Here is a 56022-nt window from a genome sequence, read left to right as displayed (position 1 = left end):
CAAGGGGGTGGCGTTGCGGTGGCGCCTCGCCCGCATTTTGTCCCGGCGCAAACCGAGGTGTTCGGGTGGGCAAAGCAAATCTCTCGAGGAACTCGCTTCTGCCCCTGAGACACCATCGGCCGGCTGGCCCCTCATCTGAAAATTCGGGCCGTTCGTCGTCACGATCATGACCTGAATCAAAGCGCGGGGAGTCTGCCGATGCCATGTGCACGCACTACCCTTGCATAAAAGGACGGTGAGAGAATGGCCGAGGCCGATACCGCGATCCTGTCGAGGACGCCTTATGAGATGATCGGTGGCGCCCGTGTCGTGCGTGCCATCGTCGATCGCTTCTACGATCTGATGGAACAGGACGATCGTTACGCCGATCTGCGCGCGCTCCATGCACCCGATCTCGCGCCGATGCGCGATTCGCTGGCCGGCTTTCTCAGCGCCTGGCTCGGCGGACCGCGCGACTGGTTCGCGCAGCGGCCGGGGGCCTGCATCATGTCGGCGCACGGCAGGATGGCGATCGAAGCGACGACGGCGGACCAGTGGATTGATGCGATGACGCGGGCGATCGCCGAATCCGAAGTGGACTTCAACCTCGGGCGGCGGATGGGCGACGCGCTTGGCGGCATGGCGCGGGCGATGGCGCGGTAACATCCGTTCGTCGATGATGCCGCAATTGCCTTGTCTTTGGGGTTGGGGATATGCCAGAATATTCCAAACGCCATGGAGCTATCGCAATGACCCAGGTGATCGTCGGCAAATGGGGCAAAAATCTCGCCATTCGTGTGCCTTTCGACGTCGCACGGGCATCTGGCCTGAGTGATGGCGAGCAGGTCGAGATCGAAACCCAGGATGGCGATATCCTCATTCGTCGGTCGGCCGCACACGCCCAAAGCCGCAGGGATGCCGAGAATGCGGCGGCTGAAATCATCGCCGAAAGCAAGGCGCGTTCGCTCGGCGGCCTGTCGATCAGGGATTTGCTCGACGAGGGACGGCGGGGGTGACAGTCGTCCTCGATGCATCGATGGCGATTAGCTGGCTGTTCGAGGATGAGCGCACCGAAGCCGCGCATAATGTCCTGTTACGTATCGTCGCCGAAGGCGCGGTCGTCCCGTCTTTGTGGAGGCTGGAAGTCGCGAATGTGCTCCGCAACGCAGTCCGCCGCGGCCGCTGCGACGAAGCTTTTGTCGATCAGTCGCTCACTCGTCTCGAGCGTCTGGGGCTCGCCATCGATGACGAAACGGATATCCACGCCTGGGGTGCAACCCATACGCTTTCGCGCGAACAAGGCCTCACGCCTTATGACGCCGCATATCTCGAGCTCGCCGTGCGAAAACGGTGGCCTTTGGCATCATGCGATAACGACCTTGTCGCAGCCGCCCGGCGGCGCTCGGTTGAGGTCTTGTCCGTCTGATCGGGGCTCTCTCACAATCGGCATGATCGCGCATCCCCGGATTGCGTGCCGCCCCGGCGCTTGCTAATCGGCTGCTCATGAGCACCGCGCCCGCCAACATGCCCGAAACCGTCCGCGTCACCACGGCCCGCATATCCTGCGACGGCGCCAGCGATATTCCGGGCGGGGCCGCTCTCGGCCACCCGCGGGTGTTCATCCAGATCGACGAATCGGGTGCGGCCGATTGCGGTTATTGCGACCGGCATTTCATTTTGATCGGCGGACCTGCGGATCATACTGGATCGCACGCTTAAGGCGCCTATATCTGTGGCATGACCATCATGCTCTCCGATCCCCGCCGCTTCCTCTATCGCGACACGCTCGATCCCGACGCGGCGTTGCGTGTGACCACCGAAACGCTGAAAAATTGCGACGATGGCGAGCTTTACCTTCAATATATGGCGTCGGAGAGCTTCGGCTTCGATGACGGGCGGCTGAAGACCGCCGATTTCAACACCCAGGCCGGCTTCGGCCTGCGCGGCGTATCCGGCGAAACCACCGCCTTCGCCCATGCCAATGAACTCTCCGAATCGGCGATCCGCCGCGCGGGCGAGACGATGACTTTGCTCGATCCCGCGAAGGCCGGCCGTTCGCCGGCCCCGCGCCGCACCAACAGTGCGCTCTATACGGGCGAGGATCCGCTCAGTCTGATCCCCTTCGCCCGGAAGGTGGCCCTGTGCCAGGAGGTCGACGCTGCGGCGCGCGCGCGCGATCCGCGCGTCGTGCAGGTGTCGGTCGGCATCTCCGGCTCGTGGAGCGTCGTCGAGATCGTTCGGCCCGATGGTTTCGTGGCGTTCGACGTGCGGCCGCTGGTGCGGCTCAACGTGTCGATCGTCGTCGAGCAGAATGGCCGGCGGGAGACCGGATATTTCGGCACCGGCGGCCGCTTCCTGTACGATCGGCTGTTTGAACCCGTCACCTGGAACCGTGCGATCGATGAGGCGCTGCACCAGGCGCTCGTCAATCTCGATGCTGTCGCCGCTCCCGCCGGCGAGATGACGGTGGTGTGCGGCCCCGGCTGGCCCGGCGTGCTGCTCCACGAGGCGATCGGCCACGGCCTCGAAGGCGATTTCAACCGCAAGGGCACATCGGCCTTTTCCGGCCGGATCGGCGAGCGGGTGGCGGCCCCCGGCGTGACCGTCGTCGACGATGGCTCGATCGCGGATCGCCGCGGATCGCTGACCATCGATGACGAGGGCACCCCCACCCAGTGCAACGTGCTGATCGAGGACGGCATATTGAAGGGCTATATCCACGATCGGCTCAATGCCCGCTTGATGGGGGTCGCCCCCACCGGCAATGGCCGCCGCGAAAGCTATGCGCATGCGCCGATGCCGCGGATGACCAACACTTTCATGTATGGCGGCAATGACGATCCGGCCGAAATCATCGCCCGCGCCGGCAATGGCATCTATGCGAAGAGCTTCGGCGGCGGGCAGGTCGATATTACCAGCGGCAAGTTCGTCTTCTCGTGCACCGAGGCGTACAAGATCGAGAATGGCAAGATCACCGTGCCGATCAAGGGCGCGACGTTGATCGGCGATGGGCCTTCGGTGCTCACCAAGGTGACGGCGATCGGCAACGACATGGCGCTTGACGAGGGCGTTGGCATCTGCGGCAAAGGTGGTCAGTCGGTGCCGGCTGGGGTCGGCCAGCCTACTGTGATGATCTCCGCGCTCACCGTGGGCGGAACGGCAGCGTAACATGGCGATTGCGGTCGCGCTGGGGGGCGGGGCCGCGTTGGGCTGGGCGCATATCGGCGTGCTGCGCGCGCTGGAGGATTCGAAGATCCCGATCAAGGCGGTCGCCGGCACTTCGATCGGCGCGCTGGCGGCGGTCTGCTTCGCGGCGCGACGGCTCGACGCACTCGAACATATCGCGCGATCGACAAGCTGGCTGCGCATCCTCACCTATCTCGATCTGCACATGAAGCGCGGGGCGGTGCTTGGCGGGCGCACGATCGCCCGTGAATTGCAGCTCCATCTGGGCGAAATCCGTTTTCAGGATCTGTGGATGCCAGCGGCGACAGTCGCGGCCGATCTGGTGTCGGGGGCGGCGGTAATCACCGATCGCGGGCCGGTGGTGCCGGCGATCATGGCGTCGATCGCGATCCCCGGCCTGTTTCGGCCCGTGCAGCGCGACGGGCATTTTCTGGTCGATGGCGGCGTCGTGATGCCGGTGCCCGTAGCCGCTGCGCGAGCGATCGCACCCACGCTGCCGGTCCTTTCGGTCAATTTGCAGGGCGATTATCACGGTCGCGGTGTATCCTCGGCGATCCGCGCGCGGCCGGCGGGCGTGCATTCGACGATGGCGGTGGTGCGCGCGTCGACGATGCTGCTGATGGCCGAGCTCGCGCGCCATTCGCTGGCTATCGATCCGCCTGACCTGGCGTTGACCCTGCCCGTGGGGCATGTCGAGATCCACGACTTCACCAAGGCTGCCGAGCTGATCGACATCGGTTGGTGCGCGGTGAAGGCCGCCTTGCCCGAGATTGAAGCTCTGGTTGTTGCGGGCGCTGCCCAAAAATCGGGCAACTGCTAACTTCTGATTAAACGCTGGGCTCGTCGTTTGCGCTGCTCCAGTCCTGCAATGATTTTCCTGTAGCGATTCCGCCTGCTTCCGATCTGGCACGATTATTGCGATGCACAATCGGGCTTAAAAAAGGGAGGCGGAATGAAACTCGTCATTGCCATTATCAAGCCGTTCAAGCTGGATGAGGTGCGTGAAGCGCTGTCCGGAATTGGCGTGCAGGGCATGACCGTTACCGAGGTCAAGGGCTTCGGGCGGCAAAAAGGTCAAACGGAAATCTACCGTGGGGCCGAATACAGCACGAACATGGTTCCGAAGATCAAGGTTGAGGTTGCCACCTCGGATGATCTGGCGTCGCGCGTTGTCGAGGCGATCCAGCAGTCAGCCAACACCGGCGCCATCGGCGACGGCAAGATCTTTGTTATCGACGTCGCGCAGGCTGTGCGGATCCGCACCGGCGAAACCGACGATGTCGCGCTGTGAGCAAAGGGGGAAACATGAAGCTTTCTAGCAAGATTGCGTTGGGAGCGGGCGCGCTGGCCGCCGTCGCTCTCGCCGCTATGCCCGCATGGGCGCAGACCGCGGCGGCTGCCGCCTCGCCGATCCCGGCCCCGACCGTCAACAAGGGCGATACCGCCTGGATGCTTGTCTCCTCGGCGATCGTCCTGATGATGTCGGTTCCCGGACTTGCTCTGTTCTACGGCGGCCTCGTCCGCACCAAGAACATGCTGTCGGTGCTGACTCAGGTTTTCATGATTGTCAGCATCGTTGCTGTTCTGTGGGTTGTGTACGGCTATTCGATGGCGTTCACCGAAGGCAATGCCTTCGTCGGCGGCTTCGGCAAGATGTTCCTCAAGGGTGTCGACGCTAACACGACGGTGGCGACGTTCTCGAACGGCATCTACATTCCCGAATATGCCTATATCTGCTTCCAGATGACCTTCGCCTGCATCACGCCTGCGCTGATCATCGGTGCTTTCGCGGAACGGGTGAAGTTTTCTTCGCTGATGATCTTCATGATCCTGTGGGTGACTTTGGTCTATTTCCCGGTCGCGCACATGGTGTGGTATTGGGATGGTCCGGACGCGCTCGGCACCGCCAAGCTCGCGGGTGATGCGGCTTATGCAACCGCCAATGGCCATGCCGGCTATCTGTTCCAGATGGGCGCCATCGATTTTGCCGGCGGTACGGTCGTTCACATCAACGCCGGTATCGCCGGTCTCGTGGGCTGCCTCATCATCGGCAAGCGTACGGGCTACGGCAAGGACGTGATGGCCCCGCACTCGCTGACCATGACGATGATCGGCGCCAGCCTGCTGTGGGTGGGCTGGTTCGGCTTCAACGCCGGTTCCAACCTCGAAGCCAATGGCGTCGCCGGTGTCGCCTTCATCAACACCTTTGTTGCCACTGCGGCGGCGGCGGTGTCGTGGGTTGTCGTTGAATGGATCGCCAAGGGCAAGCCGTCTCTGCTCGGTGCCGTCACCGGTGCGGTTGCGGGCCTTGTTGCCATCACGCCGCCATCTGGCTTTGCCGGCCCGATGGGCTCGGTCGTGCTCGGTCTGCTCGTTTCGCCGCTCTGCTTCTTCTTCTGCACGTTCGTGAAGAACAAGGTTGGCTATGACGACTCGCTCGACGTGTTTGGCGTCCACTGCATCGGCGGCATCTTCGGCGCACTCGCGACCGGCATCCTCGTCGATCCGGCGCTGGGTGGTCAGGGTATCGCCGACTATGGCGCCACACCAGGCACGGCGGTGTTCGGCTTCCCGGGCTATGCAGCTCAGGTGCTGATCCAGGCGAAGGCCGTCGGTGTCACGCTGATCTGGTCGGGCGGAATCTCCGCGATCCTGTTCTTCATCCTCGACAAGACGATCGGGATGCGGGTCTCGGTGGACGAGGAACGCGAAGGCCTCGACATCGCCTCGCACGGCGAACGCGCCTACCATTATTGACAAGTTCGGGGCCTGCCTGCGGGCAGGCCCCTCCAGGCGTTCCTCCTGCGAACGCACTCGGGGCCGGTGGGTTTACCTACCGGCCCTTTTTTTATCGCGGCTAAGCGGCCATGAGTCGCCGCGGGGCGTTGCAGCGTTCAAGGTTGAAACGAACAGATGATCACCGTCGCCAGTTACAATATTCGCAAGGGAATCGGCACTGATCGCCGCCGCCGGCCCGATCGTACGCTTGATGTGCTCCACGAATTGCGCGCCGATGTGGTGGCGCTACAGGAGGCCGATCGGCGCTTTGGCGCTCGCCAGAGCGCGATCCCGTCGGAAATGCTGATCGCACGGGGCGACTATCGCGCGGTGCCGTTCGATATCCGGCCCGGCGGGATTGGCTGGCACGGCAATGCAATTCTGCTGCGCCCCTCCGTCGAACTGCTCGATTTCGAGCCGATCGTGATTCCGTCGATCGAGCCGCGCGGCGCCGTTCTCGCCGAATTGCGGGTGAACGGGGCGATGCTGCGGGTAGTCGGCATGCATCTCGATCTGTCGGGGCTGTGGCGCCGCAAGCAGGTGCGGGCGATCCTCGCCCATGTCCGCGCGCGCCGCCATGCGATGCCGACGGTGATGATGGGCGATCTCAACGAATGGTCGCTCCATGGCGGCTGCATCCGCGATTTCTTGGCAGATCACCGCATCGCGGCGACCGGGCGCAGCTATCATAGCCGCCGTCCGTTGGGCTGCCTCGACCGGATCATCACGACGCACGATCTGCACATCGTCGCGTGCGGCGTTCACCATTCGGAACGCGCGCGAATGGCTTCCGATCACCTGCCGATCTGGGCGCGGCTTACGGCGACAGGATGATCAGAGAAAAGTAGTCTAGCGAGCGGCCAGGAACGCCCGCACCGGGGAAATGTCGTAACCGGCCTGCGCGGCCTTCGTCGCCAGAACCTCGGCATCCTCGCCATCCGCACCACGGGCAAGTGCCCAGGCGAAAGTCGATCGCGTGCCCGATCGGCAGAAGGCAAGCACCGGCCCGTCGGCCTTGGCCAGTGCATCGCGCATCGCATCGACCTGTGCAGTCGAATAACCGGAATGCGTGATCGGGATGGCGACATAAGCGAGGCCATGGTCCCGCGCCGCTTCACGGATGTCCGCGCCGGCCGGCTGACCGGGCTGCTCGTCGTCGGGGCGATTGTTGATGATCATTTTGAAGCCCAGCGCCGCCGCCGCCTCGACATCGGCCGGCGTGATCTGCTCCGATACCGAAATGCTGTCGTCGAGTTTGCGGAACATGCCAATCTCCTTGTCAGCCGGCTCAGCCGGCATGGTCGCGAAGCACGGCGAGGAATGCGTCGCCGTAATTTTCGAGTTTTTTCGCGCTTACGCCGGAAATCTGTGCAAGGCCACCCGCTGTTTCGGGTCGGAGCGCGGCCATTTCGCGCAAGCTGGCGTCGAGGAAGATCACATAAGGCGGAACCCCGGCCGCGCGGGCCAGATCGCGACGCAGCGCGCGCAGCGCATCGAACAGTGGATCGGGCGGATAATCGGCGGAGGCGCCGCCGCGCTCCTTGCGCTTGCGTTCGCGTTTCGGCGGCAGCACCAGCGACAAACGCTCCTCACCCTTCATGATCGCGCGAGCGGCGGGGCCAAAGGATAGGCCGCCAAATTCGTCTGCGCGCAGCGCGTCGCGGGCGAGCAGGGCACGGGCGACCGGCTTGATCAGCCGCAGTTCATCGTCATTGACGATGCCGAACACCGATAGCCGGTTATGCCCGAAGCCGATGATCTTTTCGGTTTCGCGCCCCGCCAGCACGTCGGTCAGATGGGTAACGCCGAACCGCATCTCGGTGCGGAAGGCAGCGGACAGCAGCTTTTGCGCCACGACGCTGGCGTCGACGGCGCTCGGCGGGGCAAGGCAATTGTCGCAATTGCCGCATCGTTCAGGCGGTTGTTCGCCGAAATGCGATAGCAGGATCGCCCGTCGGCAAGTCGGCGCCTCGACAAGCGCCGCCATCGCATTGAGCCGCTGGCGCTCGCCGGTGCGTCGCGCCGGTTCGACATCGGTCTCGATCCGGCGGCGCGCCTTGGCGAAATCCTCGGCCCCCCAGAACAGATGGGTTGCGGCTGGGTCGCCATCGCGGCCTGCGCGGCCGGTTTCCTGATAGAACGCCTCGATCGATTTGGGCAGGCCGGCATGCGCTACGAAGCGCACGTCGGGCTTGTCGATCCCCATGCCGAAAGCGACGGTGGCGACCATCACCATATCCTCGCTCGATACGAAGGCGCGCTGGTTGGCGGCCCGCACCGAGGCATCAAGCCCGGCATGATAGGCCCGTGTCGGCCGGCCGGCCTTGCCGAGCTGCGCGGCGAGTTTCTCGGTCGCGTCGCGGGTCATCGCGTAAACGATGCCGGGGCCCGGATTTTCCGCGAGCATGTCGGTGAGCTGCTGGCCAATTCCGTCGCGCGGCGAAATCGCATAACGCAGGTTTGGGCGGTCGAAACCGGCGAGGATCAGTCCTTCGTCGGGGATGCCTAGCTGGGCGAGGATATCGGCGCGCGTGTGCCGGTCGGCGGTGGCGGTCAGGGCGAGGCGCGGCACATCGGCATGTGCCTCGACCAGTCCGCGCAACAGCCGATAATCGGGCCGGAAATCATGTCCCCATTCGGATACGCAATGCGCTTCGTCGATCGCGATCAGGCTCAGCTGCACCCGGTCGATCATTCGCCGGAAGCCTTCGGTAGAGGCGCGTTCGGGCGCGACATAGAGCAGGTCGAGATCGCCATTGCGGAAGCGATCGATCGTCTGGTCGCGATTGTCGTCGGCTGAGGTCAACGCGGCGGCGCGGATGCCGGCGGCATCGGCCGATCGCACCTGATCGTGCATCAGCGCGATCAAGGGGGAGATCACCAGCCCGGTGCCCTCGCGGCACAAGGCCGGGATCTGATAGGTCAGCGACTTGCCGGCCCCCGTCGGCATCACCGCCAGGCTATGCTCGCCCCGCATCACCCGATCGATGACATCGGCCTGCCGCCCACGGAATTGAGGATATCCGAAGGTCGATCGCAGGGCTTCGAGCGGGGATGGCATGAACGGCTCTTAGCGGATTGGCGGTATGATTCCAGCGTTGCGCATCGAATATTGCGATCATATATTATATGCATAAGTATGCAAAGGAGCCGTTGATGGCCGCGGAGCGAATGACGATCACGGTCCCCTCTGAAATGGCGGCGATCCTGAGGCACAGTGTCGAAGGTGGCGAATATGCCTCCACCAGTGAGATCGTGCGGGAGGCGCTGCGGGAATGGACCCGCAAGCGCGATAGCGAATTGCGGGATCTGGAGGCGCTGCGCGAGGCGATCAAAACGGGATTGGATAGTGGCCCCGGCATCCCTGCCGAAGAGGTTTTTGCCGAACTGCGGGCCCGCTATACGGCAAAAAGCTGATCCACGTTGCGGCTCATCATATTGCCGGCCGCCCGGCAGGATCTGATCGAAATCGGCGATTACATCGCCCTCGACAATCCGGGGCGGGCTCGATCATTCGTCACCGATATCCAGGCGTCCATTTTCAAAGTGGCGGAACGGCCGGCCAGCTTCCCGCCTCGCGATGATCTTCATCCCGGATTGCGTGCTGCCAAACATGGCCGCTATCTGATCTTCTTCCAGCTTCAGGCCACCGAAGTCCATGTCGTGCGTGTGCTGCACGGCGCGCGCGACCTGACTCGTATATTCGCGTCCTGACAAAGGGATTGATCGAGCGGTCGGCGCTCAAGCCGCCTCCATCTCCTCGGCTTCCTGCGCCTGCCGCGCCCACATGTCGGCATAAAGCCCGTCGCGCGCCAGCAACCCGGCATGCGTTCCGCGTTCGACGACGGCGCCCTGATCGAGCACGATGATCTCGTCGGCATGGCTGACGGTCGACAGCCGATGCGCGATCACGATCGTGGTGCGGCCCTGCTCGACGCCGCGCAGGGTGGACTGGATATCGGCCTCAGTGCGGCTGTCGAGCGCGCTGGTCGCTTCGTCGAGGATCAAGACGGGCGGGTCTTTGAGCAAGGTTCGCGCGATCGCAACCCTTTGCTTCTCGCCGCCCGATAGCTTGAGGCCGCGTTCGCCGACCCGGGTATTGTAGCCCAGCGGCAGCGACAGAATGAAATCGTGGATCGCCGCGCCTTTCGCTGCCTTCTCAATCTCGGCCTGACTAGCGCCTTCGCGGCCATAGCCGATATTGTAGCCGATCGTGTCGTTGAACAGCACGGTATCCTGCGGAACGATGCCGATCGAAGCGCGCAGCGACGCCTGCGACACCTGCCGTAAATCCTGTCCGTCGATCGTTACGTGGCCACCTGTCACGTCGTAGAAGCGGTACAGAATGCGCGCGAGCGTTGATTTGCCGGCCCCGGAATGGCCCACAACCGCCAAGGTACCGCCGGGGCGGATCGCGAAGCTTACGCCTTTCAATATCTCGCGGTCGGGATCGTATCCGAAACGGACATCATCAAACCGTACCGCGCCGCCGCTGACCTTGAGCGCTGGCGCCCCCGGCTGATCGACCACTTCTGCTGGCGTGTCGACGAGCTTGAACATCGCCTCCATGTCGATCAGCCCCTGGCGGATCTCGCGATAGACCATGCCGAGCATGTCGAGTGGCCGGAAGAGTTGGGACAGCAGGGTGTTGACCAGCACGACATCGCCGGTGGTGAAGCGACCCTGGCTCCAGCCCCACACGCTATAGCCCATCGCCCCTGCCATCATCGCATTGGTGATCAGCGACTGGCCGATGTTGAGCGCGGCAAGCGATGCCTCATTCTTGGTGGCAGCCTTGGCATAGGCCTGGACCGCATTGCCGTAGTTACGCGTCTCGCGTTCCTCGGCGCTAAAATATTTGACTGTTTCATAGTTCAGCAGCGAATCGACCGCGCGCGCCACCGCTTTAGTGTCATGCTCCACCATGTCGCGCCGCACCTTCGTACGCCACTCGGTAACGAAGCGGGTGAACACGATATAGGTTGCGACCACCGCCACCGTCGCCGCGACGAGCCCGGGGCCGAACTTCACGAAGAAAATGATGCAGACCGCGGTCAGCTCGAAGATCGTCGGGCCGATGTTGAACAGCAGGAAATAGAGCATCGTGTCGATGCTCTTTGTACCGCGCTCGACGATCTTGGTGAGCGCGCCGGTTTGCCGGTTGAGATGAAAGCGCAACGACAGGTCGTGGATGTGGCGAAACAGCTGCACCGACAGCCGTCGGGCGGCATCCTGGCCCACCATCTCGAAGATCGCGTTGCGCAGATTGTCGAACAACACGCCGCCGAACCGCGCCGCCGCATAAGCGAATACCAGTGCGACCGCGAGGCCGACCGCTGGCTGCATGCCCGGCACCATCCGGTCGATCGCGCCTTTATAGGCGAATGGCATCAGCAGCACTGTCGCCTTCGATACCAGCACAAGCGTCATTGCGATGATAACCCGCAGCCGCATCATCGGCTCGTCGGCGGGCCAGAGATAGGGCAGGAAGCGTCGGAGCGAAGCGAAACCCTGTTCGGGCTTTGCGGTGGCGGTGGGTCTGTCTGGCGGCATGGCCATCAAATAGGCGCGATCGGCCATTTTATCAAAGCGACATGATCGGCGGTGCTGAAAATCATACTATTTTCCGTTGAGCATACGCAATAAACATGGACGAGACTCCCGGAAAACGTGGAGTCGGAACCCGACGGAGGACGCCGTATCCATGGCAATGCAACCCGCAAACGCGTCCGATCTGCCTGCGAGCCCGACCTGGCTGTCCGGTGTCGCCGGACAGACGCGTGTCATCGTGACGGGGGATGGTGAGGGTTTTTTTGAATTTTCGGTCATCGTCGCGGGAAATCACCGCCCGGCGGGGGATCGTAATCTGGTCCTGCGTCTGGGGACGTCGACGCTTATCGGGATGAAATTTCCGGCGGATATGGATCGCAACGAGCGCCGCTTCGGGCCGAGCCGCATCGCGATGCGGTCTCTGCGCTGGAATTCGGATTATTCGGTGTGGCTGGTCGATGAATCCACGGGAGAGTCGGCGCAGGTGCCGGATGCAAATCTCGAAGGCGAGATGTTCGAAGCCGCGACCATCGCCGATAAGAAAGCGTTTCTGGTCAAGATCCAGAACAATCACACCAAGTTCGCGTCGGTCGATGTCCTTACGATCGGTGCCAAGAGCTTCTTTCATCGAACGAACTCGGTGGAATTGCGGGCGGCCTGCCTGACGATCTTGTTTCATCGGCTGATCTGGCGCGAACCGGCCGAACTGACCGAGGCCGATTTCGAATTCCTGCGCTGGCTGGTGAGCCAGTCGATGCGGGTGCTCGAACAGCTTCAGGCGCAGCTTGCCAAGCAAGCGGTAACAAAGGACCTCGTCCGCTGGACGATCTCGCTCGCCACGGTGGCCGGCCATGGTGCGCTGATCGGCAACGACCCGCAGCGCGCCAAGGATCTATATGCCGTGGCTGGCGGGCAGGCGACAAATCTGCCGTCGTCGCCGGTCTCCGGCATGAACGTCGTCAATGGCGCGATCTTCAGCGGCCTGCTCGAAGCGGCGATGGGCAATATGGAGGCGGCGAATACCCAATTGCGGGCCGCGATGCTCAGCGTGAAGCCGATGGTCGAGGCGCACAATCCGCTGGCGAATGTCTGGGTGGTGGGGGATATCGCGGAAGCCGCGCTCGGGCTGCGGCAGGCGATGATCGCGATGGTGCGGCTCGGCCTGATTTCGAACAAGAACGAACCGATGATCCAGGCGGACGATTATTTCGACGTGCACCAGATCAAGTCGCCGGTCGGGGCGTTCCTCGAAGCCGGCTATTGCCGGGATGTGTGGCAGAATCTGGCGCCGATCATGCGGCCGGCCTGAGGTCGGCAATATCCTTCGCGACGGGAATCGTCGCGACACCCGTTCAAGCTCCGGCATCGCACCGCACTGTCGCGGATGGATGGCTCTGGAGTAAAGCGATGGCGTTCGGAAAATATGCCCTGATCGGGATCGTAGCGGTCCTGTCGGTTGCCGCGACGGCCGGCGGAATGTCGCTGCAGGATTTTCAGGCGATGGCGCGTACCCGGATGATGCGCGGCGATGCGGACGGCGACGGCAAACTGAGCAAGGCCGAATGGAGCGCAATGCGGGCAGGGCGGCAGGGCAAGACCGATCCGGGCGTCATTTTCGACCGGCTCGATACGAACAGGGACTCCTATCTCGACGCCGCCGAAATCGATGCCTTGACGGCGAAGCGGTTCGAGCGGCTGGATACCAACCATGATAGCATCGTCACGATCGACGAACGCAAGGCGGCGCGGCGAGGGGCGGACGATTGATGCGGCCGGGAACAGGCGCGTTTGAGCGTGGATGCGGATCCGGACGCAGCGCTGCTGGCGCGGATCGGTGCGGGCGAACCCGGTGCGGTGCGGGCGATGATTGCGCGGAAACTGCCGCGGCTGCTCGCTTTGGCGACGCGCCTGCTTGGCGATGCGGGCGAAGCCGAGGATGTCGCGCAGGAAAGCTTCCTGCGCATCTGGCGGCAGGCGGCGCGCTGGCAGAGCGGCACCGCGCGATTCGATACCTGGTTGCACCGCGTAGCGCTGAACCTGTGCTACGATCGGCTGCGCCGGCGGCGCGAACGGCCCACCGAGATTTTCGCCGATCGGCCCGATCCAGATCCGCTGCCCGATGCGCAGATGGACGAACGGGATCGCGCCGCCCGGGTGGCGCAGGCGCTGCAGCTTTTGCCCGATCGGCAGCGCGAGGCGATCGTCCTGCAATATTATCAGGAACTGTCGAACGCCGACGTCGCCGACCTGATGGGTATAAAAGTGACGGCGGTCGAAAGCCTGCTGGCGCGCGCACGCCGGTCGCTCCGGCAACATATGGGTGACGAAGATGACGGATGATCCATCAATGTCGGCCGAGCGTTTTGCGGCGCTTGCCGACGCCTATGGCGGCGATCTGCGGCGATGGCCCGTGGGCGACCGGTCGGGGGCCGAGGCATTGCTTGGATCCGGCGATCCTGCCTTCGCGCTCCTTCTCGATCGTGCGGACCGGCTCGACGCATGGCTTGAAGATTATCGTGTCGCGGCGCCATCATCCGATCTGGCCGCGCGCATCATGTCGGCGGCGTCGCGTCCGCGCATCATGTGGCGCAGGACGCGGCTGTGGTGGTCGGGGCTCGGTCTCGCCGGGGTCGGTCTCGCGGGTGCGCTGGCAGGATCGTTGGCGATCTCGGTGGCGCTGCCGGTGAGCAGCGATCGCCATCCGACGATACTGGCCGACGAGCAGATGACAGCTTTCGATGATGCGGGTCCGGCGGAGAGCGATCTGTGAACCAACGGACCCTCACCATTGTGCTCGTCGTTTCGCTCGTCGCTAACGTCTTCATCCTCGGCGGGCTGGGCGGTGCGTTGTTTATGTGGAAGCGCGCCACCGCCGAGCGGCCGATGAACGGCATCGGTCGGCCCGCGCGCCTGCGGCAGGCGGCAGAGGCGCTCAATCCCGAAGATCGCCGCATGCTGCGCCAGGCGCTCAGGGCCGCCGTTCAGGAACTGCGGCCGGAAATCCGCAAGGCGCGCGATGCCCGCCGCGAGTCCGGCGAAATCCTGGTGCAGCCGGTGCTGAACCGGCTTGCGCTCGAGGCCGCTTTGGCCCGTGCCCGCGCATCGGATATTCTCGTGCGGGCGAGGCTGGAACAGACCGTGGTGGATGTCGCCGCGCGGTTATCGCCGGCCGAGCGGCAGGCGCTTGCCCAGGCCCTCATTCGTGCGGCGAATCGTCCGTCGGGCGAACGCTCGGCGCGGCTGGATACTGATCAACAATAGAAGCGACAGGTTTTCGGCGCCGTCGCGTTCAAACGATCGAAATCGAAGAGGATCATGACGTGCCCGAATCCGCCATCGCTTTGAATCGCTTCGGCCTCGGCGCGCGCCCTGACGAGGCCGCGCCGTCCAATCCCAGACATTGGCTGCTCGACCAGTTCGATCATTATCAGGCGATGCCCGCCGCCTGGGCATCGGTGCCGAAGACGCCGAAGCTCGCCGCCGATTTCGCGGCGCAGCGGATGGAGGCGCGCGCGCAACCGGACGAGAGCAAACAGGCGATCCGGCAGATGCTGCGGCAAGATGGGCGCGAAACCTATCTCGCATCGGTCAACGCCCGAGCGGCCAGCGCGATCGTCGCCTCTGCGCCGTTCGTCGAGCGACTCGTCCATTTCTGGTCGAACCATTTCGCGGTTTCGGCCGACAAATTGGTCGTGATCCCGTTCGCCGGGACCTATGAGGTCGAGGCGATCCGGCCGCACGTGCTGGGCAGGTTCGAGGATCTGCTGCTCGCGGCCGAACGGCATGTCGCGATGATGGTCTATCTCGATCAGGCGCAGTCGGCCGGGCCGCACAGCCGCTTCGCGGAGATGGTCGCGATCCGCAAACCCGACAAGACGGCGGGCCTCAACGAAAATCTGGCCCGCGAGATATTGGAGCTGCACACGCTAGGCGTCCGCACCGGCTATACCCAAGCCGACGTCACCGAATTTGCGCGCGCGCTGACCGGCTGGAGCATCGGCGGGCTTGGCCGCGCGGGCGGCGCCGATCCGGGGACGCCGGGCACCTTCCTCTACCGCGCGGTGTTGCACGAGCCCGGCACGCGCACGATCCTGGGGAAGGTCTATGCGCAGGACGGTGAGGATCAGGCGCGCGCGATCCTCCACGACCTGGCGACGGCGCCCGCGACCGCGCACCATATCGCCACCAAGCTTGCCCGCCATTTCGTCGCAGACGAACCGCCGCCAGCGCTGGTCGATCGCCTGGCCACGGTATTTCTGCAGAGTGGCGGCGATCTGCCGGCAGTCTATCGCGCGCTGATCGAGGCACCCGAGAGCTGGCAGCCGCAAGCCGCCAAGTTCAAGACGCCGTGGGAATGGGCGATTTCGTCGATGCGGGGGATCGGCATGCGCGAGCTCGGCGATGCGCAGGTCGGCGCGATGATGGTGCAGCTGGGGCAGCCGATCTGGCGCCCGGGCTCGCCGGCGGGTTTCGACGATGTCGCGGCGAGCTGGGCCGCGCCCGATGCGCTGGTCCGCCGGGTCGAACTCGCGCAGCGGATTGCCGCGCGGGTGGGAGATCGGCTCGATGCGCGCAATTTGGGGCCGAAGCTGCTGCCGGAGTCGCTGTCGCCTGCCACCGAACAGGCGATCGGCCGCGCCGATAGCCTGCCGACCGGGCTCGCCTTGCTGCTCGTATCGCCCGAATTCCAGAGGAGATGACGCCGATGGTTCCCCGCCGCACCTTTTTGCGCTTCGCCGCGCTTGGCGCGGGCGCGATGCTCGTGGCACCGCGACTCGCGCTTGCCACCGCCGCCACCGATCGCCGATTCCTGTTCGTGATTCAGCGCGGCGCAGCCGATGGGCTCAGCACCATCATTCCCTATGCCGATCCGGCTTATGCGAAATTGCGTGGGGGCCTTGCGATCGACCCCGCAGCGGCCACCAGGCTCGACGGCACTTTCGCGCTCCATCCGGCGCTCGCGGAAACCGCGAAGATGTTTGCCGCGAAACAGGCACTTTTTGTCCATGCGGTAGCGTCGCCCTATCGCGAGCGATCGCATTTCGATGCCCAGAACGTGCTCGAAACCGGCGGCGTGGCGCCGTACAGCGTCCGGGACGGCTGGCTGAATCGCACCGTCGGCCTGCTGCCAAAGCTGCATGAGGATCCGATTGCCTTTGCCGCCACGGTGCCGCTCGCGCTGCGCGGATCGGTGGAGGCGACGTCCTACGCGCCATCCGCGCTGCCGCAGGCGACCGACGATCTGCTGGGGCGGGTCGCCGATCTCTACAAAGCGGACAGCCTGCTCCATCCGTTGTGGGAAACCGCGATGGCGACGCGTGGCATGGCGGGCGATAGCGGCCCGCGGCAGGATCCGGCCAGCCTCGGCAAGCTCGCCGCAACCTTCCTCGCCCGCCCGGATGGTCCGCGTATCGCGATGCTGGAGACCGGCGGGTGGGATACGCATAGCGGCCAGCAGGCGCGGCTGGCCTTCCAGCTCAAGGCGCTCGATACGATGCTGGGCGCGCTCCGCGACGGGCTCGGGCCGGTATGGAACGATACGGTGGTGTTGATCGCCACCGAATTCGGCCGCACCGCGGCGGCCAACGGCACCGGCGGCACCGATCATGGCACCGCGTCCGCGGCGATGCTGCTCGGCGGCGCGGTGAAGGGCGGCAGGGTGATCGCCGACTGGCCGGGGCTTGGGCCGAATGCGCTGTTCGAAGGCCGCGATCTGGCCCCGACGATGACGCTCGACGGCGTGATCGCCGGGACGATTGCCGGTACGTTCGGGCTGGATCCGGCGCTCGTAAGCCGTCGCGTCTTCGATACGAGCCCCGGGCTCAGGCCGATCGAGGGAATGGTGCGGACCTGAGGCCATATGTCCCGAGAGGTGCGGGGTAATCAGCAACGTAAGGAGAGTGAGGGGGGCGTGAAAAATTCGTCATTCCCGCGCAATGACGATAAGAGTGGAGCGTTCGCCTCGTTCCCTTGCCCCTCGACAGTGGTTCTCAGGAGCCGTCGCTTCCTTTAGTCTCGGCGCATGGCCGTCTCCTCTCCGCTTTCGATCATCCGCGACTTCCTCCGGCAGGAGGCGGCCGGCGGGGTGGTGCTGATGGTCGCTGCGGCGGGGGCCATGGTGGTCGCCAACAGCGGCTTCGGCGATGCCTATTTCGCGGCGCTGCATCTTCAGGCCGGGCCGCTGTCGATCCACGCCTGGATCAACGACGCGCTGATGGCCGTTTTCTTCCTGCTGGTCGGGCTCGAGATCAAGCGCGAGTTTGCGGAGGGGCAGCTCGCGCGTTGGTCCGATCGCGTCCTGCCGTTCATTGCCGCCGCCGCCGGCATGGCGGTGCCGGCGGCGATCTACCTCGGAATCGTGGGCACCAGCGGCGGGCTGGCGCGCGGCTGGGCGATCCCCTCGGCGACGGACATTGCCTTCGCGATCGGCGCTTTGGCATTGCTGGGGCCGCGCGTGCCGATCGCGCTGAAGCTGTTCCTGACGACGGTCGCGATCGTCGACGATATGGGCGCGGTCGCGATCATCGCTTTGGCCTATACGCCCAGCATCAGCGGCCCGGCCCTGCTTGCGGCAATCATCATCTTCGGGGTGATGCTGGGGCTGGGCAAGCTCGGCGTCCGTCGTCTGTGGCCCTATCTGGCCTTGTTTCCGCTGCTGTGGATCGCGATCCATTTGTCGGGCATCCACGCAACGATCGCCGGCGTGCTCGCGGCGTTCGCCATCCCGATCGGCGCCGCAGCGGAGGCGGAGGTGTCGCCGCTCCACCGACTCGAACATGCGCTCCACCCCTATGTCGCATTCGGGATCGTGCCGTTGTTCGGCTTCGCCAATGCCGGCATCTCCTTTGCCGGTATTGGCCTGCGTGAACTGTTCGCGCCTTTGCCGCTCGGTATCGCCATGGGGCTGTTCCTCGGCAAGCAGCTCGGGATATTCGGGAGCCTGCGGATTGCCGTCGCCTGCGGCATCGCCGAACGCCCGCCGGCGAGCTGGGCCCAGGTTTACGGTGTCGCTTTGATGTGCGGCATCGGCTTTACGATGAGCCTGTTCATCGGCGGACTGGCCTTCACCGATCCGCTGCTCGGCGATGAGGTCAAGATCGGCGTGCTGGGCGGGTCGCTGCTGTCGGCTGTTGCGGGGTTTCTTGTCCTGCGGTTGGCGGGGGGCAGGGCGCATGGGTGAGTCTGAAGGACTTTGGGTGAGCGCCGAGGCATGACGACCCATTGCGGACATGGCACTGCCATTAGATAAGGGGCGGATGCAGTGCTTTTACGTCCTTGTGCATGGCCGATTGCAATGGGCCGCAACCGATCCCGCCGACGACACCGACCAATCGAGACCTCGCGGGTTCTATTGTCATCGCTACGTGCTCGCACGCGAGGTAGCCGAGGCGGAAAGCCAGGCTTTCTCGCGTGTGCGCAGCAACTTTGATAAGCAGTTTGATTGGGCGCGAGAGGGCCGCGCAATGCTGAATTTGGAAGCGGAAGAAGTCACAGTCGCGCCTTTCCGTAAGTTGTTGAAAGCGACCAATCGCGGACACACCTTTTACACAGACGGCTAACGAGCGCACGCCATCTATCTCTGCCGCTCGCCGTCTATGGCCCCACCATCTGAAATGGCTCACCCGCCGAGCTTGTCCTTCAATCCCTTGAGGATAGCGAACGGGCCGACCTCGGTTTCGTCGACGACGCCGGCGGCTTTCAGGATCGCGTCGGCGTCGGGGCCGCGGGGGAAGGGATCGAGCGCCAGCACCATCGTTTCGGCCACCGCCTCGCCGAGATCGACCGCGCCGTCGGCATAATCAATGACGTCCAGATCCTCCTCGCTCAGCTCGATCTCCTCTTCGTCGGCCGCGAGCGCGGGCACGAAGCGCAGCGCGAAGGGTTCGGACAGCGAAACGGGGAGGGGGGTTGCCGTCGCGACGCAGGTCTGGATGACCTTGGCGCGCAGCGTTCCCGTCGCCGAAATGATGTCGCCGGTGCGCGTCACGCTGGCTTCGGCCGCCAGCATGTCGATCGCGGCGAGCCCGAAACGTGCTGCCAGAGCGGCGCGTTCGGCCGCGTCGGCTTCGATCGTGATCGTGCGCGGGCCTTCGCCGAGCGTGTCGATGTGGATCGACCGTGAAAATTCGGGAGTCACCGCGCGGCGATCCCGCTCGACAGCAAAAGCTTGCCATCGGTTGCCGCGAGCCGGGCCGCGAGCGTCTGAAGCCGATCGGCGACGAGCGCCGGTTTGGCCGCCGGGCCAAGATCACCACGCCACAGATTGCGGATCAGCGCGCTTTCCAGCCCGGCACGGTCGGCGAGTTCATGGCGATAGGCGGTCAGCCGCCCGCCCATCGCGCTCATCATCCTGCCGATATGCTTGCCGACCACCACGTCGCCGATGCCGAGCTGGCGCAGTTGGCCGTCCATATCGTCGATGAACACCTCGGTCAGCCGCGCGCTCGGCCCGCGCCCGGCGGCATCCTCGGCTTCGAGCCGGATCAGCACCAGCGACAGGATCGTTGCCACCATGTCGAACCGTCCGTCGAGCGTATCGGGCACGCCGGCTTCGGCATACCACCACGGGCTCCTCGCCTCCTCGACGATCGACCGATAGAGCGGAATCATCGCCGCGCGCGGGTCCGCGCCGATCCCGAAAAGCCTCTTTACGAAATTCACCTTGGTCATCTTCCTCGTTCAGCCCGCATCAAGGACGCAGCTCTATCTTGCCACCGCATGGTTCCCGCGCATATTGAGGCGGATCGCGTCGGGCGCAATGGTTCGAACGGTGTTGAGTAGTGCCAAGGAGAATTTGATGCCCCGAACCCTGCCGCGATTGGGCGCCATCGCCGCAACGATCGCCGTTCTGGGCCTCACAGCCGGCTGCGCGCGGACGCGCGACCATAAGGGCTATGTCGTCGACAGCACCCTGATCAGCACGGTGCAGCCCGGTGTCGACAATCGCGACTCGGTCGCACGGACGCTGGGACGGCCGAGCTTCGCCGGTCAGTTCGACAAGGATCAGACCTGGTATTATGTCGCCCGCGACACCCGCCAGCTCGCTTTCGCCAATCCGCGCGCGACGGCGCAGATCGTGCTCGAGGTCCATTTCGATGCCAAGGGCAATGTCGTGTCGGTGAACCGGACCGGCGTGGAAAAGATCGCGTCGATCCGCCCTTATGGTGAAAGAACCCCTACGCTGGGCCGCGATCGCGGATTCTTCCAGGAGCTGTTCGGCAATATCGGCCGGGTCGGTTCGGTCAGCGGTGCCGGCGGCACTGCGGACAATCCGACGGGCGGCGGCGGACAATAATCTCCAATTCCTCCCCGGGCTTTGCTCGGGGAGGGGGGACCATGCGCAGCATGGTGGAGGGGCGCCGCTTCAGCGGCGGCTGCGCCACCGCCCCCTCCACCGCCTGCGGCGGTCCCCCTCCCCGTTCCGGGGAGGAATTTCAATGCGCCTCATGCTTCAGCGGTCGTGCGAGCAGCGCGCCCACGACGTCGCGGACATTTGCCGCGCCGGACAGCAGCGCTACCACCGCGTCGACGATCGGCATGTCCACCCCGGCGGCACGCGCGGCTTCGGCCAGCACTGGGGCTGTCGAGGCGCCCTCCGCCACCGTCTTGCGATCGGCGAGCAATTCCTGTGCGCTTCGGCCTTCGCCGAGCCCCTTGCCGAGCGAGAAATTGCGCGAGCTGGTCGATGAGCAGGTCAGCACGAGATCGCCCAGGCCCGACAGGCCGGCCAATGTCTCGGCTTGGGCGCCGCGTGCGATGCCGAAACGGGTCATCTCCGCAAAGCCGCGGCTGATCAGGGCCGCGCGGGCATTCTGGCCGAGGCCTGCGCCTTCGACGACGCCGCAGGCGATGGCGAGCACATTCTTCACCGCGCCGCCAATTTCCGCGCCGATCACGTCGGCCGACAGATAGGGACGAAAGCCGGGCCGGGCGAGCCGCGCCGCCAGCGCTTCGCCGATCACGGGATCGGCGCAGGCAAGCGTGATCGCGGTCGGCTGTCCGCCGGCCACCTCATGGGCGAAGGTCGGGCCCGACAGGACCGCGATCGGCGATTCCGGCGCGGCCGCTGCGGCGATTTCGGAGATGAGCAGCCGGCTGCCGCTTTCGATCCCTTTCGCGCACAGCACCAGCGGTTGCGATTGGATCGGCAGATCCGCCATCACGCCGCGCAGGAATTGCGCCGGGACGACCAGCAACAGCACGTCGCATGCGGCCATCTCCGCGAGTTCGCCGGTCGCCCGGATCGACGGAAACAACGGTAGGCCGGGCAGGAAGATCGGATTGGCGTGCGTGCTGTTGATCGCGTCGACGACCTCGGGCTCGCGCGCCCAGATCAGTACGTCGGAACCGTCGCCGCTGATCACCTGCGCCAGCGCTGTGCCCCAGGCGCCCGCGCCGACAACGCCGATCTTCCTATATTTCATGCCTTCACTCCTGCGCCGCGCGCTTTCTCGGCCGTCGGATCGAGCGGCCAGCGCGCGCGCGCCGGCGCCGCCATATCGTCGGTCAGCCCGAGCGCGAAGCGTTCCGCGCCGGCCCAGGCGATCATCGCGCCATTATCGGTGCACAGCCACAAAGGCGGCGCGGCGAAGGCCACACCCTGCCGGCCGGCAAGCTCCGCCAGCGCCGCGCGGATCGGGCCGTTGGCGGCAACGCCGCCCGCCACCACCAGCGCGGTGATATGGGGATGCGATTCGAGCTGTCGGCGGGTCCGATCGATCAGGCAGTCGACCACCGCCTGCTGGAAAGAGGCGGCGATATCCTCGGCCCGGTAGCGTCCGCTATCGCGCGCACGCAGCACCGCGCTCTTCAGCCCGGCAAAGGAGAAATGCGGCTCGTTGGTGCCCAGCAACGGGCGCGGCAGCGGCACGGCCTTCGGATCGCCCATCCGCGCCGCCGCCTCGACCGCCGGGCCGCCCGGAAAGCCGAGGCCCAGCAGCTTGGCGGTCTTGTCGAATGCCTCGCCGGCGGCATCGTCGATCGTCGTCGCGAGCCGGGCATAGTCGCCCACGCCGCGCACCAGCAATAACTGGCAATGGCCGCCCGAGGCGAGCAGCAGCATATAGGGGAAGGCCAGATCGGGATCGGCCAGCCGGGGCGACAGCGCATGCCCCTCAAGATGGTTGACCGCGATCAGCGGCTTGCCGGCGGCATGGGCGAGCGCCTTGCCCGTCATCAGCCCCACCATCACCCCGCCGATCAGCCCGGGCCCGGCGGTCGCGGCGATCGCATCGACATCCGCCAGCGTCACCCCGGCGTCGGCCAATGCGGCTTCGACCAACGGCATCGCCATTTCGACATGCGCGCGCGCCGCGATCTCGGGCACGACGCCGCCGAACGGCCGATGCGCGGCTTCCTGCCCGGCGAGCCGGTGCGCGAGGATGCGGCGGTCATGCGTCACCAGCGCGGCGGCGGTTTCATCGCAGCTTGATTCGATACCGAGGATCAGGGCCATGCGCGCCCCTCTAGCGGGTTCCGATGCGGCTGTCGAAGGTGACGCAGAGTTTGATGCCGCTGTGCAAGCTGTCTGCAGGCAGGCAATAACAGTTTGGTTTGGCGTCTATGCTCAGGCGAAGTTACATCTTTAGCATCATACGCGGGATATATCCGGGCTCTGGAATACCTGCATTTGTACTGTCGAGCCGCATCCTCACCCAAGAGGGCTCGGTCATGTGGTCGACCTTTGCAAAGCGCCACCGCGCAGTCACCAGATGCAGCAAATGCTCGTCGCGCGATATGTCGCCGGTACTATGTGGCAGATAAGTCTGCCGGACGCGTCCGTCCAGATCAACTTGAACGCAAAGAAAGATCCGGGTGTCCTTCTTCCGAGAATTTAAGGGCACGATTATGGGGAGCCCTTTGGGCAAAGGTGCCTCGATCAACTGCAACGCTGGAATGGGATATTTAGCCCGGCAGCTCGGCGAAATGTTTGATGCCGCTTCACTGAGCGAACCCGCAGTTTCGGCTATATCGATGAAAGGCATCCAGCCCGATCGATTTGGGTAATAAGAGCTCTCAGCGAAATGGTCATAGCTTTGGAGGCCGGCGAAAGGCCGATCTCCAATCCCATTGTTAAGCGAAAAATACGTCGCGTGGAGGCAATTTTTTGTGCAATATGGATCGGGTGCAGCCTGTATGAGCAGCATCAGGAACAGCGCATTGACTATCAGCGATGTGCTGCCGCCCAGCAAGCGAATGCCTGTGTTCATCGCCATCTCCATCGCTTTTATCTGGAGACTGCATCCAGGCGATGAATAAAGCAACTATTGTGGGCGCGGCTTTTTTTTACAAAAATACGAGTTGGTTACGGCTTGAGAAAGCCGTCGACCGCCACCTGAAACGCCTCCGGCTGGTCGATCATGATGAAATGACGGCTCCCGTCGATCCGCTTGAACGTCGCATGCGGCACGGCTGCGAAAGCGCTTTGATAAAAGCTGTCGCCGATCGGTTGGGGTATGCCGCTCGCCTCATCCCATGGATAGAGGATCGTCACGGGGGCTGTGATGCTCGGCAGGCCGGGACGGGCATCGGTCGTCATATCATCGTAGAGCGCCTGCGCGACGACGCGATGATCGGAGGCAGATGCAGCCGCGAGGGCCTGTTGCGCGTGCGCGTTTTTCGATTTGATCATCCGCGCCATCATCGGCCCTTCCGATGCGGCAAAGGCCTCCTGCGTCGCACCCATGATTTTGGCGCGCATCGCTTCAGCTGCCGGTGTTATCGCCTCGACAGTCGCCTGCGGTCCGCGCAGCAATCCGAGGAACGGCAATGAGTCGACGATCATCAGTCGACCGACATCGCCGGGATGCGCGATGGCCAGCCGCTACCGATCAATCCGCCCAGCGAGTGGCCGATTACGGCCGGGGCCTTCAGATGATGATCGGCGATATAGGCGTGGAGATCGGCGATGATCGGCTCGAGGATCGGGCCATCTGCATTGGCGCCGGCCGCCGTTCCGGCAAAACCGGCAATTTGAAGGACATGCACGCGGTAATGCGGCACCAGCCGGGCGACAGTCGCGTCCCAGACATGGGCCGATGAAGCAAGGCCCGGGATCAGGATCACGTCTGGCCCTTGCCCGCTGACCGCAACGGCGAGGCGCGTGGAAACTGCCGCGACGGCACCGGTCGACGGCGACGCCATTATGGCGAGAATGAAGATGCGGAACAGGTGCAGTTTCAGAAGACGGGACATCGATAACTCCCTTCATTGGGCTTCCACGTGGCTGTCGAAACCTGTCGATCAGATTGGCTCGGGCTCTCCCGCCGTGTATAGTGAGAGCGATCGGTCCGAGATGCCGAGCCTTGGCCAGCTCGCCCGCCACCGCGCTATATGATCAGACTGGAAATGCCGTTCCAGTGCGGCGCGGCTCGCCCATCGTTCTTTGACGTGGATCAGGCCGGGGTCGAGAATGTCCTGCGCATAGCCATATTCGATGCAGCCGGGCTCGGCGCGGCTGGCGAGCACCATGGCGGTCATGGCTTCCCGGGCTTCGTCGAGTCCGTCGGCGGGCAGGCGGATCGTTCCGATGATCAGCAGCATTGCGATATGGCTTTCCGCGATTCGTCGCTCTTTCGCTCAGCGGCTCCTATGGCCTATGGAGCGCCATCATGACGACCGATATTCCAAAGCTCACCCGTCCCTTGCGGCTCGGCACCCGTGGATCGCCGCTTGCGCTCACCCAGGCGCGCATGACGATCGCGGCGCTCGCCGCGGTTCATGGCTGGGGGGATGATGCCGTCGAGATCGTCGTCATCAAGACAAGCGGGGACAGGATTCAGGATCGCGCGCTCGCCGATGTCGGCGGCAAGGCGTTGTGGACCAAGGAGCTCGATCGCGCGCTGATCGATGGCGATATCGATTTTGCGGTCCATTCGATGAAGGATGTCGAGACGATCCGGCCGGAGGCGTTCACGATCGCGGCGATGCTGCCGCGTGCCGATGTTCGCGACAAATTGGTCGGCGTGGCATCGCTGGCCGATCTGCCGGCGGGCGCGCGGGTCGGTACGTCGTCGCCGCGGCGATCGGCGCAGGTGCGGCGCGAGCGGCCCGATGCGCGGATCGTGCTGTTTCGCGGCAATGTCGACACGAGGCTGGGCAAGATGGAGGCCGGTGAGGCCGACGCGACTCTGCTGGCGAGCGCGGGGCTGGACCGGCTCGGCCGCGGCACGATCGGTCATCCGATTCCGATTGAGGAGATGCTGCCGGCGCCGGCGCAGGGCGCGGTCGGCATCGAGACGCTGGTCGACAGCGGCGAGATACGGATGATCCTGGCGCTGATCGATCATGCCCCGACGCATGCCTGCGTCGCCGCCGAACGTGCTTTTCTCGCCGCGCTGGGCGCCGATTGCCGTTCGCCGGTCGCAGCGCTGGCGACGCAGGCGGGCAATGGCCTGCTGCTGCGAGCGGAAATCCTGGCCGAGGATGGCAGCGAATGCGTGGCCGGCGAGGCCCGGCTTGCGCTGGAGTCTGTTGCCATCGACGCCGCAGCGCTGGCCCACAATCTGCTGGCATCGGCATCGCCGTCGGTGCGGGCGCTGTTCACGGGCGGATGACGCCTCCGCCGCTCCTGATCCTTCGCCCCGAACCGGGCGCGAGCCAGACCGCGGCGCGTGCGGCCGAACAGGGGTGGCAGGTCATCGTCGCGCCGATCTTCCGGATCGAACCCGTCGCATGGGATGCGCCCGATCCCGATTCCTATGACGCGCTGATCGTCACCAGTGCCAATGCCGTGCGGCAAGCCGGCAAGGCGCTTGCAACGTACCGTCGCTTGCCCGCGTTTGCGGTGGGCGGGGCGACGGCCGCGGCATTGCGCGATGCGGGCTTTGCCGATGTCCGCAGCGGGCGCGGCAATGCGATGGCGATCCTCGCGCTCGCCGCCGATGCCGGCATCCGTCGCGCGCTGCATCTTGCGGGCGCCGATCTGAGCGATGCCGATCATCCCGCGATCCTGCTCGATCGCAGGATCGTCTATCGCAGCGTGGCGATCGGGGAGGATGGCTGGCGTGAGGCGATCCTGCGCGATCCGTCGCAACCGCCGATTGCGTTGTTGCACTCGGCGCGCGCCGCGCGTCATTTCGCGGCATTGTGCGATCGCGGCAGCATTGCGCGCGGCGCTATCCGGATTGCCGCGCTCGCCCCCGCCATTCTCGCCGCCGCCGGGGATGGCTGGCATGCCGCTATCGCCGCGCATACGCCCGACGATATCGCTCTACTGGCGGCGGCGGCACGCTTGTGCCAGTAAGGCAGCGTCGAACATGAGGGGCCGCGAACGATAATGCCGATCGAAACGGATCTCGCCCAGCGCCGCCGGCCGATCATGCCGATCGTGCTCGCGCTGATCGCGACCCTGCTGGTGGGCATGGGCATCATGGCGTTTCTGGTCCATCGCTTCGATTCGGTCGCTTTGGTTGTTCGGCCGGAGCCACCGCTGATCGTTGCGCCGAAGCCGGAGCTGCCGCCCGTGATCGTCCGCCCGGTCGTGCCGTCATCGGCCGCGGTGGTGGAAACGATCGTCGACAGAAGGCTCGACGGCGTCGAACGGCGGGTTGACGATATCGAGAGCCGGTTGGGTGCGGCATCGGGGGAGGCATCGCATGCCGAGGCGCTGCTGGTGACCTTTGCGGCGCGGCGGGCGCTCGATCGCGGCGTCGCGCTCGGCTATCTCGAGGGCATCTTGCGCGAACGCTTCGGCGGGGTCGAGCCGCAGGCGGTTGCGACGATCATCAGTGCCTCGCGCCAGCCTGTGACGATCGAGGATCTGCGCGATCAACTCGATCAGCTCAGCCCGAAACTCAGCGTCGCCGCACCCGACGAGAGCTGGTGGGATGCGCTCCGCCGCGAACTCGGCGGGATGATCGTGGTCCGCAAGGCCGAGACTCCGTCGGCGGCGCCGGTCGATCGGCTGGCGCGGGCGCGCGACGATCTCAGCGCCGGCCATGTCGATGGTGCGCTGACCGAAATCGCCCGCCTGCCCGCACAACAGGTGGCGCAGCCATGGATCGCCTCGGCGCGGCGTTATGTGCAGGCGCGGGTTGCCCTCGATCGCATCGAGACCGCGGCTCTGCTGAAGCCACAGATGCCGGATGCGACGCGCGCTAAGGAATAATACCAAGTTGCATTGAGTAAGACTCATTCACCCCTCCCCTTCAGGGGAGGGGCTTAAGGGTTGCGATCACTGTAACCTGGTATAAGCTCGGAAATCGACCGCGACCTTAAGCCTTCGCCCGCTTGCGGGAGAGGGCTTGAACCATTCGGTATGTTATCTCAGAAATCGACGGCGATGCCCTTATTCTCCCAGTCGCCATAGCGGGTAGGATCGGGGCCGTTGCGGCCGCCCGATTCCGGCGCGGGGGCGATCTCCTGCGGCGTTGGCACCGGCGGGCTCGGCGAGAGATGGGCGGGCGGCTTGACGTGGGCGGGGCGTTTCTGCGCCATAAGACGGGTTCCTGATCGTGCGGATGATTGAAGAATCCGCCTCTGTTTCCCACATTGCGCTCACGAGGAGCAAAGGCAAGATGAACGGTTTCAGGACGACCATGCTGCTGGCGGCATTGACCGCTCTGTTCATGGCGTTGGGTTTCACGATCGGCGGATCGGGCGGGGCACTGGTGGCGCTGCTGGTGGCCGGAGCGATGAACCTCTTCACATTCTGGAATGCCGATCGGATCGTTCTCGCCATGCACGGCGCGCGCGAGGTGGATGCGCAGCAATGCCCCGAATTCGTCGGGCTGGTCGCAGGGCTTGCGCGGCGCGCGAACCTGCCGATGCCGCGCGTCTTTGTGATCGACAGTCCGCACCCGAACGCATTCGCTACCGGCCGCGATCCCGCCCATGCGGCGGTCGCGGCGACCACGGGCCTGCTTGGCCTGCTCGATCGCGACGAGATCGAAGGCGTGATGGCGCACGAACTCGGCCATGTCCGCAATCGCGACACTTTGATCATGACGATGACGGCGACGATCGCCGGCGCGATCTCGATGCTCGCCAATTTCGGGCTGTTCTTCGGCCATGATCGCGATCGCGAAGGTGGTAACGTGCTGGCGACGATCCTCGCGGTGCTGGTCGCGCCGTTCGCGGCGATGATCGTGCAGATGGCGATCAGCCGTGGCCGCGAATATGGCGCCGATCGTGCTGGCGCCGAAATTTCCGGCAAGCCCCATGCGCTCGCCTCGGCGCTTGCCAAGCTGGCGCAGGGCGCGGCGCATATTCCGAACCCGGTTGCCGAGCGGAACCCGGCGGCGGCGGCGCTCTATATCGTTCCCGGCATGGCGCGCGCTGGCGACAGCCTGTTTTCGACGCATCCCGATACGGGGAACCGGATCGCCCTGTTGCAGCAGATGGCGGCTGAGTTGGGCGTACGCCCGAGTCGGCCGTCGGCGGGGATTGCCGCATCGGTTCCGACGACGCGCCGCAAGGTGAGCGCGCTCGATCCGCGCGGGCGGCGCTGAAAGCGCATCCGCTTTCCGCCCTCCCCGCCCTTTTCTTATCCTGTAGCGACATTTCCTTACCCCAGAAGCGCATTTGCGCTTCTCCAGAAAAAATGTCGCTGTGGGATAAGGATGTCGCTACAGGATAATCCTGGTGGAGCGAATGCGGCAGGGCGGAGGGGTGCTGCTGCATCCGGACTGGTTTTACGATGGAAAGAGCGCGGCGCCCGATCGGTGCGTGCGTGAATATTGTACTCTTTTTGTTCTCTTTGTTCAAGCGCTATTGATGCAGGGCGGGGGTTCGTGCGGACGGCGTCCAAGTTCTGCGCACAGATATCCGGACCGCTATCCCGCAAGCCGTCCATCCGGGCGCGAGGCATGCAGCGCGAAACCGGCTTGATCTTTTGATCGCGGGGGTGGCAGGTGGAGCAATGTTTCCCCACACCCGCGCCATGGTTGCCGCCGCCGCCCATGCCTTCATCGTCGGCAAGAAGGTGGCGGGCGTCTATGACCATGCCGCAGCACGGCATCTGCGGATCGCCGCCGAGTGCCGGGGGGAGCATCTGCAGGGCTTCGACGGCGATCGCCAGGTGAAATTCGGCGGCACGCTTCCCGAACTCTACGATAGCGGTGACAGGATTTTCGTGACGCTGGAGATCGATGGCACGACGGCGCGGGGCTATGATCGGGGTTCTTCGGGCGCCTACACCGCCGAGGTGACGGAGCGGGTCGTGCAATTATATGATCATGGGCAGGGCGCGTGGTTCGCGTTCGATGTTCAGGTGGTGTGAGGGGACGGGCGGCTTTTGCTGGGCGGTGAAGTTTTGAGGCGGCGGCGGCTGTGCGCCCCAATTGCGGTAATTCGGGTCATGGACCCCCGATCCTAAAAGCTGCCATTGAGTCTGAAAGGTCCTTCGGCGAAATCGTCCCCTCTCAGAGGGCCATTGTAGGCTTTCCCGCCGCTCGTGTTGTCGGAAGAGGACATAGCGGTTCGATGGGTGCGCGAACGGTCGGTTGGCGCAGCCCGGCGCGTCGGCGGCTTGGTACTCTCGTGCCAATGGTAAGCGCGTGCCGCCGTGCCGCATCCGTGCCGCTCGGCGACCGGTCGCGTGCCGCCCGCGCGATGCGATTGTGGCGTAACAGGAGAAACATCAATATCGTCACACGGGGGTATGCAATGAAGAAGGTCATTCCGAACGGAACTGCGATCAAACAGCTCAGGGAACAGCTTGAGCGCCTGTCGACGCAAAAGGAATTCGCGAACGCGATCGCCGTCAGCGTGCGCATGCTGCGTAAGATCGAGAATGAGAACGCGCCGATTTCGGTGGTGCTGCTCGACCGCATCGCCAAGCTGTTCGGCGTCCATCGCGACGTGCTCGCCGCGACGCTTCTGGCGCCCCCGGCCGCCGGGGCGAACTCTGAGGTCGATCGGTCGCCCCTGTTCGAGGACAAGGACCAGCTCATCCCGCGCCATGATTGGGACTATGCCCAGGCGACATCGGACGAGGGCAAGGTCTACGACGAAGCCGCCAGCGCGCACGATCTCGCTTGCGTGATCGAGATACCGTTGACCGAGGAGACCGGCGGTTACGCGCAGGAGCTGGTCGACCTTCTCACCGGGCTCACCTGGTCCCGGCGCGATATATTGGTGGACATCCCGCCCTCCGATCAGATCGCCATTCGGCGGCGCATCCGCCAACTGATGGTGATGCTGCGCGGGAATGACATCTGGATCTACCAGACTAAGGTCTATCGTCGCCTGCCCGAACGCTACGATCTGCCGGCCGAGGACGAGCCCGCCACTCACCAATCGCGCTTCGTCATCGCACTTGGGGCCCCGGGGGAATATGGCGAGACGTCGATGCGCGTGCCGATCGACCACGGCCAGCCCTTCGTTCTTCCTTCGTGGAAGAATTTCCTGGCCAAGCAGGAGGCCGCCTCGTGTTGACCGCGATCAAGCGGATCAAGGGGCTCGGCGTGTTCGGCGACTTCACCGCGCCTGCCGACCTGCCAGCCTTTGCGCGCTACAACATCATCTATGGCGAGAATGGTTCGGGCAAGACGACACTGTCGCGCCTGTTCGCGGTTCTGGAAGCCGGCGCCCACACCGACCATGCCGACCTCGAATACACTATCGAGAGCCAATCCGGCACGCTGAGCGCCGGCCAGCATTATGGGCGCAAGGTCCGCACTTTCAATGCCGATTATGTTGAGGCCAATATCGGCCAGTTCCACGGTCCGCTTCGCCATATCCTGATCATTGGCGAGGAGAACAAGGCGCTCGCCGAGGAAGCTGCGGCCGAGCGGGCGACCCATGACGAGCGATCGCGCGCGATCGCGGCGGCCGAAAAGGCCGCAGAGAAGCTCGACGCCGACAAGGGAAGGATCTTCTCCGCGATCGCCAAGACGATCGGCGAGGCGACCAGCGGCAGCACGCTGCGCAGCTACCGCAAGCCAAACGCCGAGGCGGACTTCGCCAAAGAGCGCGATCTCTCGCCGCTCACGGACGCGCAACTTCAGGCCCATCGCGCGACCGTCCATCAGGAGCAGCTCGAATCCGTCACCGTGCCCGTGCTGCCTTTGCAGCCGGGCGACCCGGCGCGGCCGTTCGCCGATGTCGCCATCGCCTTGCCCGCCGAAATCGTCGCCTTGCTCGCGCGCACGGCACAGGCGGGTGCGCTGCGTCGCCTCGTTGAGGAGCCGATCATCGCGCGATGGGTCGAGGAAGGCGTCACGCTCCATCGCGCGCGCAATTCCGATCATTGCGAATTCTGCGCCCAGCCGCTCCCAGCAGCGCGGATGGCGGCGCTCGCCGAGCATTTCGGGGTCGAGGACCAGCGGCTGAAGGCGGACATCGAGCAAACTGCGCGGATCGCGCGCAACCTTTCCGAGGCCTTCGCCGCATTGGTCTTCCCGGCGAAGAACGCGCTCTATGCCGAGCTTCGCGCAGACTACGAGAGTGCGATGGAGACAGCGGAACGCTGCCGCACCGCGCTCGTCGACCAGGTCGACGCCGCCAGCGCGGTGCTGGACGAAAAGCTGCTGAACCGCGCAACCGCCTATGCGCGCGATATCGCTATCGACCCACAGCCGTTGACCGCGGCGCTGGCGACCCTGGCGGCGGTGATCGAACGCCAGAACCGCAAGAGCGAGGGGTTTGAACGCGCCAAGGCCGAGGCGCGCACCCAGCTCCAGCGCCACTACTTGTCCACCATCGTCGATCAGGTGCGCGACCTCGACGCGCAGATCGCCGTACAGAAAACCATCGGGACCAAGCTAACTGATGGCGCCGAGGACCTGCCCGATCCGCGCGGCTTGCAGGCGCTCAAGGATTCGTTCGAGGCGAAGCAGGCTAAGGTTTCAAGCAAGCACGCCGGCGGTGCCGCGCTCACCGATAAGCTCAAGATATTCCTGGGCCGGACCGATTTGCGCTTCGAGTCCGGTGCTGAGGGCTACCACGTGCAACGACGCGGCAAGCCGGCCAAGCGCCTGTCTGAAGGCGAGAAGACCGCGATCGCCTTCCTTTATTTCATCGTGCAGCTGGGAGACCAAGATTTCAACATCAAGGAGGGCGTCGTCGTCATCGACGACCCGATATCAAGCCTCGACGCGGCATCGATCTATCAGGCGTTCGCCTTCCTCAAGAATGCGGTCAAGGACGCCAAGCAGGTCTTCATCCTCACCCACAATTTCGATTTCCTCAAATTGCTGCTTAACTGGGTCCAGAACTTCAAAAAGACCGACAAAGCCTATTTCATGATCGTCTGCGCCGAGGCGGATGTATGCCGTGACGCCTCGCTCGAGCCGCTCGACGCGCTGCTGCTCAACCATCCGACCGAATATTGCTTCCTGTTCAAGCTGCTGCACGGCTTCAAGTCGGATGGGACGATCCTCGCGTCCTATCATATTCCCAACGTCGCCCGGAAAGTGCTCGAAACTTTCCTCGATTTCCACCGGCCCTACGAAGCCTCGCTATACGCCAAGCTCGAGGCGACCGACTTTGATTCGCACAAGAAAACCGCGATCTATAAGTTCGCGAATGATCTCTCCCATTCGACTGGCAAGGGTTTCGATCCGGCACTTGTCTCCGAAACGCAGAAGAACGTGACCTATCTGCTGGAGATGATCAAAGCCGTAGCGCCGCTGCACTATGACGGCCTCGAAAAGCTCACGGTCCCGCAATAGGCCTGTCGCCGGGCACGGCGCGATTGCGTGCGGGACCACATTAGACTGACAACACCTTTCCCTCTAGGCGCCGAGCGCGTTGGCTCTTTCGCGCATAACCGCACAAGGACCGAACACTTCACCGGTCAGTACGGGACTGCGATCGCACGGAAGCGGCCATTTGCTCCCACACCGGTTCGGAACGGCAGCTTCCGCCGCATCACCGTCTCAAAACCGTCAGTCCGGAAGCGGCCCCAATCCAGCCATACCGCATCACCCCCACACCCGACACCCCCACTTTCCCCATTCTCCCCCCGCCGCCAATCCCCTACACCCGCGCGCATGACCGTTCCCGAACCCGCCGGCGTGGCCACACGCCGCGCTGCCCTCAAGCTGCTCGATGCCGTGCTGCGCCGCGGCCTGCCGCTCGAACAGGCGATGGATGCCGCGTGCAGCGAACTCGATCGCGCCGACGATCGTGGCTTCGCGCATGCGATCGCGGCGGAGGTGTTGCGGCACCTGCCCGATCTTGATGCGCTGATCGACGGTGCGACCGAAAAGCCATTGCCGCATGACGCCAAGGCGCGCTTCGTGCTGCGGATCGCGCTCGTCCAGGCGCTGGCGATGAACACACAGCATCATGCCGCGATCGCGACGGTGCTGCCCTTGCTCGATGGCGGACCGCGCAAGCTTGCGCATGGCGTGTTTACGACCGTGATGAAGGATGCGGTGCTGCCCTCGCCGCCGCATCTGCCCGATCCGGTCGCTAAGCGCTGGGCCTCGGCCTGGGGCAAGGAGGCCGCCGAGGCTGCGCGCCTGTCGATCGCTGCACCGCCGCCGGTCGACCTCAGCTTGCGGGCCGGCATCGACACAGCCGAATGGGCGGCGGCTTTGGAGGGCGAGAGCCTCGCGCGCGGCCATGTCCGCATCGCGAACGGGCGGCGGGTCGTCGATCTGCCCGGCTATGATGACGGTCTGTGGTGGGTGCAGGATATCGCGGCATCGATTCCCGCACGGCTGCTTGGGGCAGGGGCGGAGCGCCGCGCGCTCGATCTCTGTGCGGCGCCGGGTGGTAAGACGATGCAGCTTGCGGGCAATGGCTGGCAAGTGACCGCCGTCGATCTGTCCGATCATCGGCTCGAGCGCCTTGCCGAAAATCTCGAACGCACGAAGCTGGCGGCAGATGTCCGCACCGGCGATGCGGCCAGTTTCGCTGACGGCGCACCATATGATGCGGTGCTGCTCGACGCGCCTTGTTCGGCGACGGGCATTTTTCGCCGGCATCCCGATGTGCTCCACCGCGCGACCGATCGCGCCATCGCCGGGCTTGCCGAGCAGCAGGCGGTGTTGATCGATCATGCGGCAAGTCTTGTCGCGCCCGATGGCGTGTTGATCTACGCGGTGTGCTCGCTGGAAGCGGATGAAGGGGAACAGATCGCGAAAGGCTTTGTCGCACGCCATGCCGACTGGCGAATCGATCCGGTGGCGACCGAGGAACTGCCCGCCGGGTTCACGCCCGACAAGGTAGGCCGCGTGCGCGTGAAGCCCGGGACTTTGGCCGATCGCGGCGGGGCAGACGGGTTTTTCGTGGCGCGGTTCCGGCGGGGATGAGATGCTGCGACGGCAGTGTTGGTTCGTAGGCCCCACCCCAACCCCTCCCCTGAAGGGTAGGGGCTTTTCTCGGTATGCCAGCCACTTGCAAGCCCCTCCCCTTCAGGGGAGGGGTTGGGGTGGGGCCGGCCGTCATTCGCGACCGTGACGTAAGACTGACGCTCCCCTTGCTCCCGATGAAGCGGAAAGCTATCCGCGAGGGACCATGACTCATCCCGTTCTTATCGCGCCCTCGATCCTGTCCGCCGATTTTGCCCGGCTGGGCGAGGAGGTGCGCGCGATCGATGAAGCGGGGGCGGACTGGATTCATGTCGACGTGATGGACGGCCATTTCGTGCCGAACATCACGATCGGCCCCGCGGTCGTGAAGGCGCTGCGCCCGCATACGGCCAAGATCTTCGACGTTCACCTGATGATCGCGCCGGTCGATCCGTTTCTCGATGATTTCGCGGCGGCGGGATCGGACATCATCACCGTCCATCAGGAGGCGGGGCCGCATCTCCACCGCACCGTCCAGCGGATCAAGGCGCTCGGCAAGAAGGCCGGCGTGTCGCTGAACCCGGCCACGCCGGCCAAGACGCTCGATTATATCCTCGAAGAGATCGATCTGGTGCTGGTGATGAGCGTCAATCCCGGCTTTGGCGGGCAGAGCTTCATCGAGAGCCAGCTCCGCAAGATCGAGGCGATCCGCAAGATGATCGATAAGCTCGGCAAGCCGATCGATCTGCAGGTCGATGGCGGAGTCGACAAGGCAACGGCGCCGCGGGTGATCGCGGCCGGCGCCAATGTGCTGGTCGCCGGCACCGCCACCTTTCGGGGCGGGCCAGGCGCCTATGCCGATAATATCGCGGGACTCCGGGCGGGACCGGTCGAAGGGTGAGCGAGGGGAGCCCGCCCGACTCTTTTGATGGGGTCGTGCCGGGCAAGCGGCTGATCCGCGTTGAGGGTGACAAGAGTCACTCGCTGGCCGAACGTTTCTCGACGCGCTTCCATGAACTCGCGTGGCGCACCCCGCTCCATCAGCTGCGGCTGCGCGGGCGCTATCCGCTCAAACTGTTCGGCGTGCCCGACGATCCGATCGAGGGGATGGTCCGCGCGGGCGGCGCGATGCTCGACGGCGAGATCGTCTGGTGCGGCGAAAGCGTCGCGATCGAGACCTACGACTTCCGCATGGCAGCGATCTCGCCGGCGTTCAGCGATCATCTGCAGAGTTTCGCATGGCTTCGCGATCTTTCGGCGGCGGGCCCGCGCCAGCGCGTGGCGCCGATTGCCGAACGGCTCACGCGCCGCTGGCTCGACGCTTTCGGCCGGCAGGTGCACGAGGCGGCCTGGCGCCCCGATCTGTGGGGCCGGCGGCTGCTGTTCTGGGGCAGCCACGCGCCATTGATCATGTCGTCGGACGAGATGCGCACCGGCGTACTCAACGCGCTTGCCCGCGGCGCGCGCCATCTCGATCGCGGTGCCGACAAGGCCGCGCCCGGCCTGCCACGGGTGGCCGCCTGGATCGGCGTGGTGGCGGCGGGCCTGCTGATTCCCGGCGGCGAGCTGCGCCAGATCCATGGCGAAAAGGGGCTCGAACGCGCGTTGAAGGCCGCGTTACATGCCGATGGCGGGCTGGTCAGCCGATCGCCGGCCGAGCAGATGGACCTGATCGGCCTGCTCGCGAGCTTACGCAAATTTTACGAGATGCGCGCGCAGCGGGTCGCACCCGCGATCATGGATGCTCTCCAGCGGGCGGTTCCGGCGTTGACGGGGCTGACGATGGGCGATGGCGGCCTGTCGAGCTGGCAGGGCGATGCGCCGCTGGATGGCGGCCGGATCGATGCGGTGGTCGCCGCGGCCGGCATTCGCGCCCGCCCGCTCCGCCAGTCGCTCGACTGGGGTTATCAGCGGCTGTCGATGGGCCACACGCGGATCATCGTCGATAGCGCACCGCCGCCGATTTCGCGTTTCGCCAAAGGCGCCTGCGCGTCGACCCTGGCGATCGAAGTATCGGACGGCCCTTACCGCCTGATCGTCAATTGCGGGGGTGGCCGGGGCGCGAACAATGCGCTCAATCCCGATCTTGCCAACGCGCTGCGCAGTACGGCGGCCCATTCGACTTTGGTTCTCGCCGATTCGAATTCGACGGCGGTGCATCCCGACGGATCGCTGGGCAAGGGCGTCACCCAGGTCGAGCAGGAGCGCTACGAAGATATCCATGGCAGCCGCATCGATATGCGCCACGACGGCTATGTCCGCCGCTTCGGCTTCGCGCATCGCCGGCAGATCATACTCACGCCCGATGGCCGCGAGATTCGCGGCGAGGATGCGCTGATTCCCGAAGGCCGCCGCCGACGCCAGCAGGCGATCGATTATGCGATCCGTTTTCACTTGGCCCCCGGCGTCGACATATCGGCAACCGCCGACGGCAGCGGTGCGGTGCTGCGCGTCATGGAGGGCGCTTTGTGGCGTTTCCGCGCGATCGGCGGCGAAGTTTCGATCGAGGACAGCCTGTGGATCGATCCGCGCGGCCGGCCGATTCCCACGCGGCAGCTCGTGATCACCGGCCCGGTGCCGGACGATGGGATTGAGGTAAGATGGGTGATGGCGCGGACGGGGTGAGCGAGGCCTGACCATCTTTCATTCGTCATCCTGAACTTGTTTCAGGATCCACGCATCAACAAGCAAGGCGCGGCTTGTGGCGCGGTGGATGCTGAAATAAATTCAGCATGACGAAGGGAGGCATGGCGCGCGGGTCGACCCGCCCACCGGTTCCAGGAATCTCCACAGTGGAAAATCATAACCGCATCGCCTAACGGAGCCTCCTCAATCACCCAGGAAGCTTCTCCCCATGACCGACGTTACCATCAAGCGCGCCCTCCTGTCCGTCTCCGACAAGAGCGGCCTTGTGGAACTCGGGGAGGCGCTCGTCCGGCATGGCGTGGAACTGGTCTCGACCGGGGGTACCGCCAAGGCGCTGCGCGAGGCCGGGCTCGATGTCCGCGACGTGTCCGATCTCACGGGCTTTCCCGAGATGATGGACGGGCGGGTCAAGACCCTGCATCCGATGGTCCATGGCGGCCTGCTCGCGGTGCGCGACGATCCCGAACATGCCAAGGCGATGGCCGATCATGGCATCGGCGCGATCGATATGGTGGTGGTCAACCTCTATCCGTTCGCGCAGACGGTGGCGCGCGGTGCGGAGCGTGACGAGATTATCGAGAATATCGATATCGGCGGCCCCTCGATGGTGCGTTCGGCGGCCAAGAACCATGCCTTCGTCACGATCGTCACCGATCCGTCCGATTATGCCGAGATCATCAGCGCGCTCGACATGCACGACGGCGCCACCACGATGGCGTTGCGCAAGCGGCTCGCGGCCAAGGCGTTCGCGGCGACGGCGGCTTATGATGCGATGATCTCGTCCTGGTTCGCTTATGCCGATCAGGGGGCCTTGTTCCCCGATGCGGTCTCGATCCCGCTCAAAAAGGCATCGGGCCTGCGTTATGGCGAGAATCCGCACCAGACGGCGGCGCTCTACGTGCCGGCCGGCCCTACGGTGCGCGGCATCGGCCAGGCGGTGCAGGTGCAGGGCAAGGAACTCAGCTACAACAATTATAACGACGCCGATGCCGCGCTTGAGCTGGTCAGCGAATTCCGTGACGGGCCGCCGACGGTGGTGATCGTCAAGCATGCCAATCCGTGCGGCGTCGCCAGCGCCGATACGCTGATCGAGGCTTATGAGGCGGCGCTGGCGTGCGACAGCGTTTCGGCGTTTGGCGGCATCATCGCGGTCAACCGCCCGCTCGACGGCAAGACCGCCGAGGCGATCTCGGGCATCTTCACCGAGGTCGTCGCGGCACCCGATGCCGATGACGAGGCCAAGGCGATCTTCGCGAAGAAGAAGAATCTGCGGCTGCTGCTGACCGGCGACCTGCCCGATCCGGCGCGGCCGGGCCTTGCGATCAAGTCGATCGCCGGCGGGGTGCTGATGCAGTCGCGCGACAATGGCCGGATCAGCCGCAGCGACCTGAAGGTCGTGACGAAGCGCGAGCCAACAGCGCAGGAACTCGACGACTGCCTGTTCGCCTGGACGGTGGCCAAGCATGTCAAGTCGAACGCGATCGTCTATGCCAAGGACGGTTCGACCGCCGGCGTTGGTGCGGGCCAGATGAACCGTATGGAATCGGCGCGTATCGCCGCGTGGAAGGCGAAGGACGCGGCTGGGAAGGCCGGCTGGGCGCAGCCGCGCACGATCGGCTCGTCGGTGGCTTCCGATGCCTTCTTCCCTTTCGCCGACGGCCTGCTGACCGCGGTCGAGGCGGGGGCGACCGCAGTGATCCAGCCGGGCGGCTCGATCCGTGACGCCGACGTCATCGCCACCGCCGACGAGGCCGGGCTGGCGATGGTGTTCACCGGGATGCGCCATTTCCGGCATTGAGGATCGGACTGCGGACGACCGAGCCTGCGCGTTTTCGTCGCCACGATGATCGCCGCCCGGTGAAAATCCATTTGCGATTTGCGCGCCGGCTGCCCATCATCGGGGTGCGAACGAGAATATAAGCGTGAGGTGGCCATGGATATCGTCGATGCGCAAATCCATATGGGGCCCGGCACGATCGACGCGAATTTGGAGGCGATGAACGCGATCGGCATCCGGTCTGTGTTGATCGACGAATATTGGTATCGTTCGGAATCGGCCGGCGGCCTGCGCAACCAGCCCGGTTTCGAACTGCCGAACGGTGCCTGGCGGTCCATCTATCCGACTGCCGAACTGGCGAGCACGCTTCATCCGGACCGGTTTTCCTATTTCGTCCGTCTCGACCGCAACGATCCGCAGATCGAAATGGTCATGCGCGTCCTCGCCTCATCGCCGCATGCGCGCGCTTTTCGGTTTCTGGCGGTAGCGACGCCCGTGGAGGCCGCGGCGTTCTGCGAGGGCGGATTCGATCGCGCGTTCGAAATTGCGCAGGATGCGGGCTTGCCGGTGTGCCTTTTCATTCCCGGTTATGTCGAATATCTGCCGCGCTATCTGAAGAAATTCCCCAGGTTGCAGTTCGTCGTCGACCATTGGGGCCTCGTCATGGGGCAGGACATGCGGCACCGGCCGGAAGCCGAGGCACGCAGGGCGGCCAGCCCCGATTATCTGGACGAGGTTCTGAAGCTCGCTGACTATCCCAATGTCGCGATCAAGATCAGCCACGCCCATATGTTCTTCGCCGCGGGGGACTATCCGTACGAGCCGATCCGCCGCGTCCTGCGTCGCGCGATCACGTCATTCGGCGCCGATCGCCTGATCTGGTCAAGCGACAAGACCGTCGTGCGGCCCGCGATCGGCTGGTCGGATCTGGTGCATTATATCCGCGACGATCCGGAGCTTTCGCTCGACGAAAAGCAGCAGATCCTTGGGCGGAACGCGCGGCGCATCTTCAACTGGCCGGCCCAGGCGAGCTGATACCAAGGTGCATTGATGAGAACCCATAAGCCCCTCCCCTTCAGGGGAGGGGTTGGGGTGGGGCCTATCAGCTTGGCGTAGCGCGGAGGAGAGGCCCCACCCCCGGCCCCTCCCCTGAAGGGGAGGGGAGAAGAGTCGTCCTCACTGGTTCTTGGTATGAGCCGGCCGTTCTGCCGAGTCTGCCGTGCGTCAGCTCGACGGCACCGTCACGACGAGGCCATCCAGATCGTCGGTGATCCGGATCTGGCACCCGAGCCGGCTCTCTGGCCGCACATCTTCCGAAAATTCCATGGTTGCGACTTCGATGTCGGTCGCGGGCCCGATGCGCTCGCGCCACGCCTGTGCGATGTGGACGTGGCAGGTGCCGCAAATGCAGGCGCCGCCGCAGTCTCCGGGAATGCCGGCGATCCCGCCATTCCGTGCGACTTCCATCAGCGACATACCGACCTCGGCATCGAGAATATGTTCCGCCTGCGCTTCGAGTTCGATGAATGTAATCTTCGGCATTATCGTTGAACCTCAATGGCTGAATATGGAGAACCCCCCGTTCGGGTTGGCAGGCATATGCCTGCCAACCTTCGCAGAGGGCATCCGGTATTGGAAGATGCGTGTGCGGGGATCAGGCAGGCACGAAGGCTGGCAGACTCTCCCAGCCGCGAACCGTGGACGTCGACGACATCTTCGCATTGGCCATGTCGACCTCCCATTCGGGGAAGCGGTTGAGCAGCTCCTCGAGGGCGATGCGCCCCTCGATCCGCGCGAGCGGATTGCCGAGGCAGGCATGGAAGCCGAAGCCGAAGGTCAGGTGTGCCTCGCGCTTGCGATGGATGTCGAAGGCTTCGCCATTGGCGAACTTGCGCTCGTCGCGATTGCCGGCAGCAACCACGGCCAGCACCGGCATGCCCGCGGGCACCGTGACGCCGTGAAATTCGACATCGCGTGCGGCCGTCCGGCCGACATAGGGGCCCGGCGATTCGTAGCGCAGAATTTCCTCGATCGCCTGCGGGATCAGCGAGCGATCCTCGTTGATCTGCCGACGCTGATCCGGGTGCTCGGCGAGCAGCTTGCCGGTCCAGCCGATCAGGCGATTGGTGGTCTCGTTGCCGGCGCCGAAGATCAGCGAGATGAAGGTCAGCACCTCGTCACGGCTCAGTTTCTTAAGCTCGCCCGTCTCGTCCTTATATTCGGCGGTGAGCAGGTCCGAGATCAGGTCGTCCGACGGATGCTTGAGCCGCCAGTCGACATATTCGGAATAGGCTTCGCCCGAAAAACCCTTACCGCTCGACTGGAGAGGCTGGCCCGGGATCGTCCGCATATTATCGTCGACGCGGCGCTGCGCTTCCTTGAGGTCTTCCTCGGGCATGCCGAGCAGCATGCCGATGACCCGCATCGGCATTTCGGAGCCGAGATGTTCGATGAAATCGAAATGGCCGGTGCCGACGAGCGGATCGAGCGCACGCGCGCAGAATTCGCGGATTTCCTTTTCCAGCATACGCACGCGCCGCGGCGTGAAGACGCGGGTCAACAGTCCGCGATGGAAGGTGTGGAGAGGCGCATCTTCGTAGATGAACATGCCCGACGGAATGGGCACGCCGCTCCGCATATGCTCGATGACGCCGCCCTTCGACGATATGAAATCCTCGCGATCACCGAGGACGCGAACGCAATCGTCATAACGGCTGACCGCGTAGAAATCGAATTCGTCATTGTAATAAATCGGCGCTTCTTCGCGCATGCGCTGAAACACGGGGTAGGGATTCTTGAAATAGCGCTGATTATAGGGGTCCCAGTGAACCGGGCCAGTGGCGGCGGGGTTTTCCTTCACGGCAACGTCCATCATCACAATCTCCAAAAAAGGAATATATCTCGAGGAGAGATTATTCTTCTATATTTCAAGGCAGTTCGCTCGAACCCTCGGGAACCCAGATTCGCTAACCGGTCACCGGCGTGTTTTGCATGTGGCAGGTTGCCTGCGCAAAAAGCACGCGGCGGCGCCATCCGATGATGATCTGTCCGCATTCATCGTAGAATTCCCGTCAGTCACCACCGCACCGTACACGATTTCCCGCTAGGCAAAAAGACCGGCACCGGGAGTCAGCATATTCCTGTTTTAAGAATAGTAACAGCTATCATCTATCTGTCAAGCGGCCGAAAATCCACATATTTCGGGGACGCAATACCAAACTCGGTGACCGTCGGCATACCGCTCCCGATCACTTCGCCAGAGCCGCCAGTTTTTCGGGCCCGATCGTGGCGACGGCGGCCTTCAGCTCGTCGATGCTGGCGGCCTGGCCGCTGGCCTCGATCATGAAACGATTGGCGATGGTCGTGCCATATTTGCCGTCATTGGCGGCCTTGTCCCATTGTTCGGTGACGATCTGGCCTTCTTGGGTGCTGGTGCGCTCATAGCTGGTCGCGGTCTGCTTGTTCGATTCGACGTTGAGCGCCGCGCCCATTCCGCTGAGCGCTCCGATCGCGGCCATGTCGGTGATCTCGAGACGGAAGCTGCGCCCGCCGGATTCATAGCGCGCCGAGGCGTTCGATCCCCCCGCACCCAGGCCGGCGCTCTGCACTTCGGTGCGCTGATAGGCGCCGATCGCGGCGGGAAGCATCGCCTGAAGCACCGATGGCGCAACGGCGTTGGACGCACCCGTCCGGGCGGCCTCCGCCATCTGTCGCGATGCCGCCTCCATCTTGCCAATATCGACCTTGCCGACGCCGGGGACCGTCATTTCGCCCTGCGGAGCGCTGCTGCCGATCCCGGCATAAGGCGATACGCCGAACAGGCGGGTCAAGGGCCCTGCGACCGCGAAGACGATCAGCGATACGACGATCGCCACCATAACGGTGACGGCCGTGTAGGCGGCCGCCTTTTCGGCAGGCGATTTCATCAGCAAGGGCAAGCCGGTGTAGAGCAGATAGAGGCTGTAGAGCCCGAGCAGCGAAAGGACCGAAAGCCCCGGGATGATCGCGAATATTCCGGCGAGCCAGCTGGCCGTGGAGGAATAGATCGCCACCTTGAACGCTTGCGTGCGATTGCTGGTGCCGTCGAAACGCGGCGCGAGCCAGTCTATGATCAGCGCGATGACGATGACGCTCACGATCGACAGCACATATTGCACGATCGCCGTGCCGATCGCGCCGCCGATCGACGGGCGGAAATAAAACCCCATCGCGCCATAGCCGAACACCAGCCCGCGGATCAGACCGGCCAGCGCGGGGAGGGCCGCCAGAATGAGCGCATAGCCCATGAACAGGCCGGATATGGTAGCGGGCTCGCCATCGATCAGCGGCCATTCGGCCTTTGGCCGCAGGATGATGGCCTTTGCGCGATCGATGATCGTGCTCGTAACGGATGTAGGACGTTCCGGTGTCATGTCGCGCGACTCCCCACCTGCCCATTCGGCTACATTGCCTGTATGGATAGGGGAACATGTTATCGCGCTCAGGGCAAGCGGACTGTGGCTGCGATCACAGGAACCCGATCCGACAGCAACCGAACCGGCTGGCCTGTTTACGGTGGCATCAGCTCATGCCCGGAACGATTCACCGCTTCCGCCGTTCATCTTTGACCACAGCGGATCATCCGCCGTGCGCGTCGGCGCCACCAGTCTTGCGTCGTCAGGAACTCCCCATGAAATCGATAGCGTCAGGGGTGATCGCCATCGCCCTTCTAACGGGTTCGGCTGCATTCGCGCAGTCCGGCGACCATCGCGATCAGCAAGCAGGAAATGGCTATCACTCAAACGATGGTCGACATGACCGTTCGGACAAGCGGACAGGGGCTACCAGAGGCGTTGCACGGCAAAGCCGTCGAACAGCGCTTCGTTCGAGATCAGCACCATGTCCTCGGCCTGCGCCTGGGCGATCAGCAGGCGATCGAAGGGATCCTTGTGGGCGATCTTCATCTCACCCGCGAGCCGGGCGTGGCGAACCGTGATGGCCAGCTCGGCAAAGCCCTGCGCGGCGACGATCATCTCAAAGTCCTGCACGAGCAATGGTGCGTCGGGCAGCTTGCCGATACGGAATTTGGTGCTGATCTCCATGGCGGAAGCGGCGCTGACGGCGACGCTGTTCGCCTCGTCGGTGATCGCCGCGCGGGCACGTTCGCTCAGTGTCTCATCCCCCGCCAGCCACCATATCAGCGCGTGGGTATCGAGCAGCAGCCTCAAGCCAGATTCCAACCCTTGAGTTCATCCTCGGGCAACGGCTCATCGAAGCGCGCATCCATGGCAATCTTGCCCTTGAGTGCCCCGAAGCATCGCTTGCCATGTGGCGCGACCGGCACCAGCCGCACCACCGGAACGCTGCCGCGGGCAATGACCACCTCGCCGCCCTCAAGCGCGGCCGCGATCAGCCTGGAGAGGTTGGTCTTGGCATCATGCACAGAGAATTGGGCCACAGGCACCTCCATTAGCTAAGTACATAGCTAAGCAAGTGGCTGAAGGCAAGGATCATGGGGGCGATAGGGCAACCGGGCAATGCATCCCACCGCGATTACGGGGCGTAACATTAAGCTTGGCCAGCGAGAGCTCTCGCATCGCCCCTATCCGAGATCGCGCCAATTCGGACGCTTATCGTTTCGACTCGCCACCAGTGCGACGATATAAGGCCGGCGACCCGGATCATTCAGTAGCCTCCTTCCGGCGAGGGCTTTCGCTCAGGGACAGTCGACGGGCGCGGGCAGGCGAAAGCTGTCTTTTGCCAGCAATTTGAGGTTCGGTGAGGCTGAATGGCAATCCGGCAAGGAGACGGATCGATGCGACGCCTGCTGGCTGTTCTGGCCCTGATGCTCCCCGCGATGGCGCTCGCTGCCGCTCCTCCCGCGCCGGCCCTGCCCGACACGCCGGCGGGCCATTTCGTCACGGTGTTCCTGAACGCTTATAATTCGGCCGATCCCGTGGAGCTGGAGCGCTACCGCAAACTCTACAACCGGACGGCACCACCGCAGACCTGGATCGACCTGCATGCCATGAGCGGGCGGATGACGCCCGCGCGGGTCGAGTCCAGGGGACCGAACCAGATCTCGGTGCTGCTGTCGGCCGAAATCGGCGACGGGTTCTGGCAGGAACAGGTCTCGATCGATCCGGCCGATCCGCTGAAGGTCGTCGACGCTAGCTTCGGGCCGGCCGATCGCCCGCCCGAATTTGCCGTCCCGCGCGTGCCGCACGCCGAGCTCGATCGGATGATGGCGCAGAAACTGGCGCAGGACGTCGCCGCCGATCGCTTTGCCGGGACGATCATGGTCATGCGCCACGGCAAGCTGATCTACCAGAGCGCTTCGGGCCTCTCCGATCGCGCCACGAAGCTGCCGGTGGGAATGGACACCCGGTTCCGGATCGGATCGGCGAACAAGATGTTCACCGCGATCGGCATCTTGCAGCTCGTCGAGCAGGGCCGGATCTCGCTCGACGCGCCGGCCGGAGCCTATCTGAAGGACTATCCCAACGCCGATTTCGCGAAGGCCGTGACGATCCGCGCGCTGCTCTCGTACACCGGCGGCGCGGGCGACATCTTCACGCCCGAATATGACGCGAAGCGGCGCGAGGTGAGGACGCTGGCAGATTATGTGAAGCTGTTCGGGAACCGCGCGCCGGATACCAGCGCGGAGGGAAAGACTGCATATGCCAATTACGGCTTCGTGCTGCTGGGGCGGATCATCGAGGTGGTCAGCGGCGAGGATTATTACAGCTACGTCCGCGCGCATATTTTCGCGCCCGCGCAGATGAAGGACAGCGACTCGCTGCCCGAGGAGGTCGCGGTGCCGAACCGCTCGCGGGGTTACACCAAAGGCAAAGACGGCAAGCTCGTCGATAATTCCGATACCTTGCCCTATCGCGGCTCGGCGGCAGGCGGCGGTTACACCACGGCAGCCGACCTGATCCGCTTCGGCGAGGCTTTGCGGTCGGGCAAACTGCTATCGAAGGCCATGCTGACGATGGCGACGTCGCCGCAGCGGCCCGATGGCTGGTACGGCTTTGGCTTCTGGATCGGCGGATTGGGACCGGCGCACAATTGGGGTCATGGTGGCGGCGCGCCGGGCATGAACGCGGCGTTCCGCGTCTATCCCGATCTGGATGCGGTGGTCGTCGCCCTCGCCAACCTCGACCCGCTCGCCGCCGACAATGAGGCGGATTATTATTCTAACCGTATGGCGCTCGGGGAGTAGTCGGGTGCCTCTATCGCGTCGATACATCCACGCTATTTATCCTTCATCCGCCACACGCCATCCCATTCCCCCACCGGGGGCTCCGCCCGCAAGATCCCGCAGCGATCGATATAGGTCCGCGACAGCCCATCGCCCGGATTGAGCGCCAGGCATTTCTCGAACCGCGTGATCGCCTTGTCCCAATCGGCGGCCCGATAGGCCGCGATGGCCTCGCCGAAATGGCTGACGACGTCCATCAGGTTTGGGAAGGTCTGCGCATCGTGATAATCGAGGATCTCGAACACCCGCACCGGCTGGGTCTTGCCCTTGACCACCACCAGATCGATGTCGCGCACGCGGTAGGTGCCGCGCAATTTGGTGATCGTTGACTCGCTCGCCAGGATGCGCGCCGAATAGGCCTTGCATGCGCTTTCGAGCCGCGAGGCGAGGTTCACGCCGTCGCCGATCACGGTATAATCCATCCGCTTCGGCGATCCGATATTGCCCGAGACGACCATGTCGGTGTTGAGCCCCACGCCCATGTCGACGGTCTTCAGCCCCTTCAGCTTGCGCGCGGCATTCCATTCCCAGAGTTCGCGGATCATGCTGATAGCCGCGCGGGCGGCGCGATCGGGGTCGTCGCCATGCGGCATCGGCAGGCCGAAACAGGCCATGATCGCATCGCCGATGAACTTGTCGAGCATCCCGCCCTCGCGGGTGATGCAATCGACCATCATCGTGAAATATTCGTTCAGGAACGAAACGGTGCCCTGCGCGCCATATTCCTCGGTGATCGTCGTGAAGCCGCGCACGTCGGTGAACATGATCGTCGCCTCGGCATTGTTGCCGCCGAGCAGATCGAGCGCATCGCCCTCCAGCATCTTCGCCGCGATCACCGGGTCCATGTAGCGCGACATCGTCGATTTCATGCGCTTCTCGCTGCTGATGTCCTCGAACATCAGCATGGTGCCCAGTTCCTTGTCGCCCTCGGCCGCGACCAACGGCAGGATCGTCAGGTTGATCGACTTGGGGACGCCGCCGAGGACAAGCGCGGCATCGGGGAAGATGTCGCTCTCGCGGCGCGTGCGGACCTGTTCGATCCGTTCGATCAGCCAGCCGCCATCGGCATCGAGCAGGTCGGCGAGCGCGCGGCCCTCCAGGGCGCTGACCCCCCAGATCCTTTCGCCCGCGGCATTGCACGTCACGATCTTGCCGGCGGCGTCCATCGTGATCACGCCGTTCGACATGCTCTGGAGCATGCTGTCATTGTACTTTTTGACCCGCTGGACATCGTCGAACAGCTTCGAATTTTCGAGCGCGATCGCGATCTGCGCGGTGAACGCCTTGAGGCGCTGTTCGTCCTCGTCGGTGAAGATCCCGCCCTTCTTGTTGAGCACCTGGGTCACGCCGATCACGCGGCCGCTTTTGTTGACGATCGGCACGCACAGGATCGATCGGGTGAAGAAGCCGGTCTGGCGATCGAACCCCGGATTGAACCGCAGATCGGCGTAAGCATAAGGAATGTTGAGGCTGGTCGCCGATGTATAGACGGCGCCGGCGATGCCCATATGCGCGGGGAAGCGGATCTCGTTGATCGCGCCGCCGGCCGACACCCGCGAAAACAGCGTTTCGTTCGCCGCATCGTGGAGGAAGATGGTGGCACGCTCGGCCGCAAGCAGCTTGGTCGTCTCGGCGACGACGCGCTCGAGCAGGCGGGACAGATCGAACTCGGCATTGATATCCGAAACCAGCCCGAGGAAGTTCATCTCCTTGACGCGGATCTGGTCGATCTGCTCGACATAACGCAGGCTCTGCAGCACGATCGCGGCCTGGCTCGTCATTTCGCCGAGCAGGCTGAGATCATCCTCGGTGAAGCCGCCGCCAACCTTGTTCAGGCACTGCATCACGCCGATCGTATCGCCGCGCATCGTGCAGACGGGCACGCACAGGATGCTCTGGGTGCGATAGCCGGTGCGCTGGTCGACCGAGCTGTTGAAGCGCGGATCGGCATAAGGATCGTCGGTGCGCATCCCCTCGCCGGTCTGGAAGACATGGCCGGCGATGCCGCTGCTGTTGAGGATGCGGATTTCGCGGGTGAGCTCGCCCTGCGCGACCCGCGAATAGAGCTCGCCGGTCGTTTCATCGTTGAGGAACAAGGTACCGCGATCGCAGTCGAGCGCACGCGATGTGAGGTGTACGAGTTCCTTGAGCACCCCATCGAGATCGCCGATCGCGGCGCAACGCTGCGACACTTCGAGCAATATTTCGGCGCGGCGCAGTGCAGCATCGCTGGCCCTGCGGCGATCGGACGGGATCGGAGTCATCTCGGTCATGCGCGATGTTCCAGTTGCTCGCGCAGCACCTGGATCTGCTGGTGCAGGGTTGCGCGCTCGCGGGCGAATTGCGATTGTTCTTCGGTCACGGCGAGCGCCCCGTCGGCACGGGTGCGCTCCAGTTCGCTCCGCAGAACGTCGATCGTCGCGCGCAATTGCGCGGTCTCGATCTGTGCTTCGGCGCGGAGCGATTGCTGTGCGGCTTCGGCAGCCACCGCCTGAGCCTCCATCTGATCGCGGACCGACTGCACGGCCGCCACGATCTGGCGGATTTCGTCCGCTGCTTCGGCTTTGGCTTGCTGCACGGCCTCGGCCGTGCCGACCGCGCCAAGCTCCAGCTCGGCGCGCAACTGATCGATCGTTGCCTGCAACTGCAGGTTTACGGCGCGGAGCTCGGAAAGAGCGGCGGCGGGTGCGTCGGCGATGGCCGTGGAGTCCGCAATCATTTTCGTACCGCGCCTTTCCCCTGCATGATGGCCGCGGTGGGACGATAAGGGATGATGGTTAATAGCGTGCGAATTTCCGTAAATTCCTCCCTGAGCTTGTCTCGGGGAGGGGGACCGCTCGAAGAGCGGTGGAGGGGCTGGCGCAACATTCGGGGAATATAGCATGCCCCACCACCATCCTTCGGATGGTCCCCCTCCCCGTTCCGGGGAGGAATAGGGTGTAGTTCAGGCCACCAGCCTGCGGATGTCGCTCGCGCCGGCCGGCACATTGATATGATCGGGCTGCAGGCCGCGGCAGGCGCGGTCATGGGCCATTTCAAAAGCGCATTCGATGTGGCGCGCATATTGCCCGGTGTCGAACAATGGCGTGGTCAGCCGGTTGGCTGTCAGCCGCGCTTTGATCGCCGCGATCCTGTCCGGATCGCTCGCCAGATCGAGCGCGATCCGCTCATAATCCGCCGCCGTTTCGGTCACGAGATCGGGCAGGTCGATCGCGTGCAGCAAGCTGCCGGCGACACGGGCGGTGAAGCTTTCCCCCAATTTGGTGAGGACGGGGAGGCCGGCCCACAGGGCATCGCTGGCGGTGGTGTGGGCGTTGCAGGCGAAGCTGTCGAGGAACAGATCGGCGCAGCGATGCCGCGCGAGATGCTCGGGCAGGGGCATCCGCTCGGCGAAGATCAGGCGATCGGGATCGACGTCTCTGGTTAGCGCTGCCTTTCGCAGATTGGCTTCGGCCCAGCGATTGTCGCTCAGCAGCCACAGGACACTTCCATCGACCTTCGAGAGGAGCCGCATCCAGATGTCATATTCGGCCGGCGTAATCTTGTAGTTATTGTTGAAGCTGCAGAACACGAAGCCCCGTTCGGGCAGGCCCAGTTCGGCGCGGGTGAACAGCCTGTCGGCGATCGCGCGGCCATCGTCGTTCACCTGATAGGAAAAGGGCAAAGACAGGATCTTTTCCGAATAATGGCACCGCGCATGCGGCGGGATCACCACATCGTCCGCGATGATATAATCGATGAATTCCGCGCCGCTCGATCCCGGATAGCCGAGATAATTGATCTGCACCGGTGCCGCCCGATGGGCAAAGATGCCGGGCCGGGTATCCTTGGTGTGGCCCTTGAGATCGATCGCGATATCGATGCCCTTGTCCCGCGCGAGATCGGCGATCACCCTGTCGCTCAGGGTCGCGACATGATGGAACACATCGACTGCATCGATCGCCCGTTGCTGCATCTCGTCCGGGCCGCTTGTCCCGTAGGAAAAAACATGGATTTCAAACCGGCTGCGATCGTGCGCCTCGAACAGTTTGGCGATCAGGTACATCGTGGCATGATTGTAGAAATCGGAGGAAAAATAGCCGATGCGAATGCGCGGGGCTGGCGCTGGCGGTGTCGCCGGCATCGCTTGGATATGGCCGCATTTCTCTTCCACCCACTTCCGCGCGCGCAGCAGATGGCGGCGCGCATCATCGTCGATCGCGAGGAAGGTGAACGGCGTCACTGCGCGGGTGGTGATGCCCAGCACCGCCAGTTCGGGGGGATCGGCCGGATCGTCCCATCGGCACATGCGCGCCTGCTGATAGAGCAATTGGCTGCGCGCCTCGGCGTTGTCGGGATCGAGCGCGATTGCGGTTCGATAGCTGTCGGCCGACTCATCGAACCGCTGCAAATCCTGCAGCACGTTCGCGCGATTGGCGTGCGCGGCGGCATGATCGGGCTTGAGCGCGATCGCCCGGTCATAATCGGCAACCGCTTCCTCCTGGCATCCGAGGTCGCGCAGCGCGATGCCGCGATTGGCATGGGCTTCGGCAAGATCGGGTTTCAGCCGGATCGCCATGTCATAGCTGGCAATCGCCTCATCCAGCCGCTTGAGTTCGCGCAGCGCGATACCGCGGTTGGAGTGGGCCTCGGCAAAGCCGGGCTTGAGCCAGATCGCCCTGTCACAAGCCTCGACGGCGTCTTCCATGCGGCCGTGTTCGCGCAGCGCGTTGCCACGATTGGCATGGGCTTCGGCATAATCGGGTTTCAGCCGGATCGCGTTGTCATAGCTGACTATGGCTTCGTCCAGCCGGCCAAGCGCTTGCAGCGCGGAGCCGCGATTATAATGAGCGGCCGCGAAGTCGGGCTTGAGCCGGATCGCCATATCATAGCTGGTAATGGCCTCGGCAACCCGGTCCAACGCCCGCAGCGCGATGCCGCGATTGGAATGGGCGTCGGCATGATCGGGGCGTAGCCGGATCGCGCGGTCATAGCTTTCGATCGCCGCCGGCAATCGCCCCATGCCGACATGAGCGGCGCCTGCGATATTGTGGAGATCGGCCTCGCGCGGATGCCGTTCGATCAGCAGCCGGGCAAGATCGATCGCTTCGCCGAACCGCCCCTGATTGTAGAGCGTGACGAGCGCCTGGGCGCTGGTGGCATAAGGCTCGTGGGCCGGCAGGGCCAGCTCGCGCAGGCCGTCCAATGCCCTTTTGTTATTCGGAAACCGGCCCAGCACCTCGCGATACAGTGCCTCCGCCTCCGCCTGCTGGCCCTTGACGGCCAGCGAGCCGGCTTTGCGCAAGGCCTGATCGATATTTATCTTCATTTTATCTGCTCATCTGATCGGCGGGCGGTCGCGGGCCGCGTGCCGGTCAGGCTGCGGCTTTCTCTTGAACGGCGGCAACGGGAACCTTGAAATGATCGGGCTGCAGGCCGCGCAGATAGCGGTCATGAGCCATGTCGAAGGCGCGTTCGATGTCCCGTGCATATCGTTCGGTGTCGAACAGCGCCGTGGTCAGCCGGTTCGCCGCGAGCCGGGCCCTGGTATCCGCGAGCCGGGCCGGGTCGGTCGCCAGTCCCAGCGCAATGCGCTCATAGGCTGCTGGCGTTTCGGTCACGAGATCGGGCATGCCGATTGCATGCAGCAGGCTGCCGGCGACGCGCGCTGTGAAGCTTTCGCCCAACTTGGTGAGAACTGGCAAGCCAGCCCACAAAGCGTCGCTCGCCGTGGTGTGGGCGTTACAGTTGAAGCTGTCGAGGAACAGGTCGGCGCAGCGGTGTCGGGCGAGATGATCGGGCAGCGCCATGCGTTCGGCGAAGATGAGCCTATCGGGATCGACGCCCCTGGCCTCCGCCGCCTTGCGCAAATTGGCTTGAGCCCAGCGATTGTCGTTCAGTAACCACAGCACGCTTCCATCGACTTTCGACAGCAGCCGCATCCAGATGTCATATTCGGCCGGCGTGATCTTGTAATTGTTGTTGAAGCTGCAGAACACGAAACCGTCTTCGGGCAGCTCCAGCTCGCGGCGCGTGAAGACCCGATCGGAAATCGTTCGGGCATCGTCATTCACCTGATAGGAAAAGGGCAGGGAAATGACCTTTTCCGAATAATATTGCCGGCTGCGTTCCGGGATCACCACATCGTCGGCGATGATATAGTCGATGAAATCCGCCCCGCTCGATCCGGGATAGCCGAGATAATTGATCTGGACGGGTGCCGCCCGGTGCGAAAAGATGCCGAGCCGCATGTCCTTGGTGTGGCCCTTGAGATCGATCGCGATATCGATCCCGGTGCTGCGGGCTAGATCGGCAATCGCCTTGTCGGTCAGCTTCGCGACATCATGAAATCCGTCCACGGAATCGGCGACGCGCTGGCGCATATTATCCTGCCGGTCGGGCCCATAAGAAAAAATATGGATTTCGAACCGGCTCCGGTCATGCAGTTCGAACAGCCGGGCCATCAGATACATGGTGGCGTGATTGTGAAAATCGGCAGAAAAATAGCCGATGCGGATGCGGGAAGAGGTATCGCGCCGCATCGTCGGCCTGATGCTGATATTTTGGCATTTTTCACGCACCCATTTTTGAGCGCGCTGGAGATGGTGCCGCGCACTGTCCTCGATTGCCAGGAACGTGAACGGTGTGACGGCATTGGTGGCAATGCCCAATACCGACAGGTCAGCCGAAGCGGTGCTGTCGTCCCATCGGCACATCCGGGCCTGCTGGTAGAGCAGCTGGCTCTGTGCTTCGGCATAGCCGGGCCTGATGGTGATCGCGGTGCGATAGCTGTCCACCGCGGCCTCCAGGTCCTGCAATTCCTGCAGCGCATTGCCCAGATTATAATGGCCGGTCGCGTCATCGGGCTTGCAGGCGATCGCCGCCCGATAGCTGCTCGCCGCCTCGTCCAGCCGCTGCAGCGCGTACAGCATGTTGCCGCGATTGGCATGGGCCTCGGCAAAGCCGGGCCTGAGCAGGATCGCCGCATCATAATGTGCGATCGCGTCCTCGGGCCGCTGCATCTCCTGCAGTACATTGGCCGCGTTATAGTGAATGTCCGCCGAATCGGGCTGCAGGCCGACCGCTGCCATGCAGCTGTCGAGCGCCTCTTCAAACCGCTCGAGGCCCAGCAGCGCGACCCCCCGGTTGGAATGGGCCACGGCAAAATCGGGCCGTAGCCGGATCGCCGCATCATAGCTGGCCAGCGCTTCATCCAGCCGTCGCAGCGCCTTCAGCGCATTGCCGCGGTTCGACCAGGCCAGGACATAATCGGGCTTGATCCGGATGGCGGCATCATAGCTTGCCACGGCTTCCTCGAGCCGCTGTAGATCGTGCAGCGCATTTCCGCGATTATAGTGGGCCTCGGCCGAGCCGGGCTTGAGCCGGATCGCCTCGTCGTGGCTCACCACCGCCTCTGCCAGACGGCGTAGCTGTTTGAGCACGATCCCGCGATTGGAATGGGCCTCTGCCGCCGCAGGGTTCAGCGCGATCGCCTTGTCATAACTGCCGAGCGCGGCATCCAGCCGTTGCAATCGCTGCAGCACGATGCCGCGGTTGGACCATGCTTCGGCATGATCGGGGGCGAGCGCGATCGCCCGGTCGTAGCTTCCAACCGCCGCTTCGAACTGTCCGGTCCCGGCATAAGCGGCCCCGGCCAGATTGTGCAGGTCTGCCTCGGCGGGATAGGCTTCGATCAGCAAGCTGAGCTGGTTGAGCGCGTCGTGCAGCTGGCCTTGGTCGTAAAGCGCGAGAACCGCGCGGAGGCCCTTGTCATAGGGGCCCCTTGCCGCGGTGGACAAGTCGCGCAATCCGTCCACCGCCCGCTTGTTGCTGGGAAACCGCTTGAGAATTTCGCGATAGATGTCGCCCGCCTCGGCCACGGCCCCTTTCGTCGCCAGCGAATGGGCCTTGCGCAGCTGTTGATCGACATTGGCCTTCATGGCGACACGGTCCCGCAAATAGAGAAGTGAAGGGTCTTGTTCCGCGCCGGTCGTTCAGGCGGCCAGGTCGAGCAGATGCTCGTCTGTCTTGCTCAGCAACGACAGCAGCGAAATGTGATTGAAGAACCACATTTTTTCCATCTTCCAGGGCGTATATTTCGCCAGCGTGTTGGAAAATGTGAACGGAGTGTACCAGCAATTATGATCGGGATGGACGATCTCCACGAAGGTCTCCGATCCATCGACATATTCGAAATGCCGCTTCTGGCACTGGAACGCATCGGGCACCGTGATCAGAAAATATTTTGCTTTGAGCGAATTGAGCTGCGCCAGGAAGATATCGACGCTGGGCACATGCTCCATCACCTCGGGCACGAGCACGATGTCATATTCCTCGGTGATATCCTCGAGGCGCGAATAGAGCTCACCCTTGGTGTAGGGGGCGAGTGCCGCCAGCGCCTCGGCGTGAATATCGAACCCGTCAAGTTTCGCGCAGAACGGCTCAAGCGCGAGGTGCAGCGATGATGCCGGATCGGTGATCGGCCAATCCGCGCAGCCGATATGCATCACCCTCTTGCCCTCGCAGAGACTGCGGAACACATCGAGCCGGTTGATGCCGATCACCTCGGTGCTCACCTGGATCTTCTGGACGAAATAGGGATCGTGCTGGGCCTCGATCGAAGAAACGGTCTTGAGGCGCGGTGGCTCTGCGGGTTCCGGCCGGACCTGCACCGGCGCCGGCTGGGGCGCGAGCATTGCGGCCTCCTCCTGACGCGACGGGGCATCGCCGAACGTCTGGAGGTGAATCTGGTCGTAGGTGCGTCTCGTGCTCCCCCACAATTGGTGCGCATAGATCGGCCCGGGCCCGTCATAGGTGACGCCAGTGAAATGCTCGGGGATGAAATAGTAGCTCGGGACGATTTTCAGGGCATGATATTGGTATTTGCGATAGGCTTCGGTCAGCCGCAGCGGGCCCACCGTCTCCCATGCCAGCCGGTCGATGACGGTTTTTTCATTCTGGATGTCGAGAATGAGCTGGCCGACGAAGGAATTTTGCGCACAACTACCAAAATAGCCTGCGGCGATCAGCCCCGGGCGCGCCATTTCGCTTTCCCAGCAGGCGAAGGCCTCGCAATCGAGCAGGTCATCATCGAGCCTTCTCAGGCAGATGCTGTCGGCATCCATGACGATGCCGCCTTCCTCGTAGAGGATCTCCCAGCGCATCATGTCGGCGACGCCATTATACTCGCGCTTCGACATTTCGATCATGTGGGCGGCATTGATCCATTCGCGTTCGCGAAGAGCGCTATTGCCCCAGATCTTGACATGCCAATCCGGATGAAAGGCTTTCCAGGTTTCTATACAATTATCGGGCCTCTTCGATTCGTCGCCGACCCAGATGAAGTGGAGCGTCTTTGGAATCATTACCCGATGTCCCGATAGAATTTAACAATTCAGTAAGCGATTAACAAAGGCTCCTTAAAAAGATGTTAACCATGCTCGGCAATATTTTGGACATTGCCTGGCTGCTTTCCGACGTGACCGCACAGGAGGGATTCTCCGCTCGGCCGAAACGGCGACATTTTGCCATTATCGGATCAAGACGGGTTTGGGGGCGCAGTACAAAATCGAGCCATGTGACATCACAAATAGCTCGTGGCCTGGTTAGGTCGTAAACCCATAAACGGGAATTTCCGTATCTGCAGTGCCGCGCGGGTCAGAACCTTCGATAGCGAACCTTGATGCCGGTAGTCTTTGCCC

General features: G+C 63.9%; 56 protein-coding genes. 34 read left to right on the top strand and 22 right to left on the bottom strand.

Translation table 11 applies throughout. The annotated features are described in order from the left end of the window. Window positions 1-243: 243 nt before the first annotated feature. From BLS13_RS17740 to BLS13_RS17700, 9 genes are all read left to right on the top strand, one after another. The gene (locus BLS13_RS17740; RefSeq protein ID WP_093454117.1) at window positions 244-642 is read left to right on the top strand and encodes a group II truncated hemoglobin; all 399 of its coding nucleotides are present in this window, start codon (window positions 244-246) and stop codon (window positions 640-642) included. Between the two features lie 86 nt (window positions 643-728). Next, complete coding sequence (locus BLS13_RS17735; protein ID WP_176943660.1) at window positions 729-995, top strand: AbrB/MazE/SpoVT family DNA-binding domain-containing protein; 267 nt, start codon at window positions 729-731, stop codon at window positions 993-995. Then, window positions 992-1405 (top strand): type II toxin-antitoxin system VapC family toxin, encoded by a 414-nt coding sequence (locus BLS13_RS17730; RefSeq protein ID WP_093454114.1) that lies wholly within the window; start codon window positions 992-994, stop codon window positions 1403-1405. The genes BLS13_RS17735 and BLS13_RS17730 overlap by 4 nt, the downstream gene beginning before the upstream one ends. A 77-nt stretch (window positions 1406-1482) precedes the next feature. Next, window positions 1483-1698, top strand: coding sequence for a zinc-finger domain-containing protein (locus tag BLS13_RS17725; protein ID WP_256325956.1), 216 nt, complete (start codon window positions 1483-1485; stop codon window positions 1696-1698). An 18-nt stretch (window positions 1699-1716) separates the two neighbouring features. Beyond that, window positions 1717-3147: a metalloprotease TldD gene (gene tldD / locus BLS13_RS17720; RefSeq protein WP_093454112.1), complete on the top strand. Its 1431-nt coding sequence runs from the start codon at window positions 1717-1719 to the stop codon at window positions 3145-3147. Between the two features lies 1 nt (window position 3148). Further along, complete coding sequence (locus BLS13_RS17715) at window positions 3149-3985, top strand: patatin-like phospholipase family protein (protein ID WP_093454110.1); 837 nt, start codon at window positions 3149-3151, stop codon at window positions 3983-3985. 132 nt (window positions 3986-4117) lie between these two features. Further along, window positions 4118-4456, top strand: a complete 339-nt coding sequence (locus BLS13_RS17710; protein ID WP_037529219.1) for a P-II family nitrogen regulator — start codon at window positions 4118-4120, stop codon at window positions 4454-4456. A 14-nt stretch (window positions 4457-4470) separates the two neighbouring features. Continuing rightward, complete coding sequence (locus BLS13_RS17705) at window positions 4471-5922, top strand: ammonium transporter (RefSeq protein ID WP_093454108.1); 1452 nt, start codon at window positions 4471-4473, stop codon at window positions 5920-5922. A 156-nt stretch (window positions 5923-6078) separates the two neighbouring features. Next, on the top strand, window positions 6079-6777 hold the full coding sequence (locus tag BLS13_RS17700; protein WP_093454106.1) for an endonuclease/exonuclease/phosphatase family protein: 699 nt from the start codon (window positions 6079-6081) through the stop codon (window positions 6775-6777). Window positions 6778-6792: 15 nt separating this feature from the next. Here the strand turns inward: BLS13_RS17700 and BLS13_RS17695 are convergent, their stop codons facing one another. Continuing rightward, window positions 6793-7209, bottom strand: coding sequence for a protein tyrosine phosphatase family protein (locus tag BLS13_RS17695; RefSeq protein ID WP_093454146.1), 417 nt, complete (start codon window positions 7207-7209; stop codon window positions 6793-6795). 22 nt (window positions 7210-7231) lie between these two features. Continuing rightward, complete coding sequence (recQ, locus tag BLS13_RS17690; protein WP_093454105.1) at window positions 7232-9004, bottom strand: DNA helicase RecQ; 1773 nt, start codon at window positions 9002-9004, stop codon at window positions 7232-7234. A gap of 95 nt (window positions 9005-9099) precedes the next feature. On the opposite strand from recQ, the gene BLS13_RS17685 reads away from it, so the two are divergent. After that, window positions 9100-9360, top strand: coding sequence for a type II toxin-antitoxin system ParD family antitoxin (locus BLS13_RS17685; protein WP_256325955.1), 261 nt, complete (start codon window positions 9100-9102; stop codon window positions 9358-9360). A 6-nt stretch (window positions 9361-9366) separates the two neighbouring features. Continuing rightward, window positions 9367-9657: a type II toxin-antitoxin system RelE/ParE family toxin gene (locus tag BLS13_RS17680; protein WP_093454103.1), complete on the top strand. Its 291-nt coding sequence runs from the start codon at window positions 9367-9369 to the stop codon at window positions 9655-9657. Window positions 9658-9684: 27 nt separating this feature from the next. On the opposite strand, the gene BLS13_RS17675 is transcribed toward BLS13_RS17680, so the two are convergent. Continuing rightward, window positions 9685-11496 (bottom strand): ABCB family ABC transporter ATP-binding protein/permease, encoded by a 1812-nt coding sequence (locus BLS13_RS17675; protein WP_093454144.1) that lies wholly within the window; start codon window positions 11494-11496, stop codon window positions 9685-9687. Between the two features lie 151 nt (window positions 11497-11647). Between BLS13_RS17675 and BLS13_RS17670 the strand changes: the two genes are divergently transcribed. From BLS13_RS17670 to BLS13_RS17630, 9 genes are all read left to right on the top strand, one after another. After that, window positions 11648-12802 carry a hypothetical protein gene (locus tag BLS13_RS17670; RefSeq protein WP_093454102.1) on the top strand — a complete coding sequence of 385 codons (1155 nt, stop codon included), beginning with the start codon at window positions 11648-11650 and terminating at the stop codon, window positions 12800-12802. Between the two features lie 98 nt (window positions 12803-12900). Then, window positions 12901-13260 (top strand): EF-hand domain-containing protein, encoded by a 360-nt coding sequence (locus BLS13_RS17665; RefSeq protein ID WP_093454100.1) that lies wholly within the window; start codon window positions 12901-12903, stop codon window positions 13258-13260. A 27-nt stretch (window positions 13261-13287) separates the two neighbouring features. Continuing rightward, a complete protein-coding gene (locus tag BLS13_RS17660; RefSeq protein ID WP_256325957.1) occupies window positions 13288-13833 on the top strand; it encodes an RNA polymerase sigma factor in 546 nt (181 codons plus the stop codon). Beyond that, window positions 13823-14263: a hypothetical protein gene (locus tag BLS13_RS17655; protein ID WP_143012004.1), complete on the top strand. Its 441-nt coding sequence runs from the start codon at window positions 13823-13825 to the stop codon at window positions 14261-14263. Before BLS13_RS17660 ends, BLS13_RS17655 begins: the two co-directional genes overlap by 11 nt. Then, complete coding sequence (locus BLS13_RS17650) at window positions 14260-14754, top strand: periplasmic heavy metal sensor (protein ID WP_093454096.1); 495 nt, start codon at window positions 14260-14262, stop codon at window positions 14752-14754. The genes BLS13_RS17655 and BLS13_RS17650 overlap by 4 nt, the downstream gene beginning before the upstream one ends. Window positions 14755-14813: 59 nt before the next feature. Further along, on the top strand, window positions 14814-16193 hold the full coding sequence (locus BLS13_RS17645; RefSeq protein ID WP_093454094.1) for a DUF1800 domain-containing protein: 1380 nt from the start codon (window positions 14814-14816) through the stop codon (window positions 16191-16193). 5 nt (window positions 16194-16198) lie between these two features. Then, entirely contained in the window at window positions 16199-17347 is a 1149-nt protein-coding gene (locus tag BLS13_RS17640) for a DUF1501 domain-containing protein (protein ID WP_218123313.1), read from the top strand. 168 nt (window positions 17348-17515) lie between these two features. Further along, a complete protein-coding gene (gene nhaA / locus BLS13_RS17635; protein WP_093454091.1) occupies window positions 17516-18673 on the top strand; it encodes a Na+/H+ antiporter NhaA in 1158 nt (385 codons plus the stop codon). Between the two features lie 49 nt (window positions 18674-18722). Beyond that, a complete protein-coding gene (locus tag BLS13_RS17630) occupies window positions 18723-19052 on the top strand; it encodes a hypothetical protein (RefSeq protein ID WP_143012003.1) in 330 nt (109 codons plus the stop codon). 59 nt (window positions 19053-19111) lie between these two features. On the opposite strand, the gene BLS13_RS17625 is transcribed toward BLS13_RS17630, so the two are convergent. Both BLS13_RS17625 and BLS13_RS17620 read right to left on the bottom strand, forming a co-directional pair. Further along, window positions 19112-19630 (bottom strand): YceD family protein, encoded by a 519-nt coding sequence (locus BLS13_RS17625; protein ID WP_093454087.1) that lies wholly within the window; start codon window positions 19628-19630, stop codon window positions 19112-19114. Next, window positions 19627-20163, bottom strand: a complete 537-nt coding sequence (locus tag BLS13_RS17620) for a ubiquinol-cytochrome C chaperone family protein (protein ID WP_093454086.1) — start codon at window positions 20161-20163, stop codon at window positions 19627-19629. Before BLS13_RS17620 ends, BLS13_RS17625 begins: the two co-directional genes overlap by 4 nt. A 127-nt stretch (window positions 20164-20290) precedes the next feature. Between BLS13_RS17620 and BLS13_RS17615 the strand changes: the two genes are divergently transcribed. Beyond that, window positions 20291-20788, top strand: coding sequence for an outer membrane protein assembly factor BamE (locus BLS13_RS17615; RefSeq protein WP_093454142.1), 498 nt, complete (start codon window positions 20291-20293; stop codon window positions 20786-20788). Between the two features lie 139 nt (window positions 20789-20927). On the opposite strand, the gene BLS13_RS17610 is transcribed toward BLS13_RS17615, so the two are convergent. The 6 genes from BLS13_RS17610 to BLS13_RS17585 all read right to left on the bottom strand — a co-directional run bounded on the left by BLS13_RS17610 (window position 20928) and on the right by BLS13_RS17585 (window position 25035). Next, the gene (locus tag BLS13_RS17610) at window positions 20928-21917 is read right to left on the bottom strand and encodes an NAD(P)H-dependent glycerol-3-phosphate dehydrogenase (RefSeq protein WP_093454084.1); all 990 of its coding nucleotides are present in this window, start codon (window positions 21915-21917) and stop codon (window positions 20928-20930) included. Further along, the gene (tsaD, locus tag BLS13_RS17605) at window positions 21914-22948 is read right to left on the bottom strand and encodes a tRNA (adenosine(37)-N6)-threonylcarbamoyltransferase complex transferase subunit TsaD (protein WP_093454082.1); all 1035 of its coding nucleotides are present in this window, start codon (window positions 22946-22948) and stop codon (window positions 21914-21916) included. The genes BLS13_RS17610 and tsaD overlap by 4 nt, the downstream gene beginning before the upstream one ends. A 121-nt stretch (window positions 22949-23069) precedes the next feature. After that, on the bottom strand, window positions 23070-23702 hold the full coding sequence (locus BLS13_RS17600; RefSeq protein ID WP_143012002.1) for a hypothetical protein: 633 nt from the start codon (window positions 23700-23702) through the stop codon (window positions 23070-23072). A 95-nt stretch (window positions 23703-23797) separates the two neighbouring features. After that, window positions 23798-24277 carry an alpha/beta fold hydrolase gene (locus BLS13_RS17595; RefSeq protein WP_093454079.1) on the bottom strand — a complete coding sequence of 160 codons (480 nt, stop codon included), beginning with the start codon at window positions 24275-24277 and terminating at the stop codon, window positions 23798-23800. Then, window positions 24277-24687 carry an alpha/beta fold hydrolase gene (locus BLS13_RS17590; RefSeq protein WP_093454078.1) on the bottom strand — a complete coding sequence of 137 codons (411 nt, stop codon included), beginning with the start codon at window positions 24685-24687 and terminating at the stop codon, window positions 24277-24279. Before BLS13_RS17590 ends, BLS13_RS17595 begins: the two co-directional genes overlap by 1 nt. A gap of 48 nt (window positions 24688-24735) precedes the next feature. After that, a complete protein-coding gene (locus tag BLS13_RS17585) occupies window positions 24736-25035 on the bottom strand; it encodes a putative quinol monooxygenase (RefSeq protein ID WP_093454076.1) in 300 nt (99 codons plus the stop codon). Window positions 25036-25103: 68 nt separating this feature from the next. On the opposite strand from BLS13_RS17585, the gene hemC reads away from it, so the two are divergent. The 3 genes from hemC to BLS13_RS17570 are packed head-to-tail and all read left to right on the top strand — an operon-like array spanning window position 25104 to window position 27601. Next, the gene (gene hemC / locus BLS13_RS17580) at window positions 25104-26048 is read left to right on the top strand and encodes a hydroxymethylbilane synthase (protein ID WP_093454141.1); all 945 of its coding nucleotides are present in this window, start codon (window positions 25104-25106) and stop codon (window positions 26046-26048) included. After that, a complete protein-coding gene (locus tag BLS13_RS17575; RefSeq protein WP_093454075.1) occupies window positions 26045-26737 on the top strand; it encodes a uroporphyrinogen-III synthase in 693 nt (230 codons plus the stop codon). The genes hemC and BLS13_RS17575 overlap by 4 nt, the downstream gene beginning before the upstream one ends. 33 nt (window positions 26738-26770) lie before the next feature. After that, complete coding sequence (locus BLS13_RS17570; protein ID WP_093454073.1) at window positions 26771-27601, top strand: hypothetical protein; 831 nt, start codon at window positions 26771-26773, stop codon at window positions 27599-27601. 158 nt (window positions 27602-27759) lie between these two features. Here the strand turns inward: BLS13_RS17570 and BLS13_RS17565 are convergent, their stop codons facing one another. Beyond that, window positions 27760-27930, bottom strand: a complete 171-nt coding sequence (locus BLS13_RS17565) for a DUF1674 domain-containing protein (RefSeq protein ID WP_093454072.1) — start codon at window positions 27928-27930, stop codon at window positions 27760-27762. A gap of 80 nt (window positions 27931-28010) precedes the next feature. Between BLS13_RS17565 and htpX the strand changes: the two genes are divergently transcribed. The 9 genes from htpX (at window position 28011) to BLS13_RS17520 (ending at window position 40134) form a co-directional block, all read left to right on the top strand. Then, entirely contained in the window at window positions 28011-28943 is a 933-nt protein-coding gene (htpX, locus tag BLS13_RS17560) for a zinc metalloprotease HtpX (protein WP_093454070.1), read from the top strand. A gap of 410 nt (window positions 28944-29353) precedes the next feature. After that, the gene (locus BLS13_RS17555; protein WP_093454069.1) at window positions 29354-29713 is read left to right on the top strand and encodes a hypothetical protein; all 360 of its coding nucleotides are present in this window, start codon (window positions 29354-29356) and stop codon (window positions 29711-29713) included. Between the two features lie 386 nt (window positions 29714-30099). Next, on the top strand, window positions 30100-30870 hold the full coding sequence (locus tag BLS13_RS17550) for a helix-turn-helix transcriptional regulator (protein ID WP_093454067.1): 771 nt from the start codon (window positions 30100-30102) through the stop codon (window positions 30868-30870). Next, on the top strand, window positions 30864-33107 hold the full coding sequence (locus tag BLS13_RS17545) for an AAA family ATPase (RefSeq protein ID WP_093454066.1): 2244 nt from the start codon (window positions 30864-30866) through the stop codon (window positions 33105-33107). The genes BLS13_RS17550 and BLS13_RS17545 overlap by 7 nt, the downstream gene beginning before the upstream one ends. Before the next feature lie 321 nt (window positions 33108-33428). Further along, on the top strand, window positions 33429-34697 hold the full coding sequence (locus BLS13_RS17540) for an RsmB/NOP family class I SAM-dependent RNA methyltransferase (RefSeq protein ID WP_093454064.1): 1269 nt from the start codon (window positions 33429-33431) through the stop codon (window positions 34695-34697). 205 nt (window positions 34698-34902) lie between these two features. Continuing rightward, window positions 34903-35577: a ribulose-phosphate 3-epimerase gene (gene rpe / locus BLS13_RS17535; protein ID WP_093454063.1), complete on the top strand. Its 675-nt coding sequence runs from the start codon at window positions 34903-34905 to the stop codon at window positions 35575-35577. Between the two features lie 35 nt (window positions 35578-35612). After that, window positions 35613-37301, top strand: a complete 1689-nt coding sequence (locus BLS13_RS17530; RefSeq protein ID WP_256325954.1) for a heparinase II/III family protein — start codon at window positions 35613-35615, stop codon at window positions 37299-37301. 229 nt (window positions 37302-37530) lie between these two features. Beyond that, a complete protein-coding gene (purH, locus tag BLS13_RS17525) occupies window positions 37531-39120 on the top strand; it encodes a bifunctional phosphoribosylaminoimidazolecarboxamide formyltransferase/IMP cyclohydrolase (RefSeq protein ID WP_093454059.1) in 1590 nt (529 codons plus the stop codon). A 135-nt stretch (window positions 39121-39255) separates the two neighbouring features. Beyond that, on the top strand, window positions 39256-40134 hold the full coding sequence (locus BLS13_RS17520) for an amidohydrolase family protein (protein WP_093454058.1): 879 nt from the start codon (window positions 39256-39258) through the stop codon (window positions 40132-40134). Between the two features lie 189 nt (window positions 40135-40323). On the opposite strand, the gene BLS13_RS17515 is transcribed toward BLS13_RS17520, so the two are convergent. From BLS13_RS17515 to BLS13_RS17495, 5 genes are all read right to left on the bottom strand, one after another. Beyond that, on the bottom strand, window positions 40324-40641 hold the full coding sequence (locus BLS13_RS17515) for a 2Fe-2S iron-sulfur cluster-binding protein (RefSeq protein WP_093454056.1): 318 nt from the start codon (window positions 40639-40641) through the stop codon (window positions 40324-40326). 112 nt (window positions 40642-40753) lie between these two features. Beyond that, the gene (locus BLS13_RS17510; RefSeq protein WP_218123312.1) at window positions 40754-41974 is read right to left on the bottom strand and encodes a cytochrome P450; all 1221 of its coding nucleotides are present in this window, start codon (window positions 41972-41974) and stop codon (window positions 40754-40756) included. Window positions 41975-42347: 373 nt separating this feature from the next. Beyond that, window positions 42348-43511, bottom strand: a complete 1164-nt coding sequence (locus tag BLS13_RS17505) for a Yip1 family protein (RefSeq protein ID WP_093454055.1) — start codon at window positions 43509-43511, stop codon at window positions 42348-42350. A 408-nt stretch (window positions 43512-43919) separates the two neighbouring features. Beyond that, window positions 43920-44306 carry a type II toxin-antitoxin system VapC family toxin gene (locus BLS13_RS17500; RefSeq protein ID WP_093454053.1) on the bottom strand — a complete coding sequence of 129 codons (387 nt, stop codon included), beginning with the start codon at window positions 44304-44306 and terminating at the stop codon, window positions 43920-43922. Continuing rightward, window positions 44303-44536 (bottom strand): type II toxin-antitoxin system Phd/YefM family antitoxin, encoded by a 234-nt coding sequence (locus BLS13_RS17495; RefSeq protein WP_093454138.1) that lies wholly within the window; start codon window positions 44534-44536, stop codon window positions 44303-44305. Before BLS13_RS17495 ends, BLS13_RS17500 begins: the two co-directional genes overlap by 4 nt. A 357-nt stretch (window positions 44537-44893) precedes the next feature. Here BLS13_RS17495 and BLS13_RS17490 point away from each other — a divergent pair, with 357 nt between their 5' ends. Beyond that, a complete protein-coding gene (locus tag BLS13_RS17490) occupies window positions 44894-46303 on the top strand; it encodes a serine hydrolase domain-containing protein (protein WP_176943659.1) in 1410 nt (469 codons plus the stop codon). 32 nt (window positions 46304-46335) lie between these two features. Here BLS13_RS17490 and BLS13_RS17485 read toward each other — a convergent pair whose 3' ends face one another. The 5 genes from BLS13_RS17485 to BLS13_RS17465 all read right to left on the bottom strand — a co-directional run bounded on the left by BLS13_RS17485 (window position 46336) and on the right by BLS13_RS17465 (window position 55686). Next, entirely contained in the window at window positions 46336-48615 is a 2280-nt protein-coding gene (locus BLS13_RS17485; RefSeq protein WP_256325953.1) for a GAF domain-containing protein, read from the bottom strand. Continuing rightward, on the bottom strand, window positions 48612-49061 hold the full coding sequence (locus BLS13_RS17480; protein WP_093454049.1) for a hypothetical protein: 450 nt from the start codon (window positions 49059-49061) through the stop codon (window positions 48612-48614). The genes BLS13_RS17485 and BLS13_RS17480 overlap by 4 nt, the downstream gene beginning before the upstream one ends. 225 nt (window positions 49062-49286) lie before the next feature. Further along, window positions 49287-51650, bottom strand: a complete 2364-nt coding sequence (locus BLS13_RS17475) for a tetratricopeptide repeat protein (protein WP_093454048.1) — start codon at window positions 51648-51650, stop codon at window positions 49287-49289. Between the two features lie 46 nt (window positions 51651-51696). Further along, entirely contained in the window at window positions 51697-54261 is a 2565-nt protein-coding gene (locus tag BLS13_RS17470; RefSeq protein ID WP_143012001.1) for a tetratricopeptide repeat protein, read from the bottom strand. Window positions 54262-54315: 54 nt separating this feature from the next. Beyond that, window positions 54316-55686 carry a glycosyltransferase gene (locus BLS13_RS17465; protein WP_093454045.1) on the bottom strand — a complete coding sequence of 457 codons (1371 nt, stop codon included), beginning with the start codon at window positions 55684-55686 and terminating at the stop codon, window positions 54316-54318. Window positions 55687-56022 lie beyond the last annotated feature (336 nt).

Source organism: Sphingomonas sp. YR710 (assembly GCF_900101455.1).
GTDB lineage: Bacteria > Pseudomonadota > Alphaproteobacteria > Sphingomonadales > Sphingomonadaceae > Rhizorhabdus.
Note: the sequence above shows the minus strand (reverse complement) of the source record. Positions and strands in the feature narration are given on the sequence as shown.

What these genes read in the sequence shown, in the direction of transcription:
- BLS13_RS17510 (WP_218123312.1), bottom strand. Translation starts at nt 41,974, where the DNA reads ATGATGGACGTTGCCGTGAAGGAAAACCCCGCCGCCACTGGCCCGGTT.
- BLS13_RS17475 (WP_093454048.1), bottom strand. Translation starts at nt 51,650, where the DNA reads ATGAAGATAAATATCGATCAGGCCTTGCGCAAAGCCGGCTCGCTGGCC.
- BLS13_RS17715 (WP_093454110.1), top strand. Translation starts at nt 3,149, where the DNA reads ATGGCGATTGCGGTCGCGCTGGGGGGCGGGGCCGCGTTGGGCTGGGCG.
- BLS13_RS17620 (WP_093454086.1), bottom strand. Translation starts at nt 20,163, where the DNA reads ATGACCAAGGTGAATTTCGTAAAGAGGCTTTTCGGGATCGGCGCGGAC.
- BLS13_RS17515 (WP_093454056.1), bottom strand. Translation starts at nt 40,641, where the DNA reads ATGCCGAAGATTACATTCATCGAACTCGAAGCGCAGGCGGAACATATT.
- BLS13_RS17490 (WP_176943659.1), top strand. Translation starts at nt 44,894, where the DNA reads ATGCGACGCCTGCTGGCTGTTCTGGCCCTGATGCTCCCCGCGATGGCG.
- BLS13_RS17700 (WP_093454106.1), top strand. Translation starts at nt 6,079, where the DNA reads ATGATCACCGTCGCCAGTTACAATATTCGCAAGGGAATCGGCACTGAT.
- tsaD (WP_093454082.1), bottom strand. Translation starts at nt 22,948, where the DNA reads ATGGCCCTGATCCTCGGTATCGAATCAAGCTGCGATGAAACCGCCGCC.
- BLS13_RS17480 (WP_093454049.1), bottom strand. Translation starts at nt 49,061, where the DNA reads ATGATTGCGGACTCCACGGCCATCGCCGACGCACCCGCCGCCGCTCTT.
- BLS13_RS17670 (WP_093454102.1), top strand. Translation starts at nt 11,648, where the DNA reads ATGGCAATGCAACCCGCAAACGCGTCCGATCTGCCTGCGAGCCCGACC.
- BLS13_RS17540 (WP_093454064.1), top strand. Translation starts at nt 33,429, where the DNA reads ATGACCGTTCCCGAACCCGCCGGCGTGGCCACACGCCGCGCTGCCCTC.
- BLS13_RS17685 (WP_256325955.1), top strand. Translation starts at nt 9,100, where the DNA reads ATGGCCGCGGAGCGAATGACGATCACGGTCCCCTCTGAAATGGCGGCG.
- BLS13_RS17735 (WP_176943660.1), top strand. Translation starts at nt 729, where the DNA reads ATGACCCAGGTGATCGTCGGCAAATGGGGCAAAAATCTCGCCATTCGT.
- BLS13_RS17675 (WP_093454144.1), bottom strand. Translation starts at nt 11,496, where the DNA reads ATGCCGCCAGACAGACCCACCGCCACCGCAAAGCCCGAACAGGGTTTC.
- BLS13_RS17555 (WP_093454069.1), top strand. Translation starts at nt 29,354, where the DNA reads ATGTTTCCCCACACCCGCGCCATGGTTGCCGCCGCCGCCCATGCCTTC.
- purH (WP_093454059.1), top strand. Translation starts at nt 37,531, where the DNA reads ATGACCGACGTTACCATCAAGCGCGCCCTCCTGTCCGTCTCCGACAAG.
- BLS13_RS17600 (WP_143012002.1), bottom strand. Translation starts at nt 23,702, where the DNA reads ATGAACACAGGCATTCGCTTGCTGGGCGGCAGCACATCGCTGATAGTC.
- htpX (WP_093454070.1), top strand. Translation starts at nt 28,011, where the DNA reads ATGAACGGTTTCAGGACGACCATGCTGCTGGCGGCATTGACCGCTCTG.
- recQ (WP_093454105.1), bottom strand. Translation starts at nt 9,004, where the DNA reads ATGCCATCCCCGCTCGAAGCCCTGCGATCGACCTTCGGATATCCTCAA.
- BLS13_RS17740 (WP_093454117.1), top strand. Translation starts at nt 244, where the DNA reads ATGGCCGAGGCCGATACCGCGATCCTGTCGAGGACGCCTTATGAGATG.
- BLS13_RS17575 (WP_093454075.1), top strand. Translation starts at nt 26,045, where the DNA reads ATGACGCCTCCGCCGCTCCTGATCCTTCGCCCCGAACCGGGCGCGAGC.
- BLS13_RS17615 (WP_093454142.1), top strand. Translation starts at nt 20,291, where the DNA reads ATGCCCCGAACCCTGCCGCGATTGGGCGCCATCGCCGCAACGATCGCC.
- BLS13_RS17695 (WP_093454146.1), bottom strand. Translation starts at nt 7,209, where the DNA reads ATGTTCCGCAAACTCGACGACAGCATTTCGGTATCGGAGCAGATCACG.
- BLS13_RS17725 (WP_256325956.1), top strand. Translation starts at nt 1,483, where the DNA reads ATGAGCACCGCGCCCGCCAACATGCCCGAAACCGTCCGCGTCACCACG.
- BLS13_RS17550 (WP_093454067.1), top strand. Translation starts at nt 30,100, where the DNA reads ATGAAGAAGGTCATTCCGAACGGAACTGCGATCAAACAGCTCAGGGAA.
- BLS13_RS17630 (WP_143012003.1), top strand. Translation starts at nt 18,723, where the DNA reads ATGGCACTGCCATTAGATAAGGGGCGGATGCAGTGCTTTTACGTCCTT.
- BLS13_RS17665 (WP_093454100.1), top strand. Translation starts at nt 12,901, where the DNA reads ATGGCGTTCGGAAAATATGCCCTGATCGGGATCGTAGCGGTCCTGTCG.
- BLS13_RS17595 (WP_093454079.1), bottom strand. Translation starts at nt 24,277, where the DNA reads ATGATCGTCGACTCATTGCCGTTCCTCGGATTGCTGCGCGGACCGCAG.
- rpe (WP_093454063.1), top strand. Translation starts at nt 34,903, where the DNA reads ATGACTCATCCCGTTCTTATCGCGCCCTCGATCCTGTCCGCCGATTTT.
- BLS13_RS17465 (WP_093454045.1), bottom strand. Translation starts at nt 55,686, where the DNA reads ATGATTCCAAAGACGCTCCACTTCATCTGGGTCGGCGACGAATCGAAG.
- BLS13_RS17505 (WP_093454055.1), bottom strand. Translation starts at nt 43,511, where the DNA reads ATGACACCGGAACGTCCTACATCCGTTACGAGCACGATCATCGATCGC.
- tldD (WP_093454112.1), top strand. Translation starts at nt 1,717, where the DNA reads ATGACCATCATGCTCTCCGATCCCCGCCGCTTCCTCTATCGCGACACG.
- BLS13_RS17710 (WP_037529219.1), top strand. Translation starts at nt 4,118, where the DNA reads ATGAAACTCGTCATTGCCATTATCAAGCCGTTCAAGCTGGATGAGGTG.
- BLS13_RS17570 (WP_093454073.1), top strand. Translation starts at nt 26,771, where the DNA reads ATGCCGATCGAAACGGATCTCGCCCAGCGCCGCCGGCCGATCATGCCG.
- BLS13_RS17640 (WP_218123313.1), top strand. Translation starts at nt 16,199, where the DNA reads ATGGTTCCCCGCCGCACCTTTTTGCGCTTCGCCGCGCTTGGCGCGGGC.
- hemC (WP_093454141.1), top strand. Translation starts at nt 25,104, where the DNA reads ATGACGACCGATATTCCAAAGCTCACCCGTCCCTTGCGGCTCGGCACC.
- nhaA (WP_093454091.1), top strand. Translation starts at nt 17,516, where the DNA reads ATGGCCGTCTCCTCTCCGCTTTCGATCATCCGCGACTTCCTCCGGCAG.
- BLS13_RS17470 (WP_143012001.1), bottom strand. Translation starts at nt 54,261, where the DNA reads ATGAAGGCCAATGTCGATCAACAGCTGCGCAAGGCCCATTCGCTGGCG.
- BLS13_RS17655 (WP_143012004.1), top strand. Translation starts at nt 13,823, where the DNA reads ATGACGGATGATCCATCAATGTCGGCCGAGCGTTTTGCGGCGCTTGCC.
- BLS13_RS17565 (WP_093454072.1), bottom strand. Translation starts at nt 27,930, where the DNA reads ATGGCGCAGAAACGCCCCGCCCACGTCAAGCCGCCCGCCCATCTCTCG.
- BLS13_RS17585 (WP_093454076.1), bottom strand. Translation starts at nt 25,035, where the DNA reads ATGCTGCTGATCATCGGAACGATCCGCCTGCCCGCCGACGGACTCGAC.
- BLS13_RS17610 (WP_093454084.1), bottom strand. Translation starts at nt 21,917, where the DNA reads ATGAAATATAGGAAGATCGGCGTTGTCGGCGCGGGCGCCTGGGGCACA.
- BLS13_RS17590 (WP_093454078.1), bottom strand. Translation starts at nt 24,687, where the DNA reads ATGTCCCGTCTTCTGAAACTGCACCTGTTCCGCATCTTCATTCTCGCC.
- BLS13_RS17485 (WP_256325953.1), bottom strand. Translation starts at nt 48,615, where the DNA reads ATGACCGAGATGACTCCGATCCCGTCCGATCGCCGCAGGGCCAGCGAT.
- BLS13_RS17705 (WP_093454108.1), top strand. Translation starts at nt 4,471, where the DNA reads ATGAAGCTTTCTAGCAAGATTGCGTTGGGAGCGGGCGCGCTGGCCGCC.
- BLS13_RS17520 (WP_093454058.1), top strand. Translation starts at nt 39,256, where the DNA reads ATGGATATCGTCGATGCGCAAATCCATATGGGGCCCGGCACGATCGAC.